General features: G+C 42.3%; 53 protein-coding genes and 5 tRNA genes (2 of these 58 cut by a window edge). 45 read left to right on the top strand and 13 right to left on the bottom strand.

Annotated elements, in window-relative coordinates; all coding sequences use genetic code 11:
- Positions 1-256 carry the 5' end (the start) of an SGNH/GDSL hydrolase family protein gene (locus AC50YO_RS05390; RefSeq protein ID WP_494844096.1) on the bottom strand. 1052 nt of this gene lie to the left of the window's left edge, so the window shows 256 of its 1308 coding nt (coding positions 1-256); the start codon lies at positions 254-256; the stop codon falls past the left edge of the window.
- Positions 257-706: 450 nt separating this feature from the next.
- On the opposite strand from AC50YO_RS05390, the gene gltB reads away from it, so the two are divergent.
- The gene (gene gltB, locus AC50YO_RS05385; protein ID WP_494844094.1) at positions 707-5308 is read left to right on the top strand and encodes a glutamate synthase large subunit; all 4602 of its coding nucleotides are present in this window, start codon (positions 707-709) and stop codon (positions 5306-5308) included.
- 420 nt (positions 5309-5728) lie between these two features.
- On the opposite strand, the gene AC50YO_RS05380 is transcribed toward gltB, so the two are convergent.
- A complete protein-coding gene (locus AC50YO_RS05380) occupies positions 5729-6097 on the bottom strand; it encodes a helix-turn-helix domain-containing protein (protein WP_494844092.1) in 369 nt (122 codons plus the stop codon).
- A 242-nt stretch (positions 6098-6339) separates the two neighbouring features.
- On the opposite strand from AC50YO_RS05380, the gene AC50YO_RS05375 reads away from it, so the two are divergent.
- From AC50YO_RS05375 to AC50YO_RS05350, 6 genes are all read left to right on the top strand, one after another.
- Positions 6340-6777, top strand: coding sequence for a PilZ domain-containing protein (locus AC50YO_RS05375; RefSeq protein ID WP_494844090.1), 438 nt, complete (start codon positions 6340-6342; stop codon positions 6775-6777).
- Positions 6778-6821: 44 nt separating this feature from the next.
- Positions 6822-7514, top strand: a complete 693-nt coding sequence (locus tag AC50YO_RS05370; protein ID WP_494844088.1) for a CpsD/CapB family tyrosine-protein kinase — start codon at positions 6822-6824, stop codon at positions 7512-7514.
- A gap of 18 nt (positions 7515-7532) precedes the next feature.
- Positions 7533-8774, top strand: a complete 1242-nt coding sequence (locus tag AC50YO_RS05365) for a cupin domain-containing protein (RefSeq protein ID WP_494844086.1) — start codon at positions 7533-7535, stop codon at positions 8772-8774.
- 37 nt (positions 8775-8811) lie between these two features.
- Positions 8812-9759 (top strand): LCP family glycopolymer transferase, encoded by a 948-nt coding sequence (locus AC50YO_RS05360; RefSeq protein WP_494844084.1) that lies wholly within the window; start codon positions 8812-8814, stop codon positions 9757-9759.
- 571 nt (positions 9760-10330) lie between these two features.
- Positions 10331-11254 (top strand): ABC transporter ATP-binding protein, encoded by a 924-nt coding sequence (locus tag AC50YO_RS05355; RefSeq protein WP_494844082.1) that lies wholly within the window; start codon positions 10331-10333, stop codon positions 11252-11254.
- Entirely contained in the window at positions 11247-12014 is a 768-nt protein-coding gene (locus tag AC50YO_RS05350; RefSeq protein ID WP_494844080.1) for an ABC transporter permease, read from the top strand. The genes AC50YO_RS05355 and AC50YO_RS05350 overlap by 8 nt, the downstream gene beginning before the upstream one ends.
- Before the next feature lie 75 nt (positions 12015-12089).
- On the opposite strand, the gene AC50YO_RS05345 is transcribed toward AC50YO_RS05350, so the two are convergent.
- The 3 genes from AC50YO_RS05345 to AC50YO_RS05335 form a co-directional block, all read right to left on the bottom strand.
- A complete protein-coding gene (locus tag AC50YO_RS05345; protein WP_494844078.1) occupies positions 12090-12548 on the bottom strand; it encodes a bactofilin family protein in 459 nt (152 codons plus the stop codon).
- A gap of 6 nt (positions 12549-12554) precedes the next feature.
- Positions 12555-13547, bottom strand: coding sequence for a M23 family metallopeptidase (locus tag AC50YO_RS05340; protein ID WP_494844076.1), 993 nt, complete (start codon positions 13545-13547; stop codon positions 12555-12557).
- A gap of 123 nt (positions 13548-13670) precedes the next feature.
- Positions 13671-15905: an O-antigen ligase family protein gene (locus AC50YO_RS05335; protein ID WP_494844074.1), complete on the bottom strand. Its 2235-nt coding sequence runs from the start codon at positions 15903-15905 to the stop codon at positions 13671-13673.
- Between the two features lie 276 nt (positions 15906-16181).
- On the opposite strand from AC50YO_RS05335, the gene rfbA reads away from it, so the two are divergent.
- From rfbA to cls, 15 genes are all read left to right on the top strand, one after another.
- Positions 16182-17054: a glucose-1-phosphate thymidylyltransferase RfbA gene (gene rfbA / locus AC50YO_RS05330; RefSeq protein ID WP_494844071.1), complete on the top strand. Its 873-nt coding sequence runs from the start codon at positions 16182-16184 to the stop codon at positions 17052-17054.
- A gap of 29 nt (positions 17055-17083) precedes the next feature.
- Positions 17084-17632 carry a dTDP-4-dehydrorhamnose 3,5-epimerase gene (rfbC, locus tag AC50YO_RS05325; protein ID WP_494844068.1) on the top strand — a complete coding sequence of 183 codons (549 nt, stop codon included), beginning with the start codon at positions 17084-17086 and terminating at the stop codon, positions 17630-17632.
- Between the two features lie 44 nt (positions 17633-17676).
- Positions 17677-18726 (top strand): dTDP-glucose 4,6-dehydratase, encoded by a 1050-nt coding sequence (gene rfbB, locus AC50YO_RS05320; RefSeq protein ID WP_494844064.1) that lies wholly within the window; start codon positions 17677-17679, stop codon positions 18724-18726.
- A gap of 11 nt (positions 18727-18737) precedes the next feature.
- Positions 18738-19577: a dTDP-4-dehydrorhamnose reductase gene (rfbD, locus tag AC50YO_RS05315; RefSeq protein ID WP_494844060.1), complete on the top strand. Its 840-nt coding sequence runs from the start codon at positions 18738-18740 to the stop codon at positions 19575-19577.
- Positions 19578-19697: 120 nt separating this feature from the next.
- The gene (locus tag AC50YO_RS05310; RefSeq protein ID WP_494844058.1) at positions 19698-20471 is read left to right on the top strand and encodes an ABC transporter permease; all 774 of its coding nucleotides are present in this window, start codon (positions 19698-19700) and stop codon (positions 20469-20471) included.
- 26 nt (positions 20472-20497) lie between these two features.
- Positions 20498-21241: an ABC transporter ATP-binding protein gene (locus AC50YO_RS05305; RefSeq protein ID WP_494844056.1), complete on the top strand. Its 744-nt coding sequence runs from the start codon at positions 20498-20500 to the stop codon at positions 21239-21241.
- Positions 21242-21265: 24 nt separating this feature from the next.
- Entirely contained in the window at positions 21266-22147 is an 882-nt protein-coding gene (locus AC50YO_RS05300) for an NAD-dependent epimerase/dehydratase family protein (RefSeq protein ID WP_494844053.1), read from the top strand.
- 40 nt (positions 22148-22187) lie between these two features.
- Complete coding sequence (locus AC50YO_RS05295; protein ID WP_494844051.1) at positions 22188-24074, top strand: rhamnan synthesis F family protein; 1887 nt, start codon at positions 22188-22190, stop codon at positions 24072-24074.
- A gap of 60 nt (positions 24075-24134) precedes the next feature.
- Complete coding sequence (locus AC50YO_RS05290; RefSeq protein ID WP_494844049.1) at positions 24135-25553, top strand: MBOAT family O-acyltransferase; 1419 nt, start codon at positions 24135-24137, stop codon at positions 25551-25553.
- Between the two features lie 10 nt (positions 25554-25563).
- On the top strand, positions 25564-27099 hold the full coding sequence (locus tag AC50YO_RS05285) for an alginate O-acetyltransferase AlgX-related protein (protein WP_494844047.1): 1536 nt from the start codon (positions 25564-25566) through the stop codon (positions 27097-27099).
- 37 nt (positions 27100-27136) lie between these two features.
- Positions 27137-28684 (top strand): alginate O-acetyltransferase AlgX-related protein, encoded by a 1548-nt coding sequence (locus tag AC50YO_RS05280; RefSeq protein WP_494844045.1) that lies wholly within the window; start codon positions 27137-27139, stop codon positions 28682-28684.
- A 1-nt stretch (position 28685) separates the two neighbouring features.
- Positions 28686-29627: a glycosyltransferase family 2 protein gene (locus tag AC50YO_RS05275; protein ID WP_494844043.1), complete on the top strand. Its 942-nt coding sequence runs from the start codon at positions 28686-28688 to the stop codon at positions 29625-29627.
- Positions 29628-29745: 118 nt separating this feature from the next.
- Entirely contained in the window at positions 29746-31152 is a 1407-nt protein-coding gene (locus tag AC50YO_RS05270; RefSeq protein WP_494844040.1) for an undecaprenyl-phosphate glucose phosphotransferase, read from the top strand.
- Positions 31142-32110, top strand: a complete 969-nt coding sequence (locus AC50YO_RS05265; RefSeq protein ID WP_494844038.1) for a glycosyltransferase family 2 protein — start codon at positions 31142-31144, stop codon at positions 32108-32110. Before AC50YO_RS05270 ends, AC50YO_RS05265 begins: the two co-directional genes overlap by 11 nt.
- Positions 32111-32277: 167 nt before the next feature.
- The gene (gene cls / locus AC50YO_RS05260) at positions 32278-33708 is read left to right on the top strand and encodes a cardiolipin synthase (RefSeq protein WP_494844036.1); all 1431 of its coding nucleotides are present in this window, start codon (positions 32278-32280) and stop codon (positions 33706-33708) included.
- Here the strand turns inward: cls and ligD are convergent.
- The 3 genes from ligD to ku are packed head-to-tail and all read right to left on the bottom strand — an operon-like array spanning position 33694 to position 36486.
- On the bottom strand, positions 33694-34614 hold the full coding sequence (ligD, locus tag AC50YO_RS05255) for a non-homologous end-joining DNA ligase (RefSeq protein ID WP_494844034.1): 921 nt from the start codon (positions 34612-34614) through the stop codon (positions 33694-33696). The two genes, cls and ligD, sit on opposite strands and share 15 nt — an antisense overlap.
- The gene (locus AC50YO_RS05250) at positions 34607-35575 is read right to left on the bottom strand and encodes an ATP-dependent DNA ligase (protein ID WP_494844032.1); all 969 of its coding nucleotides are present in this window, start codon (positions 35573-35575) and stop codon (positions 34607-34609) included. The genes ligD and AC50YO_RS05250 overlap by 8 nt, the downstream gene beginning before the upstream one ends.
- Positions 35576-35577: 2 nt before the next feature.
- Complete coding sequence (gene ku, locus AC50YO_RS05245; RefSeq protein ID WP_494844029.1) at positions 35578-36486, bottom strand: non-homologous end joining protein Ku; 909 nt, start codon at positions 36484-36486, stop codon at positions 35578-35580.
- Between the two features lie 117 nt (positions 36487-36603).
- Here ku and AC50YO_RS05240 point away from each other — a divergent pair, with 117 nt between their 5' ends.
- Together AC50YO_RS05240 and AC50YO_RS05235 are read left to right on the top strand one after the other, a co-directional pair.
- Positions 36604-36789, top strand: coding sequence for a hypothetical protein (locus AC50YO_RS05240; protein WP_494844026.1), 186 nt, complete (start codon positions 36604-36606; stop codon positions 36787-36789).
- Between the two features lie 31 nt (positions 36790-36820).
- Positions 36821-37006, top strand: coding sequence for an H-type small acid-soluble spore protein (locus AC50YO_RS05235; RefSeq protein ID WP_494844022.1), 186 nt, complete (start codon positions 36821-36823; stop codon positions 37004-37006).
- A 97-nt stretch (positions 37007-37103) separates the two neighbouring features.
- Here the strand turns inward: AC50YO_RS05235 and AC50YO_RS05230 are convergent, their stop codons facing one another.
- Positions 37104-37418: a dehydrogenase gene (locus AC50YO_RS05230; RefSeq protein ID WP_494844020.1), complete on the bottom strand. Its 315-nt coding sequence runs from the start codon at positions 37416-37418 to the stop codon at positions 37104-37106.
- 163 nt (positions 37419-37581) lie between these two features.
- Here AC50YO_RS05230 and uptA point away from each other — a divergent pair, with 163 nt between their 5' ends.
- The 6 genes from uptA to AC50YO_RS05200 all read left to right on the top strand — a co-directional run bounded on the left by uptA (position 37582) and on the right by AC50YO_RS05200 (position 43212).
- Positions 37582-38190, top strand: coding sequence for an undecaprenyl phosphate transporter UptA (uptA, locus tag AC50YO_RS05225; protein ID WP_494844156.1), 609 nt, complete (start codon positions 37582-37584; stop codon positions 38188-38190).
- 33 nt (positions 38191-38223) lie between these two features.
- The gene (locus tag AC50YO_RS05220) at positions 38224-38790 is read left to right on the top strand and encodes a thioredoxin family protein (RefSeq protein WP_494844018.1); all 567 of its coding nucleotides are present in this window, start codon (positions 38224-38226) and stop codon (positions 38788-38790) included.
- Between the two features lie 16 nt (positions 38791-38806).
- On the top strand, positions 38807-39445 hold the full coding sequence (locus AC50YO_RS05215; protein WP_494844016.1) for an MBL fold metallo-hydrolase: 639 nt from the start codon (positions 38807-38809) through the stop codon (positions 39443-39445).
- Between the two features lie 192 nt (positions 39446-39637).
- Positions 39638-41881 (top strand): Tex family protein, encoded by a 2244-nt coding sequence (locus tag AC50YO_RS05210; protein ID WP_494844152.1) that lies wholly within the window; start codon positions 39638-39640, stop codon positions 41879-41881.
- 94 nt (positions 41882-41975) lie between these two features.
- Positions 41976-42461 carry an RrF2 family transcriptional regulator gene (locus AC50YO_RS05205; RefSeq protein ID WP_494844014.1) on the top strand — a complete coding sequence of 162 codons (486 nt, stop codon included), beginning with the start codon at positions 41976-41978 and terminating at the stop codon, positions 42459-42461.
- Between the two features lie 106 nt (positions 42462-42567).
- Positions 42568-43212 (top strand): nitroreductase family protein, encoded by a 645-nt coding sequence (locus AC50YO_RS05200; RefSeq protein WP_494844010.1) that lies wholly within the window; start codon positions 42568-42570, stop codon positions 43210-43212.
- A gap of 94 nt (positions 43213-43306) precedes the next feature.
- Here the strand turns inward: AC50YO_RS05200 and cmpA are convergent, their stop codons facing one another.
- Both cmpA and AC50YO_RS05190 read right to left on the bottom strand, forming a co-directional pair.
- A complete protein-coding gene (gene cmpA / locus AC50YO_RS05195; RefSeq protein WP_494844150.1) occupies positions 43307-43438 on the bottom strand; it encodes a cortex morphogenetic protein CmpA in 132 nt (43 codons plus the stop codon).
- 77 nt (positions 43439-43515) lie between these two features.
- The gene (locus AC50YO_RS05190) at positions 43516-43863 is read right to left on the bottom strand and encodes a P-loop NTPase family protein (protein ID WP_494844006.1); all 348 of its coding nucleotides are present in this window, start codon (positions 43861-43863) and stop codon (positions 43516-43518) included.
- 134 nt (positions 43864-43997) lie between these two features.
- Here AC50YO_RS05190 and AC50YO_RS05185 point away from each other — a divergent pair, with 134 nt between their 5' ends.
- The 15 genes from AC50YO_RS05185 to AC50YO_RS05115 all read left to right on the top strand — a co-directional run bounded on the left by AC50YO_RS05185 (position 43998) and on the right by AC50YO_RS05115 (position 56418).
- On the top strand, positions 43998-44474 hold the full coding sequence (locus tag AC50YO_RS05185; protein WP_494844003.1) for a SprT family protein: 477 nt from the start codon (positions 43998-44000) through the stop codon (positions 44472-44474).
- A gap of 68 nt (positions 44475-44542) precedes the next feature.
- Positions 44543-44618, top strand: a tRNA-Asn gene (locus AC50YO_RS05180).
- Positions 44619-44622: 4 nt separating this feature from the next.
- Positions 44623-44713 (top strand) — tRNA-Ser (locus tag AC50YO_RS05175).
- A gap of 173 nt (positions 44714-44886) precedes the next feature.
- Positions 44887-44961, top strand: a tRNA-Glu gene (locus tag AC50YO_RS05170).
- A gap of 50 nt (positions 44962-45011) precedes the next feature.
- Positions 45012-45087: transfer RNA gene (locus AC50YO_RS05165), tRNA-Lys, on the top strand.
- Between the two features lie 28 nt (positions 45088-45115).
- Positions 45116-45201, top strand: a tRNA-Leu gene (locus tag AC50YO_RS05160).
- Positions 45202-45550: 349 nt separating this feature from the next.
- A complete protein-coding gene (locus AC50YO_RS05155) occupies positions 45551-46336 on the top strand; it encodes a copper amine oxidase N-terminal domain-containing protein (RefSeq protein ID WP_494843999.1) in 786 nt (261 codons plus the stop codon).
- Positions 46337-46889: 553 nt separating this feature from the next.
- On the top strand, positions 46890-47084 hold the full coding sequence (locus tag AC50YO_RS05150) for a hypothetical protein (RefSeq protein ID WP_494843995.1): 195 nt from the start codon (positions 46890-46892) through the stop codon (positions 47082-47084).
- A 368-nt stretch (positions 47085-47452) separates the two neighbouring features.
- Complete coding sequence (locus AC50YO_RS05145; protein ID WP_494843993.1) at positions 47453-48580, top strand: hypothetical protein; 1128 nt, start codon at positions 47453-47455, stop codon at positions 48578-48580.
- A gap of 20 nt (positions 48581-48600) precedes the next feature.
- Complete coding sequence (gene wsfD, locus AC50YO_RS05140; RefSeq protein WP_494843991.1) at positions 48601-50097, top strand: glycan biosynthesis hexose transferase WsfD; 1497 nt, start codon at positions 48601-48603, stop codon at positions 50095-50097.
- On the top strand, positions 50094-51644 hold the full coding sequence (locus tag AC50YO_RS05135) for a hypothetical protein (protein WP_494843989.1): 1551 nt from the start codon (positions 50094-50096) through the stop codon (positions 51642-51644). Before wsfD ends, AC50YO_RS05135 begins: the two co-directional genes overlap by 4 nt.
- Positions 51645-51658: 14 nt before the next feature.
- The gene (locus AC50YO_RS05130) at positions 51659-52909 is read left to right on the top strand and encodes a glycosyltransferase family 2 protein (protein WP_494843987.1); all 1251 of its coding nucleotides are present in this window, start codon (positions 51659-51661) and stop codon (positions 52907-52909) included.
- Positions 52910-52924: 15 nt separating this feature from the next.
- Positions 52925-54997 carry a cellulose biosynthesis cyclic di-GMP-binding regulatory protein BcsB gene (locus tag AC50YO_RS05125; protein ID WP_494843985.1) on the top strand — a complete coding sequence of 691 codons (2073 nt, stop codon included), beginning with the start codon at positions 52925-52927 and terminating at the stop codon, positions 54995-54997.
- Positions 54987-55841: a diguanylate cyclase domain-containing protein gene (locus AC50YO_RS05120; RefSeq protein ID WP_494843983.1), complete on the top strand. Its 855-nt coding sequence runs from the start codon at positions 54987-54989 to the stop codon at positions 55839-55841. The genes AC50YO_RS05125 and AC50YO_RS05120 overlap by 11 nt, the downstream gene beginning before the upstream one ends.
- A 118-nt stretch (positions 55842-55959) precedes the next feature.
- Positions 55960-56418 (top strand): hypothetical protein, encoded by a 459-nt coding sequence (locus AC50YO_RS05115; protein WP_494843981.1) that lies wholly within the window; start codon positions 55960-55962, stop codon positions 56416-56418.
- A gap of 59 nt (positions 56419-56477) precedes the next feature.
- Here AC50YO_RS05115 and AC50YO_RS05110 read toward each other — a convergent pair whose 3' ends face one another.
- The gene (locus AC50YO_RS05110) at positions 56478-56924 is read right to left on the bottom strand and encodes a GreA/GreB family elongation factor (protein ID WP_494843979.1); all 447 of its coding nucleotides are present in this window, start codon (positions 56922-56924) and stop codon (positions 56478-56480) included.
- Between the two features lie 148 nt (positions 56925-57072).
- On the bottom strand, positions 57073-57671 hold the 3' portion of the coding sequence (locus tag AC50YO_RS05105) for a WYL domain-containing protein (protein ID WP_494843977.1). 220 nt of this gene lie beyond the right edge of the window; only the last 599 of its 819 coding nucleotides appear in the window; its start codon lies beyond the right edge, outside the window — the gene reads right to left on this strand; its stop codon occupies positions 57073-57075.

Genomic DNA, 57671 nt, shown 5'->3' with positions numbered 1-57671 from the left:
CAGCTCGGAGTCCGCGCATTAGCGCCTGTTCATAGACATGCTCTACGTAACCGTACGGGATCGACTGCTCCGTAAAACCCTGCTCATAGCCAGCAGTTATGGAATCGCCAAGCGCTACGATGCGGTAGCTGTCATCTCTATTCTCTACTTTGTTGGCAAAGCTGGATGGCATTCCAACGCCTTGCAAAAAGATGAGGATGAGGGCCATACTAAGTACTGTAATTCGATAGGTTATATTCCTAAAATTTCTATACAACATTAACTCCTCCTTTTGATAAAATGAATATAACAAAGGATTCACGCTATTTGCACTAATGTACGAAAATAGCCATAACCGAACAATGTTATAAAAAGTAACATTTATCACAACCATAAAAATATTAAATTGATTCCCTTTTATCCTGATGTTAGAATAATGAAATAAACCGCAGTGGCGGTATACGGCTGGACAGATGGTCCATCTTAAACAGAGCTGCATGATCTCTATTAATTCTGCTAAATACGAACGTTTTCCTTTTTGGATGCTTAGAAAGTTTGTATTTTGATGAAATGAAGAGGAAAGCTGACATGTTTAAGCTGAAAGGAATAGCAAGAGCAGGTTGCAGTACCTTGGCTCTGCCGTTCTATATATCGTTAATGAGCCCTTCCAAGGTGGCTTGGTTCCACATTGCTCGCCAAAAATCTTCTGATAGAAAGGTTGCATACAATGAAAGAGAAAATTTTTGGATTACCGCCGAAACAAGGTCTATACGATCCGCGATTTGAGAAAGACGCATGCGGCATGGGATTTGTTGCTAACATCAAGGGAAGAAAATCGCATACTGTCATTCGTCAGGCGTTGACGCTCTTGGAGAATATGGAGCATCGCGGCGGTCAAGGCAGCGAACCTAACACGGGAGATGGCGCAGGCATATTGCTTCAAATTCCGCATCAGTTTTTCACAGGGGAAATGAAGAAGCTTGAGGTCGAACTGCCGCAAGAGGGAGACTATGCGGTCGGTATGATTTTTATGCCGCAGGATGAAGAAGCACGGAGCTCATTTGAGCGTGAGCTTGTGGACATAATTGAAGAAGAAGGTCAGTCTCTTATCGGCTGGCGTACGGTTCCGACAGATGATCGGAAGCTTGGCGAATCGGCTTTGTCTGTTAAGCCGTTTGTGCGTCAAGTGTTTATCGGGAAAAACGCTGAACTTAAGGATGAATTGTCGTTCGAGCGTAAATTGTACGTTATCCGCAAGCGTGCGGAGCTGGCTATTCGTTATTCCGGCAAAAAGGGTGGAGAGATGTTCTACTTCTCCAGCTTATCCAGCAAAAAAATTGTATACAAAGGAATGCTTACGACGGAGCAAGTCCGTTCATTCTATACGGAACTGAATGATGAGTCCGTTGTATCGGCAATGGCACTTGTCCATTCCCGGTTCAGTACGAATACATTCCCAAGCTGGGAGCGTGCTCATCCCTTCCATTATCTAATTCATAACGGTGAAATTAATACATTGCGCGGCAATGTGAACTGGATGCATGCCCGCCAAACCTTGTTCGAGACAGAATTGTTCGGCAGTGATATGGACAAAGTCAAGCCTATCATTAATCCTGACGGCTCTGACACAGCGATGTTCGATAATACGCTGGAATTCCTGCATCTGGCAGGGCGGTCTCTGCCGCATGTTGCTATGATGATGGTTCCAGAGCCTTGGTCCAACGATGAGAATATGGATGATGATAAAAAAGCGTTCTACGAATACCACAGCACGCTAATGGAGCCATGGGATGGCCCTGCTGCTATGGCGATAACGAACGGTACGCAAATTTGCGCTTATCTGGATCGCAACGGTCTTCGTCCAGCTCGTTATTATGTAACGAAGGATGACCACATTATATTGGGCTCTGAGGCGGGGACGGTTGATATTCCGGCTGAGGATATTTTGTATAAGGATCGCCTTCGTCCAGGGCGGATGCTGGTTGTAGACACGAAGGAAGGGCGCATTATCTCCGATGATGAAGTGAAAGCACAGATTGCTTTCGAGCAGCCTTACCGTGAATGGCTCGATGAGCATCTCGTAGATCTTGAGGAGTTGCCAGAGGCGCCGGAGCTTCCTGAGCTGGCCCACGAAACTGTACAACAGCGCCAACAGGCATTCGGCTATACCTTTGAGGACTTACGCAAGGTACTCGAGCCTATGGCTAGCAGCGGACAAGAGCCGATCTCATCAATGGGCTATGATGCTCCGCTTGCTGTATTGTCGGATCGTCCGCAGCGTTTGTACAATTACTTCAAGCAGCTATTTGCACAAGTAACAAATCCACCGATCGACGCTATTCGTGAAGAGATTATTACAGCGGTAGGTACGACGATTGGACCGGAACGGAATTTATTGAAGCCTGAGCCCGAGAGTGCCCGCCATATTAAGCTGGCAACGCCTATTCTGTCTAATGAACAATTTGCGAAGCTGCGGCATATACGCCGTCCGGGCTTCAAGGCGATTACATTGCCGATCTTCTTCGAGGCTAAGGAAGGCGAAGAGGGGCTCCGCGCAGCATTGAAGCTGATGTGTGAAGCGGCTGATCGTGTTATTGACAAAGGGCATAATATTCTTATTCTGTCAGATCGCGGCGTTGATAAAGAAAATGCAGCAATTCCTGCTTTGCTGGCTGTATCGGCACTGCATCATCATCTTATCCGCCAGGGCACAAGAACGAAGGTTGCTCTCATGCTTGAATCCGGAGATCCGCGCGAGGTGCATCATTTTGCACTGCTGCTTGGTTACGGGGTAAGCGCCGTGAATCCATATCTGGCTTTTGAGACTTTGGACGATATGCTCCGCCAAGGCTTGTTAAAAAACATTACACATGAGAAGGCAGTTAAAAATTTCATTAAAGCTGCTACAAAAGGCGTAACAAAGGTATTGTCCAAAATGGGCATATCGACGGTGCAGTCCTATCGCGGTGCACAGATCTTCGAAGCGGTTGGCTTGAAGGAAGAACTAATTGACCAATACTTCACTTGGACACCATCCCGCATTGGCGGCATTGGTCTTGATGTAATAGCAGATGAAACTTTGAAATATCATAATATTGCCTTTGCTGAGCAAGAGGGACGCGAGAAGGAACTGGACTCTGGCGGTGAATATCAGTGGCGTAAAGATGGAGAAGAGCATTTGTTCAATCCACAGACGATTCATACGCTGCAAATGGCATCACGCGCAAATGATTATAAGCTGTACAAAAAGTTCTCGAATCTTGTGCAAGGTGAAGACAAGAAGCACATGATGCTGCGTTCCTTGCTCAAATTTAAGGACGGCCAAAGCAGTATACCATTAGATGAAGTGGAATCGGTTGAATCCATTCTGACACGCTTCAAGACTGGGGCGATGTCCTTCGGTTCCATTAGCAAGGAAGCCCATGAGAGTCTTGCCATTGCGATGAACCGCATCGGCGGCAAGTCCAATACAGGTGAAGGCGGCGAGGATCCGGCTCGCTTCACTCCTGACGCGAATGGAGATTCCCGTCGCAGCAGAATCAAGCAAGTGGCATCGGGACGCTTCGGTGTAACGAGCAACTACTTGGTGAATGCTGATGAGATTCAAATTAAGATGGCACAAGGGGCGAAGCCTGGGGAAGGCGGCCAATTGCCTGGACGCAAGGTGTATCCTTGGGTTGCAGAGGTTCGCGGTTCTACGCCTGGCGTAGGCTTGATCTCTCCACCGCCGCATCATGATATTTATTCGATTGAGGATATAGCTGAGCTTATTCATGATCTGAAAAATGCAAACCCGCGGGCACGAATCAATGTAAAGCTGGTATCTGAGGTTGGCGTAGGCACGATTGCTGCCGGCGTTGCCAAAGCACGCGCGGATGTCATTATGGTCAGCGGCTATGATGGCGGTACTGGCGCATCCCCTATGAATTCGATCCGCCATGCGGGTCTGCCATGGGAGCTTGGCCTTGCGGAGACGCATCAAACGTTAATGCTGAACAACTTGCGTGATCGCGTCGTTATTGAGACGGACGGCAAGATGATGAACGGTCGCGACGTAGCCGTTGCCATCCTGCTTGGTGCCGAAGAATATGGCTTCTCGACTGCACCGCTTGTCGTTCTGGGCTGTGTCATGATGAGGGTATGCCAGCTTGATACTTGTCCGGTTGGCGTTGCTACACAAAATCCGGAGCTGCGTGCTAAATTCATGGGCGATCCTAGCCATGTAGTGAATTATCTGCGCTTCGTAGCACAAGAGCTCCGTGAAATTATGGCAGAGCTCGGATTCCGTACGATTCAAGAAATGGTCGGCCGTGTCGATATTCTGGAGTCGAAGCAGCTTGATGACCACTACAAAGTGAAGGGGCTAGACCTGGCTCCATTGCTTCATCAGCCAGAGGTTCCACAGGATGCTGCACGTCATAACGTGCAAGAGCAGAACCATGGGCTGGAGCTGTCATTAGATATGCAGCAGCTCGTTCCTGCCGCGCAGGCTGCTCTTGAAAGCGGTGAGCGCGTACGTGGAACATACCCAATCTGCAATACGAATCGGGTTGTAGGTACGATTCTCGGCAGTGAGGTAACACGCCGTTATGGTGCGAAGGGCTTGCCTGAAGATACGATTTCCTTCCACTTCGTTGGATCTGCTGGTCAAAGCTTTGGCGCATTCGTGCCGAAAGGGATTACGCTCTCGCTAGAAGGCGACTCTAATGACTATGTGGGTAAAGGGCTGTCGGGCGGTAAAATCATTGTTGCTCCGTCACCAAAAGCGACATTTGCCGCAGAGGATAATGTTATTATTGGGAATACCGCTTTGTACGGCGGAACAGATGGAGAAGCCTATATTAGGGGTACGGCTGGTGAGCGCTTCGCTGTCCGCAACAGCGGTGTGAAGGTTGTTGTTGAAGGTGTGGGCGATCATGGCTGTGAATATATGACGGGCGGCCGTGTTGTTATTCTTGGCAGCACTGGACGCAACTTTGCGGCTGGGATGTCTGGAGGCATAGCCTACGTATATGATGAAGAGGGCGAGTTCTTCCGTCAGTGCAACATTGAGATGGTTCTGCTTGAGCGAGTGGAAGAGCAGGAGGATGTTGCAGAGCTGCATGGCTTGATTGAGCGCCATACGACTTATACAGATAGTGCTGTAGGCTCACGAATTTTGAATGATTGGGAGATCGAGAAGTCGAAATTTGTCAAAGTCATTCCTAAGGATTATAAAAAGATGCTTGAGCACATTCGCAAAGCTGAAGATTCAGGCTTGAAGGATGACGAAGCATTGCTTGCAGCTTTTGAAGCGAGCATGAAGGAGCTTGCCCGTACAGGCGGCTGAAATAAACGATAAATAAAAGAAACCGCGACCTCGGGTCGCGGTTTCTTTGTGCTTTCTATTTAAGTCATCCAATTTAAGATTCTTGCAGCAGCAGCATTCGGAAGCTACATAACAGTTATCTATATCAACGATACATCTGTCAAGCACCGCTGTGGATATTGAGCTAATTAATTCGACAATTATTTACTAAAAAAGAAGAAAAACGCTAGCGTCTTCCGACATATTAAAAATTGCCAGTTAGGTATAATATCATTGTTGCTTGAAATCATGGAGAGTAGGAGTCGGATATAATGTTAGATGGGGAGAACAAGAATAAAGAAAAAGATAATCGTACTGTGCTGGACATAAGAGAGATCTTAGATCAAATGGGGATTAGCTATGATAAGATCCCGGATGATGTGCTCGAAAAAAACGGTAATATTAATTCATCATTCTCTCAGCCCTCACAAAGGCTATGAAACGTTTGGTTTCTTCGGCAGTAAGCTTGCGTCCGTCTATACTTAAATTGTATTTCTCTAATAGTTCATCATCAGATAACTCCAAATGATCGACAAAATTTCGAACGCCCTCGTTCAAAGTCGACTGAGGATTCTGTGTTCTGCCCACTAAATAATCAACAGAAACTTGATACAGGTCGGCAAACTTCCCTAATGTCTCGGTGTCGGGTTCTCTACGATTCTTCTCATAATGAGATAATGCAGCCCGGGAAATGCCGAGCTTAGCTGCGGTTTGCTCCTGTGTCCATCGTTTTTCATCCCTCAGTTGAGCAATTCGGTTGCCGATATTCATCTTAATTCCTCCTAAATTAACCGATTTCCGCTACACCTATATTAATACGTAAAGCTAACAATTGCATTTGTTGCAACAAAACGTCGCAAAACAACAAGTTATTATTGTCTTATTGTTGACATGTTACATAACGTATCGTAATCTTACTACATATAATGATACATTTCGTATCTGAATTTAGAGTTGACGGAATAGAGCATCTTTATACCTATTAATCGGAAGATTAAAGCAGGGAGTGAATAATGGAGCCGAAATTTCATGCTTTCCGAAACCCTATCCGTTTGAAGCTGAATGAAGGCATAAAGGCTGAGATGAGGCTGATGGATGAACGAGGGGTGCTGCTAACTTCTTCAACCGGGACTGTCGTGTTGATGAATATAAGCCAGGAGGGATTGTCTTTTATTTGTCCTCTTCGGTTACCTGTACATAAACAGTATTTGGTGGATCTTCAGCTCGTCATGGCAGGTGTTCCATTGAATTTACGAGGGCATGTCGTATGGAGGGAGAAGCGGGATAACAGCTTTTTATATGGCTTGGCATTTCATCCCGGGAATAGATTGAAGGCGGTAATCATACGTTTATTAAATCAAGAGGTACTGCGGCAAAGCCCGCAGCAGTTCAGGATTCATCAGCTGTACCGCCGATTGAATCGCGTAGCACCTCGATCTCTTGATTCATAAATGATGGTTCACTTTATCAATTATACAGGCGGGTGAAAGATACTATGTCAAGACTAGCTGCCAATGGCAGACTAATTACCTATTTAAATCCGGATTCACCAATTGCAGAGGCCTACCGAGTTTTGCGAACGAATATTCAATTCTCTTCGATAGATTGTCCTCTCCAAACCATGATGGTTACCTCTTCTCAAGCTGGGGACGGCAAGACAACTACGATCGCCAATCTTGCAGTTGCTTTCGCACAGGAAGGAAAACAAGTACTGGTAGTCGATGCAGATTTCAGAAGGCCGACCTTACATACGATTTTCTCCCAGACGAATCAAATTGGCTTGAGCAATGTAATTGCCAATCAAATGGACTGGCGTGAGGCAGTTCGGGACACCGCAGTGGACAATCTGTCTTTTCTAAGCTCCGGTGCTGCTCCTCCTAATCCTTCCGAAATATTGAATTCAACAAGAATGAACAGTTTGCTTGCAGAGCTAAGGCAGCACTACGATATGATCTTATTCGATACCCCGCCGGCATTGCTGGTGACTGACGCATTGGTGCTCGCTGCCAAATGTGACGGAGTCATTCTTGTTATCAACTTGGGTAGAACCAAAAGACAGCAGGCGAAGAAATTGTATGCAAGTCTGGAGCATGTAAAGGCGCGAGTACTGGGCGTTGTTTTGAATAATAAGAAGAAAAGAAATAAAGAGGAAATGTATTACGGCTACAAAATACGAAATTTAAAATAGCGGTTGGGGGAGATTGGCTTGAAATTTATACTATTGCCTTGCGAGAAGGAGAATCGGCTGTGGCCACTCGAGCAGGGCAATCGCAGCAAATCATTCTTACAGGTATTCGACTGCCTTGGAGGAACGAAGGAATCGACACTGCAACGCTTATGGAGGCAGCTCGGAGAGGCTAAGCTTCAATCAGACAGCTATGTCATAGTCTCGCCCTCGCAAGTCGATTTGCTGCGGAATCAGCTCGGAGGAGCTGTCCAGATCATTCGTGAGCCTGTAGATCAAGGCAGCTATTCGGCAATTGCATTAGCCGCATCATACCTAAGTACGGTTGCGGGTGTGCCACCTTATGAAGACATTGTAGTGATACCTTCTGATCTATACGTCGATGATCATTTTATTAATCGGTTGAAGGTTCTAGCTGAACGGCAAGATAAGGAAATGGAGAGCATTATTTCAGTAGACAAAGGCAGCGGAATCATGATGTTTCAGCTTGCAACGGTTCTTTTTCAGATGGGCCAGAATGGCTATTTGCTTCCCTATGAAGAGTTGTACAAGCATTATCATTTGCTTAATAGCCAAAGCATAGAAGAGGGCTGGAAGGGCTTCACATTAGATCTGCCTTTACTTGAAGAAGAAATGCTTGGCTGGCAGCGAATGACTTCATGGGAGGCAGTTAGCCATACCTGGGAGCCACAAATCCCGAATGCTAGCCCTAATGTTATTAACGGTGAGCAGATACATATCATTAATGAATTAAATGTACCGATAGCGGTTGCAGATGTCTCCCATATTATCATCGTAGCTGGTACTAATGGCGTTCTGGTTAGGGGGAGAGATGGGGATTCTCCGATTCCTTCTCTGACGGAATCACTGCCAATTAGTCAATGCCATGAAGAATGGAGCTGGGGCTCTTCCCGGGTGATAGAGCAGAATTGCATGGAGCAGGATCATCAAATGCTCATAAAGAAAGCTTCCATGAAGGCGGGATTTCACTCTCGATACGAGCTCCATTTCCATCGGAAGGAAGTCATCACTATCGTGTCAGGTGAAGCCGAGTTCATTCAGAATGAAGTCCAGCAAAAAGTTAAGCCAGGCTCGGTTATAGAGATAGCAGCAGGGACAAGACATTGCTTGCGAGCGATTACGGCAGTAGAGTTTCTGGAAATACAAACCGGCAGCAAGCTTAGAGACGACGACCATATTGTTCTAGCCGAACAATGGGAGGATATTCTAGAGCAGCTGCATACCCTTAAGAGCGAAGCTTGATCAGCTGCGAGGGCAGCATAATCAGGAGGCTGTTGCCGTGAAGCGTGGATTGAAGAGAATTCTTTTTGGTATAAGTATAGCTATTCTTGTTATAGGTATAAGTATCGTGCTCTATGCCTGGTATCTCTATCATTCGGTGAAGCTTACAGCAGAAAGAACTTATGAGCCTATTGAACCACGTGTGTATGTGAGCCAGGATTTAGATGTACAGGACCAATGGCCAAAGGTAAAGGAGTTGATCGAGGAACGTCGTCCCTTCTCTGTTGTTGTCATGGGAGTTGACGAGAGGGAGAATGATCGTGGACGCTCTGACACCCTGATTGTGCTAGCTGTTAACCCCGCAAAGAATAGTATACTTCTGTTTAATATTCCACGAGATACAAGAACCGCAATTGTCGGACATGGCACGATTGACAAAATTAATCACGCTTATGCTTTTGGCGGCACAACGATGTCCAAAGAGACAGTAGAAAACTTTCTGGATTATCCCATTGATTATTATATTCGCATTAATATGGAGGGCTTTGCAAAGCTGATCGATTTAATGGGTGGCGTTGAGGTAGATAATCCATTCGCGTTCACTTTCGGAGGTTACCCGTTCGAGGAAGGACATTTGAAGCTGAGCGGGGAGCAGGCTCTCCTCTACTCGCGAATGCGCTATGAGGACCCCCATGGAGACATGGGGAGAAATACGAGACAAAGAGAAATTGTTCAGCAATTGCTAAAGACTGCACTCACCTTCTCCAACGCGACGCAAATTCATAAGCTCCTTAATCAACTGGGCAGCAGTGTCAAAACCAATATAACCTTTGATGAGATGAGATTCCTGCTAGCCGATTATCGTATGGATGGGAAGGCAATCAAGAGCGTGGAAATTCAAGGAAAAGGCCAACGAATTAATAATATTTGGTACTATATTGTTAGTGCGGAGGAGAGAGCACAGATTCATGATTTGCTTAAAGAACAGCTGCAAACACCGTCCTAGGTAGGACGGTTTATTTTCACCAAAATTGAAAACGCTTGCAAATATAAGCCGACATTTTTTGATGTGTTTGTTGACAACTTTCGCTATTTATCATAAAGTATAAGCATAAAGATACATTACGTAACATATTATATATAGTGATACAAAGGGTATACAGAGAAAGGGATGATGATGTGATTCATTTAGAAGAACAATTTTATTGTGTAGGTTGTGGCAGGATGGTCCGGCTTGAGGAGGTAGAGATATTATTCAGGACAGGCTTCTTTCGGACAGTCCATCCAATGGGATGCTGCACAGCATGCTCTGCTAAGCAGCAGAAGATAGAAAAGTCCACAAATTCTCCTCACCACAACAAGCTTGCTTCGATCATACCGTTAAGCGCATCTAATGAAGAAATGTTCAGACCATCTATCTACAGTGAAAGTGAAAACCTCTACTCTACACAGATTGTGTAGATAGAGGTTTTTTTGTCCAAAGATAAGGTGGATTACCGTTTGGACTCATTTTCCGCTATACTATTACAGAGTTATAGCCATCCTGCAAAATTATAGCGTGAGGAGGAGAGCTGCTTATGGAAAAACCGATTGTTCAGCTGAAGAATGTAACGAAGCGTATTGGCAAGAGGACGATCATTGATTCGTTGACACTTGATCTGCCTCAAGGAGAAGTATTTGGTTTTATTGGACCTAACGGCTCAGGTAAGACGACGACGATTCGGATGATGGTAGGGTTGATGTCGTTAACCGACGGTGAAATATGGATTAATGGATGTAGCATTAGCAAGCAGTATCAGCAGGCGATTCGTCATGTCGGCGCTATTGTCGAGAATCCAGAAATGTACAAATATTTAACAGGCTATCAGAATCTGGTTCATTATGCGCGTATGATAACAGGCATTACCGAAGAGAGAATTAGCGAAGTGATCGAATTAGTTGGTCTAACTGGTCGAATTCACGATAAAGTGCGTACGTATTCTCTTGGGATGAGGCAGCGGCTTGGGGTGGCGCAAGCTATACTGCATAGACCGAAGCTGCTTATACTTGATGAGCCAACCAATGGATTAGATCCTGCAGGCATCCGTGAGCTTCGTGATTATTTGCGAGTGCTGGCCAAGGAAGAAGGCGTAGCTGTCTTTGTCTCCAGCCATTTGTTAACGGAGATGGAGCTGATGTGTGATCGTGTAGCGATTATTCAAAACGGAAAGCTCATTGACGTAAGGGCCGTTCAACGCGGTGATGGAGCTGAGGGAAGCTTACAGCATGTACGGTTTGAAGTGGACAAGCCAGAAGAAGCAAGAGCGATTGTCGAAGCGCTAGGTTCGCAAGCTGGATTACAAGAGAGTGGAGCCGTTGTAGTCGAGGCTGGACGGGAACTGATAGCAGAGCTTAATGCAAGCTTCGTGACAGCGGGTATTAAAGTGTATGGAATCCGTGTACATAACAAATCGCTTGAGGATCAATTCCTGGAAGTGACGGGAGGCGAGAAAATTGGATAGTTTCTTGAAGCTTGTTCTAAATGAGAATATGAAAATATACCGGCGTGCAAGGGCATGGATTATGTTTGGACTAGCGCTAGGCTTGAATTTGTTTATCTCTATTCTCGTTTATTTTATGGTTAATGACCTACCTACGATGTGGGATATGATGACGACCGAAGCTTCCATATCGTATTTGCTTATTACGGTCTTTACCGTTGTTATCGCTGCTGGCAGTGTGGCAGAAGAATTCTCAACAGGTACAATCAAGCTGCTATTGATTCGTCCGTGGACCAGATCGAAAATTCTGCTATCGAAATATGTATCTATTTTGTTGTATGCGCTGTTCATGGTGCTCTCGGTGTTCATCGTCAGCTTTGTCGCGAATATGCTGTTATTCGGCTTGCAGAATCAAGCAGCATCTGGAGCGGATGCTTCTTACCTCTTGAAGTATTATGGGCTGAAATTCATTTCCCTGATCGTGGTCGCTACGCTCGCGTTCATGCTATCGACGGTATTTCGCAGTGGCGGTCTAGCTATAGGATTGTCCTTGTTCCTTGTGTTAGGTGTCAATCCATTCGTTTCCTTGCTTGCGATACTGGACGTCGCTTGGACAGACTATTTATTGTTCGTGCACTTGAATCTCGTGCAGTATCTGGATAGTATGCTAGTGCGTGATGGCATGACAATGGGCTTCTCGCTTACGATATTGGCGGCTTATTATATTGTCTTTGTGGCCGTGACCTGGTATGTATTCAACAAGCGTGATATAGCTGCATAAAGAATATTACAGCAAACAGCAACAAGCCACCCTTCTTGGAGAGAGTGGCTTGTTGTTATTTCAACAGTGAATCCATTATCCGGCTTGACGGGCTTTCTCGCGGATTTCTTGTTCCTTCAAGGCATCCTTCACTCTGAGGTCTGAATCCGCGGAGCCGTCCAGCTCTGACAAGGGACGTGTCTTGGCATCAGGAAGCCGTTCCATCCGGCAATTGCCATTGATTGTGCCGCCATCCTGAATAATAAGCTTATGGGCGGTTACATTGCCGGTTATTTGTCCAGTTGCCGTGATGGTGAGTCTGCCTCTTGTAGTGATCTCACCGAATACTTTGCCGGCTATTGTAATGTCCTTGGCCGCAATATTGGAGCGGGCTATCCCGCATTCGCCGATTATGACATCTCCTTCGCATTCAATATCGCCTCGAAACTCACCTTCGATTCGTAAGTTAGCCTCGCAGAGCAGCTTTCCTTCAGCTTGCGTTCCTTGTCCGATCAGCGTATCGGTTGCAGATACTCGGGTTTTGTCTTTGAACATAAGCAATTAATCCTCCTTTATAAGCCGTAAGTGGTCAAGCGGATTAACAGGTTCATTGGTCTGCATGACTTGAAAATGTAAATGGGGTCCCGTGCTTCGGCCAGTGGAACCTAGCAGGCCAATCTTCTCCCCGCGAACAACAAGGTCGCCTTCCTGCGCTTCGACTTGCTTCAAGTGCATGTAGACGGTTTTCAGGCCATTGGAATGGTCAACGATAATATAATTGCCTTCTGAGCTGCTGTAGCCCGTCTCTGCTATGCTGCCATCTCCAGCGCTGAAGACAGGATCGCCGCTGCTGCCGGAAATGTCTATACCTGCGTGGAAGGTAGCTCGGCTTGTAAAAGGATCCTTGCGATAGCCGAAGCCAGAGGTCATCCGATGAGATTTCGTTGGCCACCCTGAGGGGAGAGCATCAATTGCGGCACGTCTTGTTTGGGCTTGATTGAGTGTCTGCGCCATCGTCTGCTCCATAGAGTCGACCATTAGGCTCAGTGCCTGCAGGTCCAGTGTGGAACTGCGCGCCATTGCTCTAATAAGCTTTGTATTATGGGTAATTGAAGGCTCTGCTGTCGTTTGGGATAAGGGGAGTAGAGATGAGGCCGATGATCGACTGGAGCTTGTAGGAGCAGCAGTGCTGCCGTATTTCTCTATGAATCGTTTCAGTTTATTTTCCAGCTCTTGTAGGTCCTCTACCTTAGTTTTAATTTCCTGCGCTTGGCGTGACAGCTGATAGACCTCTTGCTCCAAGGAGGTGATCGCTTTATCCTTCTCGGATACAGCTTGCGAGTAATGCCCTGTCTGCTGAGACAATTGCCCCTCAAGTTCATCCAGTTCATAGGCGGCTTTGATATGTAGTCCTGCCATACAGCCAGAGACGGCAAGTACGGCGGCAGCGGGTACGGCTACGACTAATCGCTTCGAGAGATGAAACTGTTTGACGGTTTTATCAGCACCACGTATGACCATAAAGGACCACTTAGGCTTCCGTGCTCGTTTCACTAGTCGCTCTCCTTCCGGTCAGTATAGGAATTTAGAACCGCTCTACTGCTATTTATTCGTGAAGCTGTGGAAACATGCCATTAGAAAAATGAAAAGCGCCCTAGATAGGGCGCTTAAAGGCTATTATTGCGTTGTAATTTCCGCGAGTACTTGATTCATTGCTGGGGTGAAGGCAAATACGCGTCCTTGCGATTGCTCAGGCGGCAGCTGCGCTAGCTTATCTATTCGCGCTTGAACTTCGTCTTTTATGGTCAATATGCGAGCCTGATACTTTTCTTTTTCTGCTCCAGTCTGGCTAGCAGCGTTATATTCAGCCATAGCATTCTCATAAAAAATGATATCCCATTGGAACTTGCGCATTCCCTCTTCAAGTACGGAAAGCATTTCATCCGTTTTGCCATCCTGCTTCAGTGCTCTGTACTGGGCAAGCAGGATATCCCGATTATAAGGATTATGTTTCTTGGCAAGCGCTAGAGTCGTTAGAGCTTCATCCCAGAGAGTGGAATCCTTAGTCTGGGTAAAGGCTTGCTCCAGCCATTGGAATTTCGTTAAGGTGAACATATAGTGATCAGGTGATGTTTTAATAGCCTTATTTACTCCCGGCAACAGAGTGTCAAGCGATGCCTGACCTTGGGAAGTGTTGTCTATCGTTTGCTTAAAGCTGCGAACGGCCCCGAAGTCGCGACCAGATACAATTAGCAGAACAAGGACAAGGGCTCCAACCACAGAAGGATATATGATTCGTCCTAATGAGCGGTTGTTTTCCGGCACTAGCTTCACCATAAGCAGCTTGCTGTATGGAGCTAGCATGACACCTAAGCTTAAAAAGACAAGGGCGCTTAGATAAACATAGCTCATATCAAAATCAAGCGCACTGTGAATTAGAATGGATAAAGAAAAGATAAAGAAAATAAAATGGCTGCCCCTGCGTTCAGGATATTTAATATAAGCTTTCATATAAAGCAGATAGACATAGGCAAGGAACGCGATAAGCAGGATGAGTCCGACCCAGCCGACCTCAACGAGTGTTTGTACGAAGAAGCTATGCGCCTGTCTGCTCCAATAAGGGTTATTCTGATATTGTTCATAGACGGCTTGCCACGCGCCACCGCCGGCTCCTAGAACTGGATAATCGGCAGCAATTTTTAGACCATCCTTATAGAAGGTCCAACGCTCAAGCACGCTGTGCTGCTGGAGATTAATATTCTCGAAGCGTGTAGCGATTTTGTCCGGAAGCAAGCCTCGAATGCTGCTGCTAGAGAACAGGATAGTAACGGCAAGAATACCTAAAACGATAATTGCAGCTGGCATAATAGCGAAAGACCATTTACGATCAACAAGCTTCTGAGTCTTAGCTTTCAGCCAAGGATATAGCTTGGCATGAATTAGTAGAATAATCGCTGCATTAAGAATAGAGGCTCCTGCGAGCAGCAGCCAGCTTTGGAGCGGCAGCTTGTCAAATAGCGACATTGTTGCTAAGGCCTTCTCAGCAGTTGGCTGTACAATCGTCGCAATCGCATCGACGTTGACAGTTAATTTACCCAGAATAACAAATGAAAGTAAAACGGATATTCCCATATAAGCGATATAGCCTATCTGCTTCGTGAAACGAAGGAATGGAATAAGGATCAGAACCATGACAGGAATGATAACGATAGCACCGCGAGAATAAGTCATTAGGAACGAAATGAAAATCGGTACCAGCATAAGAGCATTACCGAGACGCATATACCAGCGGGTACAGGTTACGGTGTAATAAAGAGATATAAGGAATATGGCAGTTAGAAAGGCAGCATATGTATTGGAATACTGGAAGACAGAAGTAAGGCGATAGCCGTCATGAGCGAGCCACATGCCATTTGGATAATATTCTTGCCCGAAAAGATTAAGCAGACCGAACAGAACAATAATATAGGCTGCCAGCATAAACGCATACTCTATGATTTTGCGAGCGGCGATTCTCTCTGCTGCGAACAATCCAGCTATAAAGAGAGCAGCCATTAAAAACATGATATACGTCATGAACGTTGCGTAATAGCTGGAGACGGCTTGGAAGGAAGATAACCAATAAACAATCGGCAACAATAGGACAGCAATCGACAAAATGCTGCGATGTGTATTTAGCTGCCAGTTGGTTCGGTAGGCATACAAAGCCGCGAGAGCCAGTAGAACATAGCCATAGATGGCTGCAGTATAAATAGAAGATTCAAAGCCATATTCGTAACCGTTAAATAATGCTTTGTCATAAGCGAAAATAAGCAGAAATAAAGCTACCCCAATCGTCAAAATCCAGTTTAATAACGGAGACCCGGCAGAACTTTCTCTTATACTATTCGTCGTTTTTTTGCGTGCGCTCATTTATAAACTCCTCACCCGTAATGTTTCACTCTCTGTGTATTTTAGCAAATGCAGTCATAGAATTCTATAAGAAGGGAGGGGACGGACATTTTTTTGTTTTTGATTATAATAGTTATCTTGAATCTTTCTAGTATTTGTAGGTTAAGTTTGTTAGAATTGTTTTGTTACAAAATTCGTCAAACTTAGTTGTATCCATATCTCTAAACTAATCGCGACATTTGATAGAATGTTTTTTATTAATATTTATTGACTCAATGAAAGGGATGAATGTTTCTTATGAAAGGAATTATTTTGGCAGGTGGTTCAGGAACACGACTCTATCCAATAACAAAAGCTATTTCTAAGCAGATCGTACCTGTATATGATAAACCAATGATTTATTATCCGCTCTCTGTTCTAATGCTAGCGGGAATTCGCGAAATTCTAATAATATCAACACCGAGGGATGTTGGAATATTCCAAGAGTTATTAGGAGATGGTTCAAGTTTAGGATTAAGTCTCTCTTTTGCTGTTCAGGAATTTCCAAAAGGCTTAGCGGAGGCTTTCATTATTGGAGAAGAATTTATTGGAAATGATCAAGTTTCTTTAATATTAGGCGATAATATTTTTTACGGGCAAAGTTTTGGCAGAATATTAGAGGAAGCAACGCAATTAAAAGAAGGAGCTACGATATTTGGTTTTTTTGTAAATAATCCCCAGGCGTATGGAGTTATAGAATACGATGAAGATGGAAAAGTTTTATCTATTGAAGAAAAGCCAGCTAAGCCCAAGTCACATTATGCAGTTCCGGGCTTATATTTTTATGATAACGATGTAGTTGAAATTGCAAAACAAATAAAGCCTTCTGCAAGAGGGGAATTAGAAATAACCGAGATAAATAATGCATATTTAAGTAGAAATAAACTAAATGTTAAATTGTTGGGTAGAGGCATGGCCTGGATGGACACTGGTACTCATGATACAATGCTAGAAGCGAGCAATTTCGTGGAGGCTGTGCAAAAGCGTCAAGGTCTATATATTGCTTGTATTGAAGAGATTGCTTTTAATCAGCACTTCATATCAAAAAGCCAATTGATAAAATTGGCTGAACCGCTTATGAAGACGGAGTATGGAAATTACCTGATGCGTGTGGCAGAAGGATTTAAATAAATTGGAAGATAGGCGATTGGAGGAAAACGATGGGGAATTTTAATTTTATTGAAACTAAAATTGCAGATTTAGTAGTTATTGAGCCAAAGATTTTTGGTGATGATAGAGGATATTTTATGGAAAGCTATAATTATAATGATTTTAAAAAGGCAGGGATTGATAAGCAATTTGTTCAAGATAATCAGTCTAAGTCACGTAGAGGAGTACTAAGAGGGCTGCATTTTCAAACTCAGCATCCTCAAGGGAAGTTGGTAAGAGTGTTATCTGGAGAGGTATTCGATGTTGCTGTTGATCTAAGAACAGATTCAGCTACATATAAACAATGGCATGGGGTTATTTTGTCTGGCGATAATCAAAAACAGTTCTATGTTCCTGAAGGATTTGCTCATGGTTTCGTTGTTTTATCTGATGAAGCAGTTTTTGCCTATAAATGTACAGATTTTTATTATCCAGAATATGATGGTGGCGTTATTTGGAATGATCCTGACATTGGAATTGAATGGCCTATAAACTCTGATGAAATCATACTGTCCGATAAGGATAAGAAGCTAAAAAGACTCCAAGATCAAAAGGGATAACATTAAAGTCAAATGATGCATATGATAAGCAGGAGGGAAAACAAGTGTCTCATCAAGAACGATTAGCAAAGCAAACAACAACCTTGTTGATAACAGGGGGAGCGGGCTTCATTGGAAGTAATTTTTTGCAGTTTATGATAAAGAAATATCCAAATTATAAATTCATTAATCTTGATTCATTAACTTATGCAGGGAATATTGAGAATCTGAAGGGGATAGAAAATAACGAGAACTATGTATTCGTTAAAGGTGATATTTGTAATAAACAACTAGTGGAAGCTATTGTGGAAGAACACAGACCGACCTACGTATTAAATTTTGCTGCAGAGTCTCATGTAGATCGGAGTATTTCTAATCCTCAGATATTTTTAAAAACGAATATTGAAGGTACACAGGTATTATTAGATGTATTTAAAGAGCATATCGCTGACGAGCCGAATGCTAAATATGTTCAGATCTCTACAGATGAAGTTTATGGTAGTCTAGGAGAAACAGGCTATTTTACAGAGGAGACGCCATTAGCACCTAATAGTCCATATTCAGCAAGCAAAGCATCCGCCGATATGTTTGTCAGAGCATATCATGAAACCTACGGACTTAATGTTAATATTACAAGATGCTCTAATAATTATGGTCCATATCAATTTCCGGAGAAATTGATCCCGTTATTGTTTTCCAATGCGATGGAAGAGAAACAATTACCTATTTATGGAGATGGAATGAACATCAGAGACTGGCTTTATGTAGAGGATCATTGTAGAGCAATAGATATGGTCTTACATTCTGGTAAATCTGGTGAGGTATACAACATTGGTGGGTATAACGAAAAGACAAATATAGAAATAGTTAAATTGTTACTTGAAAAATTGGGCAAGCCGGAAACACTTATAACCTATGTGAAAGACAGACTAGGACATGATAGAAGGTATGCAATAGATGCAACAAAGATAAAAAAGGATTTAGGTTGGGAACCATCGGTTATGTTCCAAGAAGGTATTCAGTTGACAATCGATTGGTACTTAGAAAACAGAGAATGGTTAGATCATGTTAAGAGTGGGGAATATGTTGAGTATTATACCAGAATGTATCCTTAGGAGACATGTCTATGAAAGTTTTGGTTACAGGAGCTAAAGGCTTGCTTGGTTATGATATTGTAAAGCTTTTAGATGCACAGGGAATAGAATATTATGCTTTAGATAGAAAAACACTCGATATAACTAACTTGAAAGAAACAACAGACTTTATTCAAAGTTACATTCCAACTGTTGTAATTCATTGTGCTGCATTTACAGATGTAGATGCAGCCGAGAATGAAGAAACGGAGTGCAGAAAATTAAATGTGGATGCTACATCTAATATAGCTAGCATTTGTAAAAAAATAGATGCAAAAATGGTTTATATTAGTACTGATTATGTGTTTTCTGGTGAGCAAAAAAAACCATATGAAGTTGACGACCAAACCAAACCATTGTCAGTTTATGGTCAGTCAAAACTAGATGGAGAAAAAGCAGTATTACAAAAAGTAGATAAATCCTTTGTTATTAGAACATCGTGGTCTTTTGGCGTCAACGGTGATAATTTTGTTAAAACAATGTTGAAAATTGGTGAGCATAAACAGTCAGTTAATGTTGTCTCAGATCAGGTAGGGTCTCCTACTTACACAGAAGATCTAGCAACTCTTATTGTAGAAATGATAAGTACAGAAAAGTATGGTATATATCATGCTACGAATGAAGGGTTTTGTAGTTGGGCAGAGTTTGCGGAGGAAATATTTAAACAGGCTGGTTATATGACAAAGGTCAATTATATCAAATCAAATGAGTTCTTCTCAGCCGCAAAAAGACCTCAGTTCTCCAATTTATCGAAAATAAGTATAAATAATGCAGGATTCTCTCTATTGCCACGTTGGCAGGATGCATTGCAGAGATATTTGAACAAAATATGAAACTGAGTATCTCTTTTCGAATCATGTTATATTATTGATTTGAAAAGAGATGGTTTTTTTAGGACGGTTTTATTTTAAAATGCTAATTATTTCAAATAATATTAAGGATAGATGAAAGTAATGAAATATTTCAAAAATTTTTGGAAATATAAGGAATTGTTGTCTCAATTTATAATTAGAGATTTAAAAGTGAAGTACCGACGATCTGTTCTTGGGTATTTATGGAGTCTCTTGAATCCGTTGTTAATGATGTGTGTTTTAACAGCTGTTTTTTCCAATATGTTCAAATTTGATATACCTAATTTTCCCGTATATCTTTTGTCAGGCCAAATTATTTTCAATTTTTTTGCAGAGGCAACAACAATGTCGATGAATTCAATAATAAACGGGGGGGCTCTAATTAGAAAGGTATACGTGCCAAAATATATTTTTCCTGTATCAAGGGTGCTTTCTTCGTTTGTGACTCTATTATTTTCTTTGGTAGCACTACTGATAGTAATCGTAGTTACAAATGTAAAGATTACCTTGATGATTTTATTATTTCCTCTACCTCTTATATATATATTGATGTTTTCGATTGGAATTGGACTTATTATGTCTGTGTTAGCGGTCTATTTCCGCGATGTTTTACATTTATATACTGTGATACTTTCGGCATGGATGTATCTTACTCCACTTTTTTATCCTGTAAATGTAGTACCTGATTTCGTGAAAACGATTATATATGCTAATCCTATGTATTATTTTGTACAAGCATTCCGTGATGTTGTTCTATTTAATCATGCCCCAAATCTTCAAACACATCTAATATGCATTGGTTATGGTGTTGCCTCGATATTAGTGGGACTATTTATTTTTTATAAAAACCAAAACAAGTTTGTATTGCATATTTAAATATTGTGTTAGGAAGGATTAATGTTATGTCAAAGTACGCAGTTGAAGTAAACGATGTTGTTATGCGATTTAACTTGGGGCGCGAAAAAATAGATAGTCTAAAGGAATACCTTATAAAACTGTTAAAGAAGGACGTTACACATGATGAGTTTTATGCGCTAAATGGGTTATCTTTCAAAGTGGAAAAAGGAGACTCTTTTGCTATTTTGGGCGGAAATGGCTCAGGGAAGAGTACGTTATTAAAGATTATATCAGGGATATATAGACCAACCTCAGGATCTGTTACAGTCAATGGAAGTATTGCTCCACTAATTGAACTTGGAGCAGGCTTTGATATGGAACTATCCGCAAAAGAAAATATATTTTTGAATGGAGCAGTTCTTGGTTATTCCAAAAAATTCATACGTGAAAAGTATGATGAAATTATCGATTTTTCTGAACTAATTGATTTTGTAGATGTGCCTTTGAAAAACTACTCTTCGGGGATGGTAGCTAGGCTAGGGTTTTCAATAGCTACTATAGTACAACCGGAAATTTTAATTGTCGATGAAATACTTTCTGTTGGTGATCAGGCATTTCAAGAAAAATGCGAAAAGAAAATGGATGAAATGACAAGCAGCGGAGTTACGCTTATTCTTGTTTCACATTCGATGGAACAGGTAAAGAAGGTCTGTAAAAATGCTGTCTGGATAAAAAAGGGCGAGTTGAAGGCGATTGGATCGGTAGAACATGTTAGTAAAGCCTATGCTGAAGATTGGACATGTATATAAATCTAATATGTGGGAGTGATATTGATGTCAAATTTGAAAACAATTTTAGTTACTGGAGCAGGAGGCTATATTGGTGAGTTTGTAATTAATGCTTTGCTTGATTTGGGTGTTAATGTGAGCACAGTTAATTATAATAATAAACAATTTGATAACCGAGTGAAAGTTTATAATTGTGAGCTTTTTGGAGATTACGAAAATATTTATGATGAGTTAGGCCGTCCAGATGTATGTTTACATATGGCTTGGAAAGATGGGTTTGTACATAATGCAGATTCGCATCTTAAAAACCTTTTTTCACATTTCAAATTTTTAAAGAATATGGTTAATGGAGGTCTAAAGCATCTTGCAGTAATGGGAACCATGCATGAAATTGGTTATCATGAGGGTGAAATTAATGAAGATACTCCAACTAATCCTTATTCCTATTATGGTATAGCAAAAAATAGCTTATATCAATCCTTAGACGTTTTTCTTAAGGGATCTGAAGTTACTTTCCAATGGCTGAGAGCCTATTATATATATGGTAACGATGTGAATAATAACTCAATTTTTTCGAAAATTATCAAAGCAGAACAAGAAGGAAAGGAGACATTTCCTTTTACTTCAGGAAAAAATATGTATGATTTTATTCATGTTGCTGAGCTTGCACAGCAGATTGCATTAAGTGTATTACAGACAGAGATTAATGGGAAAATTAATTGCTGTTCAGGATCTCCTATAGCATTAAGGGATATGGTTGAACAATTTATATTAAATAATGAATTTAATATTAGGCTTGAGTATGGCGCTTATCCCGATCGTCCTTATGATTCCCCAGCAGTGTGGGGGAATAATGATAAGATTAAAAAAATAATAGATGCTTTTGAAGCCGCGGAACATAGAGTGAATAAATTTTCAACCGTGTAATATAGCTTTGTACATATAAATAGTAAAGGGGAAGTAGATTTTGATTCTTGAAAACTATAAAGAGAAAAACAGACTAGGCATTTTCTTCTTCTATGATAATGATGGAATTGTAGATGATTATGTATCCGTACTTCTTGATGACATGAATAAAAATATTAAAGATCTTCTTATTGTTTGTAATGGAAAGCTTACTGTAGAAGGCAGAGAGAAGCTTCAGAGATACACTTCAAATATATTTGTACGTGAAAATAAAGGGTTCGATGTATGGGCATACAAAGAAGGTTTGGAGTGTTTCGGATGGGATAAAGTTATAAATTATGATGAAGTTGTTCTATTTAACTCGACGATCTTTGGTCCTATATATTCTTTTTCCGAAATGTTTGAAGACATGTCGCAAAAAGATTTGGATTTCTGGGGAATAACTAAACATCATAAAATACCATTTGATCCATTTGGGACAGTTAAGTATGGGTATGTACCTGAACATATTCAATCTCATTTTATTGTAGTCAGAAAAAATATGTTGAATAGCTATGAATTTAAATATTATTGGGATAATATGCAGATGATCAAATCCTATGGGGAAGCTATAGGGTGTCATGAGGCAATTTTTACAAAGGACTTCAGTGATAAAGGATTTAAATGGGATGTGTTTGTAGACACAGATGATCTAGAAAAGCATGTATATCATCCATTATTAATGATGCCTTTAGAACTTGTTAAAAACAGAAAATGTCCGATTATCAAAAGGAGAAGTTTTTTTCATCACACAGCAGACTTCATTAACAATACTACAGGTGAGCAATCCATAGAGATCTACGAATACATTAAAGAAAATATGGAGTATGACACGAATTTAATATGGGGTAATATTTTGCGCACTTGTAATCAGGCAGATATAAAAAGAGCATTGAATCTTAATTATATTTTATCAACAAAAAGCTCTTTGCCAAGACCTTCAAATAATCAAAAAAAGATTGCACTAGTTATGCATATTTATTTCGAAGATTTAATACCATATTGCTTGAATTATGCTTCAGCAATGCCTCCAGAAACGGATGTTTATATTACTACTAATAGTGAGAAAAAAGGCAAGCTGATTGAAGCAGAGTTTAAAAAATTAGACTGTGCTAAATTGGAAGTTATATTAATTGAAAACAGAGGTAGAGACATAAGTGCTCTATTAGTAGCATGTAAACACTTTCTGTTAGATTATGATTATGTCTGTTTTGCGCATGATAAGAAGACAAAGCAATTAGAGCCATATATTAAAGGAGAATCATTCGCTTATAAATGTTTTGAGAATGTTCTGAGAAATCGACATTTTGTAAATAATGTAATTCATACATTTGACGAAAATCCTCGTCTAGGAATCTTATCGCCTCCACCACCAAATCACGCTGATTTTTATCCGACAATTGGTTTAGAGTGGAGCAATAATTTTGAGAATACAAAAAAACTAGCAGATGAATTAAAGTTGAAAGTGGACATGAATAGTGAAAAAGAGCCTATTGCGCCACTGGGGACCATGTTCTGGTTCAGAGCAGAAGCATTAAGGACTCTTATTGAATATGATTGGAAATATGAGGATTTACCTAAGGAGCCTAATAATACAGATGGTACTTTGCTTCATGCTATAGAAAGAATATATCCATTTGTTGCTCAGCATGAAGGGTACTACCCGGCTTGGGTTCTTGCAGATAGTTTTGCGAGGATTGAGATAACTAATTTAAACTATATGCTTAGAGAAATTAATACACAATTTTTCAGAAATTGTGGTCCTACTAATCATTTTTCCATGGTTTCAATTATGAAAAATAATTTAGCTTATAAGGTTCCTATAAAAATGCGCTTGAAAATGATATTAAAAAAATCTCTGCCTTATCCGGTATTTAACATGCTAAAAAGGGTTATTAAAAGGAGATAAAGATTACCTCTAAACAGGTTAACCCCATCAGTTCAGATACTAAAAGAGAGAGGTATGTAAATGGTCTTTAGCTCATTAATATTCATATTTTGTTTCTTGCCATTAGTTTTATTAGGGTATTATTTACTCAAAGTAGAATATAGGAATGCGTTTTTGTTAATTGCAAGTTTATTTTTTTACGCTTGGGGAGAACCGAAGTTTGTATTTGTAATTATACTTTCTATACTGATAAATTATATATTTGGTATTCTGATACATATATCTCAACGAAGCGAAAAAATTATGGCGAACAGAATTGTATTACTAGCAGGTATCGCTATGAACTGTGGCCTTTTATTTTATTTTAAGTATTTTGACTTTTTTCTATCAAGTATTAATAATATATTAAACTCGAACTTACCGTTATATAATATTATATTACCAATTGGAATTTCCTTTTTTACTTTCCAAGGACTTTCCTATGTTATTGACATTTATTCAAAAAAAGTTACAGTACAGAAGAATTTTTTGAAATTTGCATTATTTAAAGCGTTTTTCCCTCAGCTTATTGCTGGACCAATCGTTAGATATGTTGATGTTCATGATCAAATAGATAACCGTACCACTACTGTGGATGATTTTGCTTATGGCATTAGACGTTTCATAATAGGTCTTGGTAAAAAGGTGATTATTGCAAATACATTAGGGGCAGTAGCAGATAGTATCTTTGGTTTGCCTGCAGAGCAAAACACTATGGCAATTGCATGGGTAGGAGCACTTTGTTATTCTTTCCAGATTTATTTTGATTTTTCGGGATATTCTGATATGGCAATTGGGCTTGCAAGAATGTTTGGTTTTAAGTTTTTAGAAAACTTTAATTATCCATATATTTCAAAGACAATAACAGAGTTTTGGCGCAGGTGGCATATTTCATTATCATCATGGTTCAGAGACTACCTCTATATTCCATTAGGCGGAAATAGAAGGGGAAATGTTTATATAAATCTTTTAATAGTATTTATAGTGACAGGGCTATGGCATGGAGCAGCATGGAATTTTATTATTTGGGGATTATGGCATGGCCTATTTTTGATTATTGAAAGATTAATAAAGAAATCGAGAATAAACATTCACATTCCAAAAATAATTACATGGTTATATACAATGATAATTGTTGTAATAGGGTGGGTTCTCTTTAGAGCACAGGATTTCAATTATGCTGTGAGTTATTTGAAAATTATGTTTGGGTTTGCTCAGCCTGATTCGGTAGGCTTCACAGTTTGGTATTATCTAGATCCTATGGTGATGACGATGCTCATTATTGCATGCATTGCTTCAATTCCAATCGCTAAATATATAGAAAAAAATGTTGGCACATATGAAGAACATAATACACTCAGTTTATTTATTCAAAATATTTACATTATTATTCTTTTCGTAATTAGTGTTATGTTTTTGGCTACATCAACATATAATCCTTTTATTTATTTTAGATTTTAAGGAGTTTAAAATGAAAACTAGTAAGATATTTAATGTGATAATGGTTTTTGTTTTTATTTCTGCTATATTTGTACCTCTTATCACTGTTAATAAGACTAGAGGGAAAATATCAGTATCAGAGAATAGAGTTTTGGCTGCTTTTCCCTCTTTAATCACGAGTGATCGTAGTTTAAATGTTCGGTTTATAAAAGAATTTGAATTATGGTTGAATGATAATCTTGGGTTCAGAGATAAGCTTGTGATGAATAATACTATGCTGCAGTATAAGCTTTTCGGAACTTTAGCAAAGAAGGATACAATGATTGGAAAAGATAATTGGCTGTATTATGTGACCCCTGAAATTATTAAGGATTATCAAAATTTAAACTTGCCTTCTAAAAATCAGTTGACGCAATGGGGAGATTCACTTGAAAAAGTAAATGAATATCTCTCTAATAAAGAAATACCCTTTATTACAATGTTGAATCTGGATAAGAAAACTATTTACCCTGAAAACTATCCAGATACTATTTTAAAAGTTGGAGAGGTATCTAGATCAGATATTTTGTCTGAATATCTCATTAATAGAAATCTTGATTTTTTCACACCACAAGAAGCACTTGAAAAGGCCAAATTAACAGAAACAGTATACTCACCAAGAGTTGATAATGCCCATTGGAACAAGTATGGTGCATTTGTAGGATACTTAGAACTCATGAAAAGAGTACAGAAATATTATCCTGAGGTGAATGTATTATCTTTTGATGATTATGACATTACTAAAGATAAAAAAGATATTAAAATATATAATTCAGTGTCTTTTTCTGAAGTTGATTATGTTTTTAATAAGAAAACACCGAATATAGCATTTCAAAGATTTAATGTTTTTGATGACATGGACTTAGTGAATAATAATGTGTCATATGTGTATGAAAATAGAAACAAAAAATTACCAAAGGCGCTCATATTCGGTGATAGTTACTTCTATGGTTTGCTAATTCCAGAGCTCGCTGAGTCATTTTCTGAGCTAGTATATGTGCATTCTGACAACATTGGAAGACTTGAAAATTTAGTTGATTTATTTGATCCGGATATTGTTGTGTTAGAAAGTGTTGAGCGGATGCTTGATAAGACTATGGAAAATCTAATTAATTCAAAAGAAAAATTTATCGATTATAGCATGTATAAAGAATTACCTTTAGAAAGTAGCTCATTAATGTATTTGGACTTTTATAATAATCAATTAGTACAAGAACCTAGAAAAATAGTAGTGGACAAATCAAAAAAAGTAGCGAATTTAAAGGGATGGGCGCTTGATGCTAAAGCTGATAGTTCGGCTGATAGTGTATTTGTTAAAGTAGGAGACAAGTATTACTCTGGAATATATGGTATTCCGAATCATGCTGTTTCTGAGCACTTCAATAATACCTCTCTGATTAATTCCGGATTTGAATTTAATATTAATACTGCTGAACTAATTAGTGAAGAAAAGCTCAGTATAATTATTATATCTAAGGATAAAACTTACCAGTATTCACCTATAGAGTTTGAAATTGAAGTAAGGTGAATCAAGTCATTAGATATTGAGGAGTATTGAAACAATTATGAAATCATTTAAGAAATTCAATGTTTTTATGATTATATTTTTTATATGTACTATGATCATTCCTTTGATATTTATGAATAAATTTCCAGGCGAGATATCTAGTTCAGAAAACAGAGTTCTATCTAATTTCCCTGAATTGATTAATAGCAATAATAAAATAAACCCTCAGTTTACTAAAGATTTTGAGAATTGGCTTAGTGACAATATAGGATTTAGGGATGAATTTGTAGGAGTCAATACTCTGCTTCAGTATCAAATATTTAATAAAACGACAAGAAATGATTTGATTATTGGGAAGGATAATTGGTTGTTTCTCATGTATCCTTATATGTTAAGAGACTACCAAAATCACGATTTGCCAACAGAGGAGAGACTTGAGCAGATCACAGAGAAATTTAAATTGCTGAAAGATTATTTCACAACTAAAGATATTCCATTTGTTACAATGATAAACCCAGACAAAGAAACAATATATGAAGAATACATGCCAAACTCCATTCTGAAGAAGGGGGATATATCAAAAACAGATATAGTAATTGAACATTTAACTCAAAATAATATTGATATTTTTTCCCCAAAAGAGAATCTTCTAACCGCTAAAGAAAACGCAACTGTTTATTCAAAAAACTATGACCTATCCCATTGGAATGATTACGGTGCATTTGTAGGATATTTGGATTTAATGAACAGAGTTAAAAGGTATGTACCTAACATTAAGATTCTTTCATGGAATGATTTTCAAATTGATGCTTATACCAGGAAATCTAAACTCAATGGTACAATTCCATTTGAGGAAACGGATTATAAATTTTCTTACAAAAAAGACTATAATGCAATAAAAGAGAATAGTTCTTTTGAACAATTAAATTTAACTAGTGAAAACCTGGCATTTAGGTACGTAAATAAAGAGAATCCAGATTTGCCAAAAGCACTAATAATGGGTGACAGTTTTATATATATGTTCATGTTGCCAAACCTGGCTGAAAGCTTCTCAGAAATCACTTTTTTTCATTGGAATGACATGGATAAAGTTAAAGATATTGTGGAATTAATTAATCCAGATCTCTTTATTTTTGAGCTGATGGAGCCTGCAGTGGATCAGTTTACAGATACTGTTTCTTACCCGAATGGTTATTTTGAAGGAGATGTTGATATTAAAGTGCTACCCATATTGCAGGATGCAAAAGATGGGTATATGTGGGTAGATTATGTCAATAACAAATCAATTGATACTGCAAATGAAATTATTGTGGATAAATCAATGAAGACAGTAAACATTACTGGCTGGGCAATTGACTCTAACAAAGGTGATGTAGCTAGTGATGTGTTAATTAAAGTAGGAGATAAATATTATTCAGGTACTTATGGAACGAAACATGAAGGTGTTTCTAATTATTTCAATAATATTAATTTAATTAACTCCGGTTTCTCTATTAGTTTAGAAACCACGGAATTAATAGAAGCAGGGAAAATTAGTATTCATGTAATCTCCAAAGATAAATCATATCAATATTCACCAGTAGAATATAAAGTTGAGGTTAAGTGAAATGGCTACAGTAAACGTCTGCATTGTTACTTATAACAGTGCTTCAGATATTGAGACATGTTTAAGTGCTGTACTTCTTCAAACGTTTAATGTCCAAGATATTGTTGTCATTGATAATCATTCATCAGACGGTACGATTGATCTTGTACGCCAATTCCCATCGGATAAGATCAGGTTGAGTATGAATGAAGTTAATAATGGTTTCGCTGGCGGTCAGAATCAAGCTATTAAAGTATCTAATTCTGATTACGTTCTTGTATTAAATCCTGATGTAACGCTGTCCCCTAATTTTCTATCAGAAATCATTTTTTATATGGAAAAAAATAGTTTTGTTGGGAGTTGTTCTGGTAAACTATTACTAGCTTCTGATCCATCTCTGATGGATAGTGCGGGGCTAGGTATGCGAAGAACAAGGCAAGCTTATGATCTGGCCGCCGGAGAACCAGCAGTTAACTGGAATGCGGTGACTGAAGTTTTTGGAGTATCCGGAGCAGCTGCTGTATATCGTACTGCAATGATTCGGGATCTGCAAATAGACGGACAATTTTTCGATGAGCATTATTTCGCCTATAAGGAAGATGTGGACGTAGCCTGGCGTGCAAATAAGCTAGGATGGAAATCGTACTTTATTCCATCGGCCGAAGCACTTCATCATAGAGGATGGAAGCAAGGAGGACGTAAAGACATTCCGTTATTCATTCGAAGGCATTCTTATCAAAACTATTTTTTTAATTTGTTGAAAAACGAATCTATAGGATGGCATTGGATTGTCTTTATTCCAAATCTTATCGTTGTAGAACTAGCGAAGCTTGGCTATATTCTACTGAGAGAGCCAGGATTGCTTGGATGCTGGCCTTTTATTGTGCAGTCTTTACCTGATATGCTTCGCAAACGAAAAGCAATTAAAGCGAAGTCTCAAGCAGTACATACAAAAGTCAAATAAGCTGATCAAATGATGAACGCTTCTTAGACTGGTAACAATTTGGGTTTAATAAGCCCCTAAATTTTGTTACAATGTTAATAGAGTTGAAATTTGAGAGAATGCGGGTGAATTTGACAATATGATTCGACAGAATCAAAAAATATTGACACAGCTATATGTACTCGCAGATCTGGTAACTACTTTAATTGTTTTTCTAGCTGCTTATTGGCTTAAATTTCAAAGTGGTCTGCTTCATCATATAGACTCTGTTCCTTTTTCAACCTATTTGCTTTGGGGAACGATCTATTCTTTCTCAGCTGTTGTCGTAGGTTTATATTTACAGTTTTATTCTCCTAAGCGTCGCAAGAACTATTCTTTTGAAGTACTTAAGATTATACAGATCCAATCTATCAGCTTCCTTGGTCTGTTAAGCTTGCTTTACATAACAGGTGAGACGAATATTTCCCGGGAATTTCTCGCTATTTTTTTCGTTTTGAATATTATGGTTGTCACGATTTATCGTTATATGGTGAAATCCATTCTGTCCTCGTTCCGTCGGAAGGGCTATAATAAGCGATTTGTTCTTATACTAGGCGCGGGTTCAGTAGGCAGAAGCTTTTACAAAAACTTGAAGCGTCATCCCGAGCTGGGATACGAGATTGCAGGTTTTCTTGACGATTATCAAACAGAGCATCTGCCGGACTATCGTCATATGAAGCCGATTATTGGCAGGCTAGATGAATTGTCATCCGTGCTTCAGGAGCAGCCCATTGATGAAGTCATTATTGCGCTTCCTCTTGATGCTCATAAGAAATATGCGGATATTATCGAGATCTGTGAGCAGACAGGAGTGAAGACTCTGATCATTCCGGATTTCTTCGACCTGCTGCCAGCGCGTCCATTCTTCGACAATTTTGCCGGTATTCCACTTATCAATGTACGTGACGTTCCACTGGATGAGCTTAGTAATCGAATGCTGAAGCGGACATTTGATATTGTGTTCTCGCTTGCTGCAATTATTGTAACTTCGCCTATTATGCTAATCGCTTATATCGGCATTAAGGTTACGTCTCCTGGGCCGGTGCTGTTCAAGCAGGAAAGAATGGGGCTTGATCGCAGAACATTCGATATGTATAAATTCCGCTCGATGCGGATTTCATCAGGCAAGGTGTCAGACACGCAATGGACGGTGCAGAACGATCCACGAAGAACCAGATTCGGCAGCCTCTTGCGTCAGACCAGCATTGATGAGCTTCCTCAATTTTTCAATGTGTTGTTTGGTCATATGAGCGTAGTCGGCCCAAGGCCGGAAAGACCCTTTTTCGTGAATCAGTTCAAGGAAGAAATACCGAAATATATGATCAAGCATCAGATCCGTCCAGGCATTACAGGCTGGGCTCAGACTAATGGATTGCGCGGCGACACGTCCATTCATGACCGTATTATTCATGATTTATTTTATATCGAAAATTGGACTTTTCTATTTGATCTCAAAATTATAGTGAAGACGATTGTGAAAGGGTTTGTCAACAAGAATGCCTATTGAGCAAAGAGTGAGCAGCAAGGTTTCCGTTATTATTCCGACGCTGAATGCAGGCGCTCCATTCGCTGAGCTATTGCAGCGGCTGCAAACGCAAAGCTTGAAGCCCCACGAAATCCTTGTTGTCGATTCTACTTCCGAGGATGGTACAGCTGAGGTAGCACATCGGGCAGGCGCACATGTTCTTACGGTACTGCGGAGTGAATTTGATCATGGCGGTACGCGTAATTTTGCAGCATCTCAGGCAACAGGTGACATTCTTGTTTTTATGACACAGGATGCCATGCCCTATGACGATAAATTGCTGGAGGCACTTGTCGAACCATTAATCTTGGATGAGCAAGTCGCCTATGCTTATGCCAGACAGCTCGCTTATCCAGGAGCAGATGCGATTGAAAGAATGGCTCGCGAATATAATTATCCGGCTAATTCAGCTGTTAAGTCGCAGGCGGACATTAAAAGATTAGGAATCAAGACATTTTTCTGCTCTAACGTATGTGCAGCTATTCGTCTTGACTTATTTGAAGAGATGGGCCGTTTTCAGGCTCCTGTTATTTTTAATGAAGATTTGTTTATGTCTGCGACCTGTATATTACGAGGGTATAAAGTAGCTTATGCGGCTCAGGCAGCCGTCTATCATTCCCATTCCTATACGGTTAAGCAACAATTCAAGCGCTACTTTGATAACGGGGTGTCGATGCGAAGGAATGATTGGATCGTGCAATATAGCGCCGTTGGCAAAGCAGGATCTGGCTTGGTGCGAATGCAGCTCAGAGGATTAATAGCGCAGCGCAAGGTTCATCTTATTCCGCGGCTGGTAATTGAATCGGCAGCAAAGCTGGCAGGCTACAAGCTAGGTCTGAATTATTTGCGTCTTCCTGCCGCATGGAGACGACGGTTCAGTATGCATCGCCTCATATGGGCAAACATGGATAAAGAAAGCGGCACTACATTGAAGCAATAATATATTGAGCAACGTCTCTTATACCTTATATGGATAACGGCCTACCTTTTTCACAGATGAAAAGAAGGGGCCGTTTTTTTATTCGGGCGTATAGCTTGAGCTCTTGCTGGGCGACACTAGAAAGATTTCTATTGGGAAGTGGTCCCACTAATTAATGGGGTGCAGGAATGTTTATTTGGCTGGTCATCATTGCTTCATTATTTATTATATACACGCTTCAATTTGCTATCGTGCTGCTAATCGAACATCGACGGCCTGTTAATGTAGCTGCCTGGGTTTTTATAACACTGGTGTTCCCGGTCGTCGGTGTGTTGGCCTGTATACTAATCGGACGCTCAGAGGTGTCGAGGCGGAGAATCCGTTCCTTTGAGCGTGAGCATTTGCAAGCAGCCAAGCGCAATAGCCATTATGTGAAGCAAGCTTCTGATATTGGATTGAATAGGCTTCCTAACCAAGAGCGTTTGTATCACTTGCTGGAGGCTATTCCTGCGAACGTGATTACGCTTCGTAACAAAACAACGGTTCTAACGAATGGTAAAGCTACGTATGAAGCCATTATTCGAGCATGTGAAGCTGCGGAGCATCATATTCATATGGATTATTACACCATTCGCCATGATGGGATTGGCCAGAAGGTACAGGAGCTGTTAATTCGCAAAGCGCTTGCTGGAGTTGAGGTCAGAGTATTGTATGATGGCATTGGCAGTCTTAATCTGGCAAAAGAATACGTGAAGGAGCTGCAGGAGGCAGGAGTGAGAATAAGTTGTTTTCTACCTGCTCGTGTAGCGGTGTATGACAAGCTGCTGAATAATCGTAATCATAGCAAAATCACAGTAGTGGATGGGAAAATAGGATTCGTGGGCGGCATAAATATCGGCGATGAATATTTGGGGAAGGATGAGAAGCTTGGGTTCTGGCGGGACACGCATTTGCAGCTAGAAGGAGATGCGGTTTATTTTTTGCAGGAGCTGTTCATGAAGGACTGGGCTTTTGCAGCAAAAGAGCAATTATCTGCTCCTATCTACATGCCTCCACATTTGCATAGGCAAAGTGAGCCGGTACTCATTGTCTCCAGTGGCCCTGATCGAAGAGGAGAGCCGATTCTGGAAACAGTGTTCGCTGCCATTGCAGTAGCCAACGATAGAATTTGCATCTCCACCCCTTACTTTGTACCTGATGAGAGCTTGCTGATGGCGCTTTGCACGGCTGCGAAAAGCGGTATTGATGTCAGGCTTATCATACCAGGCATCGCGGATACGAAGCTGGTATTATGGGCTACCCTGTCCTATGTAGATCAGCTGCTGGAAGCAGGGGTAAAGGTATATCGCTATCAGAAGGGTTTTATTCATGCAAAGGTGCTCTTGATTGACGAGCTGCTTGCTATCGTTGGAACAGCAAATATGGATATGCGCAGCTTTTACAGCAATTTTGAGCAAAATGCAGTGATGTTCGATCCCTTAATTATCCAACGTCTAGAACAAGATTTCATACAGGATCTGGCGGATAGCATGGAGCTGGATCTTATAAGCTTCAGGAATAGATCCAAGAAGCAGAAGGCCGCGGAGGCTGCCGCCTTCTTGCTGTCACCGCTGCTGTGAAACGATAAATTGAAGGACATGGGATAGATTCTGTGTTTCCACCTTTTCAATTAAATCTCCGGTATGCGAAAGGCGCTCCATAATATTCAAGAGATGAAAGTCAGAAGGGCGATATTGCCGACTATTCACTTCCTCCCACGTAAGCGGTGTAGATACAGGAGCGCCTATTCGGGCGCGAGGAGAATAGGGAGCGGCAATGGTCTTGCCTTGATAATGCTGCAAGTAATCGAAATAGATGAGGTCGCCGCGATTTTTTGTTAATCGTTCGATCGTAAATAAGCGGGGATAAGTCCGGGCCAAGTATTCGCCCACGAACTGACCAAGAATTCTCAGCTCATCGAAGGAATGTATGCGTTGCAGCGGCACAATAATTTGAATCCCAGTTGCACCAGAGGTTTTGGCTATAGATTCGATACGAAGCGATTGCAAAAGCTCTCCTACTAATGAAGCTGCTTCCATGATGCGAGGCTCCTCCTGAAGCGTTGGATCAAGGTCTATGATCCATTCGGAGGGATAATGGGAATGCTCTATTCGTTCGAATGAAGCATGAAATTCCAGACAAGCCAAATTACCAAGCCACAGCAAGGTCGGTACCGAGTCCAGATGCACATAGGCAATGGCATCGACAGCGGCAGTATGAACATAGGCTGGGGTTGGTTCTGGGCAATTTTTCTGGTAAAAGGATTTGCCTTCGAAGCCATTAGGAAATCGAATCGTCGTCAAATAACGATCACGGCTATATTTGAGCAAATAAGGGGCCAGCATAGCAAGCTTCTGAATATAGATTAGCTTCGTGATGCCTTGATCTGGCCATAGAAGCTTATTTGGGTTAGTGATAGCGATTTCTTGCCCATCTACAGATAGCAGGATACGTTTCTTGGATGTCAGCTGTAATTCTTTAATCATTGTCATGGGCACCATCTTTCTTCTGAGATTTTGCCCACCCGAAGGCAACAAGCTTTGGATGGCGAAGCAATCCGGCAGATGTCAGCTCAAGTCCCGTAACCCGACAAGGCAGCGGGGAAGGGAGCCACACGATATCCTCTCGCTTCAGCTCAGAAGGAAGACTTGGGAATGGCATAGGCCAGGAAGGAGGCGAACTGCTGCGAAGCTGTAGAGCATTCTCAAGCGTCTCCCGCATCGCTTCATTGAGCCCAAGCGAGACGCTGCCAATGAAATTCCCTTGATCGGACATAACAAGGCTTGCTGCACGGCCTTCCCTCCGCTTAACCCCAACGATCGTAATATCAAGGACAAGAGCAGTTTTTTTCTTCAGCCAATCCTGATGCTTCTTCCCTTCACGATAAGGACTTGATATCCGTTTGCTCACGATTCCTTCCCATTGATGCTCTTGAACCCAATTCCACAGAGCTTCTCCGTCCGTATAAAGCTCGGTTGTAATTACATCATTTCGTGGGATGGCCAGCAGCTTCTGCTGCAAAATGTGATTCCGTTCTCCAAAAGAAAGCTCACGCAAATCCTGATCTCCATCCTGTAAAATGTCAAATACGACATAGATGAGCCGCTCATTGTTTTTATAGGCATTCGGCTGCTTGCTGCGCTCTCTTTGGAGCACCTTCTGAAAGTTCGGCTTTAGGCCATCCCAATAAATAATTTCTCCATCCAATACGCAAGGACCGAACTGTAAAGCATTATCTGCCAATACTTTTTCGATCTCGGGATAAATGGCATTTTTAAGCAGCATTTTTCGGGAAAATAACTTCACAATGCCGTTTTGCCCAATCATAGCCAAGATGCGTACGCCGTCCCATTTTAATTGATATACCCAATCTGGTCCTTGGGGCAGCTTGGCATTCGAGATAGGAGCCATCGGTTCAGTAGATAACGGAAGAAAAGCTGTCTTCACGATTATGATCCTGTATCTTTCGATGCTGTTTTCTTCGCTCTTGGTTTGCGAAGCTTAGGAACAGAACTGTCACTGGCTTCTTTCGTTTTTCTTTCTTTTACAGGCTTGGTGCCGGCTCCTGTATCAAGAACCACCTTGCCGCTGGGCTTAGCAACCTCAAGGCTGGCTTGCAGAGCTGCCATCAGGTCTATGACGCTTGCTTGCTCCTGCTGAGGGGCAATTCGAATTTCTTCGCCAGCTACCTTTTGGTTAATAAGGGTCAGCATATTGCTTCGGTAATCGTCGGTATATTTGGTCGGCTCGAAGGGGGTAGATAATTGTTCAATGAGCAGCTTCGCCATCATCAGCTCCTTCTCATTGACATTGATTGCATCAGGCAAGCCGGGCACTTGAGTAAGCGATCTTATTTCATCGGGGTAATAGATGGTTTCCATCGCCAAGCAATTATCAAGAACACGAATGGCTGCCAAGCTGCTTTTCGAGCGAATGGATATTTTTGCAATGCCGATTCGGCCCGAATCTGACATCGCTTGGAGCAGCAGATTATAGGCATTGCCGCCTGCTTGATCAGGAGATAAATAATACGTTTTCTGAAAATAAATCGGATCAATTTCCTCTAGAGCAACAAAATCAAGAATTTGAATGGTTCTTGATTTTTCCCCTGCGAGCTGCTCCAGCTCCTCTTTCTCGAACAGGACAAAGTGCCCCTTGTCATATTCATAGCCTTTGACAATATCATCCCATTCCGCTTCTACATCACAATTAGGGCAGCGCCTTACATAGGAGATTGGACTGCCGCAAGGCTTGTGGAGCATGCGAAGCGAGATATCCTTGTCCTCAGTTGCGGAGAACATCTTGACTGGCACATGCACAAGACCGAAGCTGATTGCGCCTTTCCATACGGTATGCATAATATAATCCCTCCTGCTTTAGTCGATGTTATTATTCCCGAATGCATGAGAATCACTCCGAAAGGGTATATTTTGCTAGAGAACACGAACTTTTAGGACATACAGGAGGTAATGGCAATGACAACAGATAACAGCAACCAACCTGAGGGAGCTGCAGATGCATGGAATGAAGGTCGCGATGATTATTTCATGGATATAGACCGTATGGTCAATGAGGGCCTTGGAGGCGGCTATGTATCCCCGCAAAACGGCTTAATTGATGAGACGACAACCGATACTATTGTTCCTGAGCAAAAGGGTTAAGCGTATATCAATCACGTAAAGGCGGGCGAGAATGATGGAAGCAGCACGTGCGAAGCAAATTTATGATTCTGATAAAAAAATCGGAGTGCAGTTGGACGGCGAGGATTCTGTATGGATCGAGCATGTGGACGTGGTCAACAAAATGGCGACGGTTCAAGTAGGCTCGAATCCATTGAATACGCAGACGGTTTCTGTAGAACGGCTGCAGGAAAATTAGTTGATATTGCCGATAAATTGCGAGAGCCGAACGTCATGCCTTATTAATTGGGCATAAGCGTTCGGCTCTTTTTTGCATTCATACATTCATACATGCGCTACATGGCTCCGAATGCATCGCGGAATGCCCGCTGGAGCTGGGCAAGGTCTGTCTCCCATAGCTCTGCTATTTCAATACTGACGTTCTCGTCCCACCAGTCGGACAGAACCTTGCGGTTGTTCTCATTCTCGGAGATCCAAACCAGATTAAGAACAACCTTCTTGAAGTAAATTTTTTCGGCTTGCTCCATTTTTTCTTTGGAGACCCATAGCTTCAAGCGTTTGGCAGTGCGATACAGCTCATTGCTGCATGCCCGGCGAATTTTACGTGCGGTCGGTAGGCTTGCGGCATGCTTCTGGGCGGATGGCCTCATTGGTAACCGACTCCTCTCTATGCCATTAGTATGCGGCAGCAGAGAAGACGGTTCCCTGACGCATATTGATATAGGGCAAGCATATAATCGGATAGAAGCTTGGACAAACAATGAGGTTTCTTTTATGCGTCTTAATGTTTTAATGGGGAGGATGTGCGTAGAGATGGAGTGGATGAGCGATGTTATTCATGCATTATTGGTGTGGATGGAGAGCCTTGGATATATCGGGATTGTAATCGGGCTGTTAATAGAAGTCATCCCAAGTGAAATTGTATTGGGCTACGGCGGCTATTTGGTTTCTAAGGGTGAAATTTCATATATAGGTGCAGTTCTCTTCGGTACTTTAGGGGCAGTGGGCCAAAATTGGATATTGTATGCGATTGGGAGATTCGGCGGTCGTCCGCTCGTAGTGAAATATGGCAAGTATATCAAAATCAAAACCAAGCATGTCGATATTGCAGAGGGCTGGTTCAACCAATATGGAGCGGGAATCGTGTTCACTGCTCGATTCGTTCCAGTCATGCGACAAGTGATTTCCATTCCTGCCGGCATGGCGAAGATGCCGTTTATGCTGTTTACTGTGCTGACTGCGCTGGCTTCACTTCCTTGGTCCATGCTATTTGTTTATTTGGGGATGAAGCTTGGCGATAATTGGGGAAGGATTGAGGAGAGAGCGAGTGACTATGTCCAGCCAGCGATTCTGATCGCGATCGCTTTGCTGATCGTCTATGTACTAGTAAAGTTTGTACGTTCACAAGGGAAATCGGTATAATGGAGTTAATGAATAAAGGAAAGAGGGATAATTATGAGTTCAAGTGTTGCTGATAAGCTGAATAAGGGAATTACACCAGAGCAATTTATTGCAGGCATGCAAAAGAATAAAGAAGCTTTTACGCAGTGGTATGATCATTTCGAATGGCCGAATCAGGAGGACCGCGAATATTTTGAATCCTTGAATAATCGAGATGATTTGCGTGTGCTGATTCTTATGGCGGAGTGGTGCGGCGATGTCGTACGGAATATTCCAGTCGTGTTCCGTGCACTCCAAGTTAGCGGAATCCCCACAGAAGTACTTATTATGGAAGAGCATTTGGATACGATGGATCAATTCCTCACGATGGGTGGACGTTCTGTCCCTATTGTTATTATTACAGATACAGGCGGACATGTTCTCGGTCAATGGGGACCGCGTCCTAAGCATGTACAGGAAGCCATGATTGCCTTCAAACAAGCCAATCCTGATCGTGAAGCGGCAGATTACCAAGAGAACCTCGCTGTTACACGCAAGGACATGATGGAGCGTTATGGTGAAGGAACAGGCTACCAAGCTGTTATTATTAGTGAACTTCGCGACTTATTCGAGTCGTTCTAATCAGATAGGAGTATGAATGATGCGTATTGAAATTTTTCCATTAGGTCCTATTCAGACGAATGCGTACCTGTTGACCGTACAGAATGAAGAGAGCGGGGAAGAGCGTGGCATCGTTATCGATCCGGGCATGAATCCCAAGCGGCTGCTTGATCGGATTGCCAATGTAAAGATTGAAGCCATCCTGTTGACGCATGCACATTTTGATCATATGGGCGGGGTAGAGGAAGTGCGTACAGCGACAGGTGCTCCCGTATATATCCATGATTTGGAGGCCGACTGGCTGACTGATCCCAAGAAGAACGGTTCTCTGCGCTGGGCTGACGTAACGCCTCCTTTGACGACAGGGCCTGCTGAATATGCCCTTGATCAAGGGCAGACGCTGCAGCTTATTGGTCAGACGTTCAAAGTGATGCACACGCCAGGACATTCGCCCGGCAGTGTGAGCTTCTTATGCGGCAATCATTTGTTCTCGGGGGATGTACTGTTCAAGATGTCGGTCGGAAGAACGGATCTTCCAGGCGGCAGAGAACGTGATCTAATGGATTCCATTCAGACGAAGCTCTTTAAGCTAGCGCCTGAAGTGACGGTATATCCAGGTCATGGACCTAAGACGACAATTGGCTTCGAAATGGCAAATAATCCACATACCAGATAACCCAAACCGTTGGCATGGCAGAACACCGTCATGCCAACGGTTTTTTGCATATTCTCGAATTTTAGGTTCCAATAAACATCATAAAAAGGCAATTCTTCCATAGGCATTGTGGAAATCCCTTCAGAAATCTGCGACAATAATAGAAGGTTACAGGGAAAGAATTAAAAGGACGGTGCATAGCGAGTGGCAGGAATAACAGCGAAGCAGACCGATAATGGGTTAGAAGAAGGATCAGTGAAGGTAATAAGAACAGCTGAACAAATAGCTGCAGAGACGGATCGTATTATGAAAGGATTGGCATCTCAGCTGTCGATTCCTTTCACGAAAGTGAAAGCGGCGGTTGCGCTGCTGGATGAGGGGAATACGATTCCATTCATAGCGAGGTACCGGAAGGAAATGACCGGGGAGCTCGATGAGAACGATTTGCGGGCAATTGAGGAACGGCTGCAATATATGAGAAATTTGGAAGACCGCAAGCGCGAGGTCATTAGGCTGATTGATGAGCAAGGCAAGCTGACTGAGGGATTGCGGAGCACAATTAATGAATCTGTGAAGCTGCAAGAAATAGAAGATTTGTATCGTCCTTACCGCCAGAAGCGTAAGACAAGGGCGAGCGTGGCGAAGGAGCGGGGATTAGAATCACTTGCTGAGTGGCTCTGGTCCCAGCCTAAGCATGGAGATCCAATTGCTGAAGCTGCCGCCTATGTCGATGCTGATAAGGGGGTAGCAACGGCTGAGGATGCTCTGCAAGGTGCCAAGGATATTCTTGCGGAGAATATAGCCGATGAAGCTGCTATTCGAGCATGGGTGAGGAAGCATACCTTCGATCAGGCGCTGCTGCGCACAGAAGCGAAGAACGCAGCTGCGGAATCCGTATACGAAATGTATTACAGCTACCAAGAGCCGATTCGCAAGCTGCCTCCGCATCGGGTATTGGCGATTAATCGTGGAGAACGCGAGGATATTCTGCGAGTGGCATTCGACATCCAATCCGAGAGGATACATGATCATATCCAGCGTAAAATATTGCGTAATTATACAGCTGCTGCCGTGCGCGAAGTACTTATTGCCGTCATTGAGGATTCGTACAAAAGACTGATTGCTCCTTCTATTGAACGAGAGGTGCGCGGAGAACTGACGGAAAAGGCAGAAGAGCATGCTATTTCTATCTTCTCGGAGAATCTCCGCAACTTGCTGCTGCAGCCTCCGGTAAGAGGCAATATTGTACTCGGTGTAGACCCTGCTTTCCGGACAGGCTGCAAGCTGGCTGTTATTGATGATACAGGCAAGCTGCTGGAAGTAGCGGTGTCGTATCCGACTCCTCCGAATAATAAAGTAGCAGAGGCGGAAAGGCTGATCAACCGGCTTATTGATCAATATAAAGTCGAATTGATTGTCATTGGCAATGGCACGGCTTCTCGCGAAACCGAGCAATTTATTGCTGATCTTATCGGCAAGCGCAAGGCAGAGGACGGAGCCGAGCTCAAATATATTATTGTCAGCGAAGCGGGTGCAAGCGTATATTCGGCATCGAAGCTTGCGGCCGAGGAATTCCCTGATCTGGATGTAGCGGAGCGAAGCGCGGTATCTATCGCACGGAGGCTGCAGGACCCGTTAGCGGAGCTTGTAAAGATTGAGCCAAAGGCAATTGGAGTCGGCCAATATCAGCATGATGTCAGTCAGAAGCGATTGGACGAGAGCCTTGGCGGGGTCGTAGAATCTGCCGTTAACCATGTCGGTGTAGACGTGAACACAGCCTCAGCTTCGTTGCTGTCGTATGTGGCCGGCATCAATGCCACGATTGCACGCAATATTGTGAAGTATCGCGAGGAGAATGGACGGTTCGCAAAGCGTGGACAGCTGCAAAAGGTGCCTCGTCTGGGTGCAAAATCCTATGAGCAATGCATTGGCTTCCTGCGTATTCCCGAAGCGGTCAATCCACTTGATCGAACGCCGATCCATCCCGAATCTTACGAGGTGGTCGATAAGCTATTCGGAGAGCTGGGACTGAAGCTGAATCAGGTTGGCTCGGAGGAGCTTAAGACGAAGCTGGTAGAGATTCGTGCGGAAGAGCTTGCTCCTGTACTTGGTGTAGGGGTGCCGACGCTTAAAGATATTATGGACAGTCTTCTCCGTCCAGGGCGTGATCCTCGTGAGGAGCTGCCTGCCCCTATTTTTCATACGGATGTGCTTAATTTGGAAGATTTGACTCCGGGCATGGAGCTTCAAGGAACGGTCAGGAATGTTATTGATTTCGGAGCGTTCATTGATATCGGCATTAAAAATGATGGTTTGGTGCATATTTCACAAATGAGCGACAAATTCATCAAGCATCCGATGGATGTTGTATCCGTTGGAGATACCGTTACCGTATGGGTATTGAACGTGGATCTCAAAAAAGGCCGCGTTGGCCTTACGATGCGCAAACAGAACTAGCTGATATGAATTCGAGGGGCTTGCTTTTCACTTGCAAGCCCCTTATCATATATCAGAGCCTCTAGTGTCCTATGAAGGAAGGAGAGGATTAGCGGTGACTTCAAGCAATGACAGATGCAGCAGCACACCAAATCATCATAAAGCATTCGGCGTAGCCTTACAGGCGCTTGTTGTTCTTAATAACAAGCCTGGTACTTGTTCTAGCGCAGAGATTGCTCTTATACTGGGGTCTGAGGCTACTATGCTAAGACGGGTATTGGCCAAGCTCGCGAAAGAACAGCTGCTTGAGACGCAGGAGGGACGAGACGGCGGCTACCGTTTGAAGCGAGCCCCAGATGTAATTACTCTTGCGGATGTATATATAGCTTTGAGGGTTGGAGAACCATTCTCCTGCGGCATGATTGATACGACAGGAGCCCATCACTTCGGTCAAGAGATGAGGCAGGCTTTTGAAGCAATAACGGATGAGATCGAGCAGAATACGATCGAGATCCTCAGGAAAACGACGATTAAGCAGCTATCAGAGCAGATTTGCGGGATGAAGTACAGCCAACATCTGGGAAGCGGAATAAAGGATTGACATGACTCGCAGCCAGCCACTATACTGTTATTAAATTCATTACAGTTTCACACACCGTTTACTGTGCAATAATTAACACAGTAAAACTTATGGGAGGAATTACCTAATGACTACACAAACAAATAATGACCTTGGAGCTTTTTTAGAAGTGCTTGAGGGCCGTCATTCTGTCCGTCACTATGATCCATCAGCAACGATCTCGGAAGAGGAAATCAAAGAAATTCTGGAGCTAGCTACGAAGGCCCCATCCTCTTCCAATACGCAATCATGGCGCTTCCTTGTTATTACAGATGCAGAGCTTAAGCAGCAGCTGCTGCCAATTGCCAATAACCAGCAGCAGGTTGTTGATGCATCAGCCGTTATTGTTATTCTAGGTGACCTTGAGATGTACAAAGAATCCGAGAAAATCAATAAACTGGCTGTTGAGGCAGGCTATATGACACCAGAGATTGCTGAGCAGTTCACAGCTAATACAGTGAAGCTCTATACCTCGATTCCGAAGGATCGTTTGCATGAGGTAGCTGTGTTCGATGCAGGTCTGGTAGCTATGCAGATTATGCTCGTTGCCAAATCCAAGGGGTATGATACCGTACCAATGGGTGGTTATAACCGTGAGCAGCTGAAGGAAGCTTTCCAAATTCCTGAGCGTTATGCACCAACGATTCTTCTTCCAATCGGCAAGGCAGCGACGCCTGGCCGCCTGACTTCAAGGCTTCCTGTAGAGGACGTAACCTTTTTCAATAAAATCTAATTAGTAAGACGACAAACCCCGCATGCCTTCAAGCATGCGGGGTTTGTCGTCTAACAATGCTGGTGAGATAAGTATGATGAATACACGCATATCGCTATATAGGGTTCTCTTCTTGAGGACCTTGCTTATTGCGGTAAAAATACCAGCATTCATTCAGCAGCTTGATTTGCCTGCGGTCTTTTTTCTGAAATGCACGCATCATCTGGTTACAGAGCCATTGTGGGATAGCGTCCGCCCTCCTCTTCGTGGTGTATTATTACCATATGGGGAGGGCAAAGTGTCCGTGCAGGTCCTAATGAAACGTTACATTTCTTCTTCGTACCATTGCTCTAGCTGAGCCTGCAAGGCACGGATCTCTGTAAGCAGAGCAATAAGCGGATATGCGGATTCTTTAATCGCTGCAAAGCCGCGCTCTAGCTCGTTAATGTAATCCAGACCAGATACAATAGCGATGGAGCTGTCATGCAGCTCGACATTGTCGCATTCTGCTATCGCGTAGGGCAGCTGAGGCACGTGATCTGCTGTGAGCTTGTCTATCTCTTTATGCAGACGCAAATTGAGCGCACTTAGCTGATAAGCATGAGATTCGGGCATTTCGACGAATAGAATAGTGGTATCATCTTTCATAAGGACGTAGCGCATAGTAGGCATAAGTTAAGCAAATCTCCCCTCGTTCGATTACATGATGCGATTGGTGCTTCTGTAATCGCCGTACAATTGTAGATTACTACTTGACAGTGTAGCGTATACAAGCTTTAAAATTCAAGTAGTGGAGGAGAATAACGATGATGACAATAGACGATGCAGCACTGCAGCATTGGGTAGAACGAGTATCAATAGAGAGCTTTGGCCGGCCGTTTATTCATCAAGCAAGCTTTAATCGTAGGTTAAAGGCCACGGGAGGACGCTACTTTACCAAATCCCATAATATAGAGATAAGCCCACATCAGCTTGAAGCATTCGGCTACGAGGAGACAGAGAAGATAATTAAGCATGAGCTCTGTCATTACCATCTGCATATAATGAAGCGGGGATATCGGCATCGGGACGAGGACTTCAAGAAACTGCTCGCTCATGTAGGAGGTTCGAGGTTCTGCCACACGCTGCCGGACAGGCTGGGTCGGCAGCCAACACCGTATCGTTATCAGCTTATTTGCAGTAAATGCGGTATGGAATATTTGCGAAAAAGAAGAGTGGACCCCGCCCGTTATGCCTGCGGAAAATGCCGTGGAAAATTATTTTTAAAAACGCTTGACCTATAGAAAGAACCATGATATATTATTACTTGTCGCCGCTGATTTACGAAACAAACGGCAACGAACACCGATATTCCCTGATAGCTCAGTTGGTAGAGCACTCGACTGTTAATCGAGTTGTCACAGGTTCGAGTCCTGTTCGGGGAGCCAATTCGGGGAGATACCCAAGTGGCTCAAGGGGACCCTCTGCTAAGGGGTTAGACTGCGCAAGTGGTGCGAGGGTTCGAATCCCTCTCTCTCCGCCATTCATATGGCATAACGATTGTAACGGAAGGCCGTTCACTATCAGGTCTTTTTTTTACGCCTCATAACGGCAAAGATTATGACTTCCATCAATTGGATCGAAGTAATCGGTAGAAAAAGCTTGTACTTGAGTTCGGAAGTTGTTACAATAACAAATGTTGTTCAGTAAATACCAGGCCCGTTGGTCAAGGGGTTAAGACACCTCCCTTTCACGGAGGTAACAGGGGTTCGAATCCCCTACGGGTCACCATTCCTCAATGTAAGTGAAGCAGCTCTACTGAGTTCGTTTTACAATCATGAGAGCCATTAGCTCAGTTGGTAGAGCACCTGACTTTTAATCAGGGTGTCGAAGGTTCGAGTCCTTCATGGCTCACCAGTTTTTATTAAAGTTTTCCCCTATATGTGCGGTAGTGGTGGAATGGCAGACACGCTATCTTGAGGGGGTAGTGGGCTTATGCCCGTGGAGGTTCGAGTCCTCTCTACCGCACCATAACTAAATCCTTAATGATCTATAATATAGAAATTTTATAACACTTTTGAAATCAGAACGAAAAATCTGATTTCAAAAGTGTTTTTTTATATGATTAGGGTTAATTTGTTTCAAACGATGGTTTGGAGTGTTGTAACTATCTCCCAAAACAATTATTTCTTATTAACCGAGTTGTCCCAAACGTTCCGTACATAATAATGTTTATGAAGTGAGGAAAAATAATCTTTTACTATCTTTAGGATCTATAGACTATTTACCTAATATTTTTTAAATACGACATAGTTCGACATACCTATTTATTTTTTTGTGATATTATCAAATGAAAAGTCGAATGGTGGGAGATGTCCGAATGAAGAAAGTAGTAGTATTGATTATTATGGTTATGTTGTTTACTTCAGGAAGTAATGTTTATGCAACTGAAACACCGATCAAAGTTTATGTTGATGGTAGTCTAATGAATTTCAGTACAGATCCAATTCAGACACAGGGAACTACTTTGGTTCAATTTACTCCTGTGTTTAAAGCTCTAGGTTTGTCATTTACTTGGGATCAAAAAACCAAGACTGTTACTGGATCAAAAAAAGGATTGAATATAAAACTCACAATAGATAGTAAAACTGCTCTGGTAAATGGAAAAGAAAAAAAATTAAGTATTGCTCCAAGAGTTGTGAATGGTGTAACATTTGTCCCATTACGTTTTATTAGTGAATCGACAGGGAAAGCCACGGATTGGAATTCAGATGATAAAATAGTGACTATCGGAGAAACTACAACACAAAAAGTAAGTACACCAACTGTTTTTGCATATAATGTAAACTCGGCAGATGGAGTTAAGCTGTCATGGTTTGTAACTAATTTAACTGGTAAAACTATTAATTACTATACAGTTCATATTAGTACATTTAATGCAGTCGGTGATCCATCATATGACCAAATTACAGGGGAAAGCACATTTGCCGTTAAATATGTAGGCCCTGTTAAACCAAATGACAAATTGGGGATCTTTACTATATTTACTTATCAATCAGCTTTAGAGACGATTAAGATTACGGGAATTGATTTTGAATATAGCGATGGAACGAAGGAATCTGTTTTATATAATCGGACGACATCTGATTCAAAGGGGTTAAAATAATTATAAACTATAAGTGTAAGTTTTAAGAACTCTCTGAACTAGAGGGTTCTTTTTTATGTGCCAGCATGGTGTAATTTCTAGGCTTTTATATTTATACCTGTGAAGGTTTGAGTTTTCCTGGGCAAAGTAAGAAACATCGATCATGACAGGGAGTCTACCTGTACGTCGATGTTTTTTCTGATTGCGGGTACTTAAAGGCGAGCCTTTGATTTTGTAATTTATTTGAGAAGCTTCTTGATCTGTTTCAGCAGCTTGCGCTTAATGCTGGAGATAATATATTTCTTCAAGCTTGTATTCCTCATTCCGAATCGCAAGGTAATACCTCCTTCTAAAAAAATCCAGTTATATGGATTGTACCATGCTGTTAGCATGCTGAATAGCTCACTTGTCTACTTATTAGCTGCAGCTCTCTAAGTAATTTCGTATAGATATGTTCCATCCCCTGGAAGATAGATTCACCGCAAACTACACACATAAATTCACTATTCGCCCAATCAAATTTTTCTGCCTAGAATAGGCTAATATCAATTGAGATAAGGGGCAGTGGTCGAGGATGGGGAATAAATCTGAAGGGTTGACCTCTGATGATATAGCGTTAATTGCGGCAGTTGTAGTCATAGTAGGAGATGGACTGGCGCTTTTGTCCTTGCTTATGGCAAGAAACGAAAAGTCAGAGGCAGAGGCAGTGCTGCCTGTTGCGACGATAGCTGGGAAGCGGAATGGTAAATCCAATAGAAGCGGAAGCTAAGGAGGTTTCCCACGGCTAGCTCAGATGGAAAGCGGAGAAGGCCGTGGGAGCAAATGGCCATTTCCCATCCACAAATAGGAATAACGACAAAAATTAAAATATAAGACAGGATACGACAGGACCGATAATTTCGATCATGCTAGTATAGGATGTAGGTACTGGAAAATGTTTAGAGATTGTATAGAGCGGTAAATTATTATTGAATAGAATAAGATTCCTGTCAGGTAATCTTCATTGGAATAAGTCTGAGAACTCTTTTTATTTGAATGGAAATGTAAGAATAGTATAATATATCTAGAATAAGTCTCCGTAGAAGGGTAATATAGACTATTGTTGCCAATATCCATATATACAGGAGGGGAAGCTACATGAAGAGGATAGTTGGGGCAGGTCTAATCAGTATCATTATTCTCGCACTGCTCGCTTGCAGTCATTCAGAGGGAGCTCCGCAAAGCTCGAATAAGCCATTGTTGTCGCCTGAGCCGAATAAGGAGTCAGCGCAGCAGAATAGCTCAAGAGAAATGCTGTATTCTTACATACAAAATAAACTTACCGGTCCCCATGGTGTATACACGAATGCGATTGAAACTGATCAAAGTGCTGAGGTTGCAACAGGGCATGAGGTTCTAAGCGAGTCTGCGGGATTATTGATGAGATACTATGTTCGAACTGAGGAAAAGCAAGCTTTTGATAAAGAATGGGCGTTAGCCAAAAAGAACTTTGATCTCACAGGAGCCTTTAGTTATCGGTACAGTCCGAAGCTGGATAAGCAATCTGGCGTGAATGCGGCTGTCGATGATCTCCGAATCATTCGGGCGCTGTATGAGGCAGAAGAAGCATTCCAAGACAAGAGTTATCGAACAGAGGCCGATCATTATGGGCGCCGCTTCTACGAGCACAATGTAAAGAATGGGCGGATGTATGATTTCTATGATGGAACTTATGATCAGACGAATGATTTCATTACCCTCTGCTATATTGATCTGGCAACGCTGCGATTGTTGCCCGTCTCCGAGAAGGAACAGAAAGAGCTGGAGACGCAAATGCTCAGTATTAGCAAAAAGGGCTATTTGTCCGACGCCTTTCCTTTCTATGAAACGCGATATCGTTATCCTGCCAGCGAGTACAGCTCAGAGCAGATTAATTCGATCGAGTCTCTTTTGACGATATTAGCTTTAGCAGAGGTAGGAGAGCATAATCCTGCCAGCATTCGTTATTTGAAGGACAAGATTAATAATGATGCACTGTATGGCCGATATACACGAGAAGGCATCCCGGATACGGATATTCAATCTACAGCTATTTACGCAATTGTGGCTATGATTGGTTCCGAGATTGGGGATGAAGCTCTATATGCGAAAAGCATCGAGAGAATGAATGCATTTCAAGTGAAGGATACGGATAGCCCCTTATTTGGGGGATTCGGTGATCCAGCGACGGAGCAGGCCTATTCCTTTGATAATCTGATGGCCCTGCTTGCTTACACCTATGAATAAAGATGGAATGAGGTAGTACCATGAGCGATCCGACACAGCAGAGGCCTGTTAATAGAGGGGGCTCAGCATTCATACGCAGAATAACCCCGGCCTCTGCCGCTGCGATCACGGTTCTGATTATTACGACAATCGTGTTATTCATTCCTCCCTATATTGGAATGGCGGATAACGGTGATTTCTTCCGTATTTTATATGGGAACGGCCTTTATTTCACAGAGCCTGACTATGATAATAAGTTTTTTGGTTACTTTATAAAAGAATTCGGCATTTTACAGTATTTCAATGAAAACAGTGATCCGCTGTTCTCATCACAGTCCTTATTTATTCAGTTTTCTCTATGGTTGAACAAGCTAATGTATCATTCCGAGGTTTTTGATGTGCGGATTCAGGCAGCCATTTATACATTGCTGCTAGCCGCTGCACTCTATTTGCTGGTTGAGAGCATAACGTGGAAGATGCCGCGGAAATACGGTTATCCTATTGCTGCGTTAGCTGTATTTATGTTTGGAGATACGGGCTATACCGCTTATTTCAATTCTTTTTATGGCGAGAGTGTCGTTATGCTTATGTCGATGCTCTTGCTTGCTTCCGGGCTGCTGTTATACCGGCGGCGGTACAATGATTATGTAATGCTTGGTTTATTCCTTGTTAGCGCCTTACTGCTAACTACCTCTAAGCAGCAGAATGCTCCAGTCGGCATAATTATTGCAGTCATGGGCGTGCTGCTTATCTATGTTCGCAAAGAAAAGGCTTTTCGTATTGCTGCCGTGTCTTCCTTAGTGATACTGCTTTTTGCAGGTATCGCTACTTATGCGTTGATTCCCAAAGAGTTCGTGAACATCAACCAATATCATGCGATGACCCGTGGGGTTCTTATGCAGTCCGATAATCCAGAGGAGACGTTGGAAGCCTTTGGAATAGATAAGCAATATGCGATCCTTGCTGGAAGCATTTATTATGAGCATTACACAACAATTGACGTAGACTCTCCAATATTAGAGCAGGAATTTTACAATAAATCTGGCTTTGTCGCTATCCTGGGCTACTATATCTCTCATCCAGACAAAGCATTGAAAATGCTGAACTTGGCAGCCAAACACGCATTTACGATCCGCCCGGATGCTATGGGTAATTATGAGCAATCTCAAGGAAAAGCATTTGGCGAGAAGACCTCCTTTTTTTCTTTATATAGTACGCTCAAAAAAGCATTGTCTCCCAAAACGTTCGGTTTTATTTTTATTTGGGCGGTTCTGGTTATCGGCTTGTACATGCCTTCTTTCCTGGCAGCGATTAGAGCGAGGGATATGAGGCATGCGCTGCGAATGCCGTTAGTCGCTATGATGATTGCAATCGGCTTATCCAGTATTCTAGTCGCTATTATTGGGGCGGGGGACGCGGATTTGGCTAAGCATGAATTTCTGTTTACGATTATGTTTGATTTAGTTACTTTTCTAACGATCTCTGATGCATTCAGACGTCGGCTATGGCAGTATAGCGCTCCGGAGGAGAAATCATGAAGAGCTATGAACAACGATTGATCTTGCTCCTGACGATGTTTTTAATGCTTCATCTAATGCCTTCATCGCTTCATGCTGCGGCACCAGATAAGGACAAGCCCCGTGTACTGCTGCTCTACGATAGCTTAGGGAAGCACACCGCCAAGGAGGGGAATGTAGAAGCGCTCCAGAAGCTGCTTGCCGCCTTCCGAGCAGATGTGACCTTGCAATCTATAGACAGCTACCAAGCAGGGCTGCTGCCCGGTTATAAGCAAGTCATTAGCGTGCATAATGCAATTGATTTGGAGCCGAGCAACAAAGCCTATCACGAGGATCTGGCTAATTATAAAGGGAATTATTTGCATATAGGAGCGGGCCTGCCTGCTGAGGCTCAGCATCATTTGCAGGTCCAATCACAAATGATGAACAACAAGAGCCTCAGTCTAGCAATAGGGGAATTATCGCAGGAGCTGTCCGCTGTTCCTAATTTCACTCGAATTGTGAAGGCTTCAGGCCAATCCTTTGGAACGATGATAGTGGATGATGAATCTTCTCCCGTTGCTGTAAGGGATGGGCGATACGCTTACATGCCTTATTTCCAAGGCGGCAATCTTAGCGAGATCATTATGTCTTATTTGCTGAAGGATTGGCTTGCTGCTGCGGAGGAAGGACAGGCCTATCTGGTTTTCAAAGAAATTTATCCATTCTCGGATTTGCAGCTTTTGGAGTCCATGGCGGATCGACTGTATGAAGCAGGGATTCCATTCATCGCCAGTGTTAGGCCCGTTTTTTATAATACTGATTATCCTGCGATGGAGCGTTATTTGGAAACGTTGAAATACATCCAGTCACGGAATGGCAGTATTGTTATTCACGCACCGGTCTTTACGAGCGTCTATGGTGACAATGATGAATCTTTATCGCAAAAGATGTCGGCTTTTATAGATACTCTAGCCAATTATGGCATTGCTCCTCTTGGCATTGGAGCAGAGCTTGATCTCTATTGGAGCAATGGCCAATATTTTGTGAAGAATGGGATGGTGTTTTTTGACTCAGCCATTTTATTCCCTAATAAAGCTCTTATGAACATGGCACAGGCCGCAATTGCTGACCCGTTCTCCTCCTCTTTATATAGCCTTTCCTTGGAGAAGCTTGAGCAATATGCTGCAGCGGGCAAGGCTATAGAGAAATTTCCGGTGGATACGGCTGTTACCTTTGATTTTTATAGCAATGAAGAGGAGCTGGATGCCGGAATTCAGACCTTGAAGGAGAGCTGGATCGCGTTTGCCGACTATAAACAACAGGCTCATGGCGTTCATACGGATAATAATGCTATTGCTTCGGTGAACGGAGGATTGTTCATTAATGGCATACCCGTAGATCTGAATGACGCGGTGAAAAAGATAAGCGGGGATTATCAATATAAGGAGGAAGAGAAGCAGAGCTTAACGACTTTGTTCACGATTCAGAATAATTTCTACGTCGTTGTCATTCTTATCTCGTTGCTCCTGTTCAGCTTTCTCCTATTGATAGGTTATCGGCTGTATAAACGTAAATATATGAAGTGAGGGGGGCGATATTCATGACAATTGCAGACATATTAATGCTAATCGCCGTCATCTGTATTTGGTCTCTCCTGCTAGTGAATGTCGTACTTATTATCGCGGGCTATTTGTACTATATTCAATGCGAGGGCGAGCCTGAGCCCGAAATAGTGGGAGAAGTACCGTTCGTAACGATCATGGTCCCTGCCCATAATGAAGGGAAGGTCATTGTTCAGACGGTGGAATCATTGCTCGATCTGGATTATCCGCATGATCGCTATGAGATTATCGTCATTAATGACAATTCCTCCGATAATAGTGCCGCGCTGTTAAGTCACTTGCAGACGAGATACTTGGGAAGAAACCTGATCATTATTAATACAGATTCGGTTACGGGAGGCAAAGGCAAATCCAATGCCCTTAATATTGGCTTCACACAGAGTAAAGGAGAGTTAATCGCGATCTATGATGCGGATAATACCCCTGAGCGTAAAGCTTTGCGATATCTGGTAGCTGAGATTACTCGCGACCATACGCTTGGAGCGGTTATCGGCAAATTTCGGACACGCAATCGGAATGCCAGCTTACTTACACGATTCATTAACATTGAGACGTTGTCCTTTCAATGGATGGCGCAGGCTGGCCGGTGGAAGCTGTTCAAGCTATGTACGATCCCTGGCACGAACTTTATTATGAGACGGCATATTGTAGAGACAATTGGCGGCTGGGACGTCAAAGCTATTGCAGAGGATACGGAAATTAGCTTCCGTATTTATACGATGGGCTATCGAATCAAATTCCAGCCCAAATCAGTGACGTGGGAGCAAGAGCCGCAAACGCTAAAGGTATGGTTCAAGCAGAGGACCCGCTGGGCGAAGGGCAATATTTATGTCATAGTCAAAAATGCCAAGCTTCTGTTCGATCGCAATGCAAAGATGATTAGGTTCGATATTCTCTACTTCCTATCTATATACTTCTTGCTGCTGACGGCACTTATTATGTCAGATATTTTATTGGTGCTTCATGCATTTGGACTTGTGCATACTACTATTGCAGGACTGAGCTCCTTCTTATGGCTGCTCGCAATTATTTTATTTATCGTAAGCACCTATATTACATTAACAACAGAAAAAGGCGAGATGAGGCTGTCCAATGTCTGGATCATCATGCTTATGTATGTGACGTATTGCCAGCTGTGGATGGCAGTGGCTGCTTATGGCTTGTACACGTATTTGAAGGATCTGGTGTTCAAGAGAGAGGCCAAATGGTACAAAACAGAACGATATTAAGGAAGGACGTTTATTGTGAAGATAAAAGCAATCATTAACGGTCTATTGATGATGTCTCTCTTGCTGCTTCCAGTCGGAAGCGTTATGGCCAGTCCGCAAACCTATCGAATGGCGGTTACGAGTGAGGAGGCTGCCTTGGCAGGGGTTATGCCTTCCAAGCAAAGCTATTTTCAAATTCAGGAGTACTGGGATGTAAGTGAAGTGAAGCTTAAGCTCGACTATAAAGCTACACAATTGGCGTTGACAGATCAGTCAAGCATTACACTGCAGGTGAATGGGACACCCTTCCATTCCTTCAGGCCAGTTGTTGATGCCGGTAATAAGCAGAGCCTGTCTGTTCTTATACCGACAGAGCTGCTTGTGACAGGAACGAATACCCTGCTGATCCAGGGGAATGTTCAAACAAACGATAACGATAGCATTTGTGAGCCGACAGAGCTGCGGGATAATTGGCTGCATCTCTATGAAACCTCAGATATTGATATTAAGTATTCGAATAAGCCGTTGGAAGGAAGCATCAGCGATTTCAATCAGCGCTTCACTGGGATGGATACAGTCAGCTCGAATCTCCATGCCATTGCTGTGCCTGAACAAAGTACAGCGGCAGAATTAGAAGCAGCTGTCCATGCCTTATCTGGCTTCGCCAAGTCGAATGGCTTCAAGGAGAAGGCAATACCGCTGCTTCCTTTCGGGACGGACAGCTTGAGCAGTAAAGCGCTAGTAGTCATGATTGCTTTAGCTGACCACTTGCCCACGGAAATCAAAAGTCTGCTAAGTGAACGAGATCTGGACAAGGAGGCTGTTATCGAGCTTGTGAATCAAGACAAGCAGCCAACTTTGGTCGTAACTTCGAATAACCCGCAGCTTCTGGTCAAGGCGGGCAGACTGATTGCTAACCAATCTCTAATAGGGCAGTTGGACAAAGGGATTAAAGTCGTAACGGAATCTACGGATGAAGCTACACCGACAGTTGGAATTAGCCGCAACATTACGCTTACCGAGACCGGAGATAAGCTGGTTGGCTCAATGCATCAGGAGAAATCCTACTTTATTTCATTGCCTGCCAATCGCTCGATTGCCGATTCCAGCAAAATAAAACTGGATTTCCGCTATGCGAAAAATTTGGATTTTGAGCGCTCTATGGTAACGATACTTATTAATGATCAGCCTATCGGCAGCAAAAAGCTAAGTCAGCAGCTTGCTGACGGGGATACGTTAACCTTGCCAATTCCTAATAATTTAGATATTACGGGTAATTTCTCTGTTACAGCGGCCTTCGATCTGGAGCTGGTGAATGCGTATTGTACGCCCAATAGTGAAGCGATGCCATGGGCATTCGTGACGAAGGATTCCTTGCTTCAATTGAATACGAAGGACCGGACGGAGCTTCTCTTTACGAACTATCCGTATCCTTTCTTGCGAGATGGAGCTTATAACCGTGTAGCTGTCGTATTGCCTAAGGAGCGGGACGCGAATACGTATAAGACGGTCTCGAATTTGTTCAGTTTGCTGGGGCAGTATGCTGAAGGAAATAACGGCGAGGTTAGCTTCTATGACGATTCTGTTGAAATAAGCCAGTTGAAGGATCGCAATATTATTGCAATCGGCAGCTTCGACAATAATCAACTAATCCGCAGCAATAATGATAAGCTCTATTTCAAATATGATGAGCAAAGCAAGGGCTTTCTTTCGAATGAGAAAATGAGTATTGATTCGGAATACGGACAGCGCATGGGCACGCTTCAATTACTCGATTCTCCCTACGAATCCGGGCATGGTTTGTTAGCCGTAACGGGTGCAAGCTCGGAATATTATTATTTGGCTTCCAAGCTGGTAGCTAGTGAGAGCACTATGTGGAAAATATTCGGTGATGGCGTTGCAACAGATAAGGATGGGACGATTAATGCTTTTCGATTCAAGGTGCAAGCGGAAAAAGAACAGGCTTCTTTCGTAGACAAAGTAACGGAACGCAGCGATGTGGCAGGCTTTATGGCTGCGGCTGTACTAGTCTTGGTTCTTATTCTGCTGTCTCTTCTGCTGATGGTTCGCAAATACCGGAAGAAACGGGGTGGGCGTGGTGAAGCGTAATCAGAGCAGTCTGTTATCAGATAGCGGCTTTTTGCTGCTTATCCTAACGTGCTTTATAAGCATCGTTTTTACGGCGGGCGATCCTAACCATTACATTCAGAATATCGTGTTCTTGAATGTAGCCTTCTTGATTGCGATTATTACCTATTTCACAACCGTTACTACGGGCCTCATACTGAATATTTTATTTATATTCGGATATGGTACCTTCACCTTATATCAGACTGTCATGCAAGGCGAGGCGGTGGGCGTTCACAGCTACTTCTGGCTGATCATGACACCGATCTTCACAATGGTCATATGGCTGTTATCGGTAGGCAATAAGCGGCTGCAAGTGGAGGTTGATGAGCTGCGCCAGACGAATGCAAGGCTCGCAACGATGGATGATAATACGAATTTGAAGAACAGCTTATCCTTTCAGAAGGATGCAACCATCTTCATGGCACTGTCTACCCGCTATCAGATTCCATTGACGCTGCTCGTTATGCAGGTGAAATATTGGGATGAGGTACGGAACATGATCAGCGATGGTCAAATGTCGGAAGTGCTCTATGATGTGTCTCAGCTCGGCTTGACGAGTATTCGAACGAATGATTCCTTGTATATGCTGGACAAAGCGAATGCCACCTGGGGAGTGCTGCTCTTCACGGATCGGGATGGCGCCAAGATTGTAGTAGAACGCCTCAAGGATAATCTTGCTTCCTTTAATTCGGGGGATACAGCCTCCAAATATCAAGTCGACTTCCGCATGCGAATCGGCGCTTATGAATATAGCCGGGAAGAAATTGAGACTCCGCTTGAATTCATTGCAGAAGCCAAAAAACAGCTGGAGTATGACGTCTAATTATTATAGAATCAAATATAAAAAAGGGTTGCTGGACAACCCTTTTTTTGTTTTGAGGCAAGAGGCTAATTCATATGGTCGTTAAGAATAGCAATGCTAAGGGTAAGGGGACATGGGAATGAAAGTAAAGGCGGTAGTATTATCATGCATCATTCTGCTTATTCTTACAGGATGCTTTGCCAATAAGGCTGATGAGGATAAGCTGACTCTGGACGCTATGCAAGCAGCGCTTGAAGCAGAGGGAATTGAAATGCTCCCGGAGGAACTGAGCAGAGATTGGAAATTAAATAAAGTGAATCCTGTTCGCTATGCTTCAGTCTTGCCAGCTGAACAAGTCAAATATAATAAAGAGTATATTTCCCTGTATGTGTATGAGTCAGAAGAAGACCGTAAAGAAGGCCTTAACGATTTCAATGTTCAAAAAGAAAATTATGACATGAAAATTCCGAATATTTATGAGCATAAAAATGTGCTTATCCTTTATTGGCATAATGAAAATAGGGATCGTGCAGCACAAGCAAGCTTGAATAGGCCGATTAAAGCCGCTCTTAAAAAGCTTCAAGAATCAGAGCAGTAATAAAAAAATGACGTATGAGCTGCTGACAGCCAATACGTCATTTTTTATGTCAATCTATACTAAGAAGCCATACGAATGGAAGCGAAACGGATTTCTAAAATTCGCATTCTTGCAACGCCAGTAGGAGTTTCGACTGTAACGACATCCCCTGGAGAGCTTAATAGAAGCTGGCTGCCAATAGGCGACAGGAAAGAGATGCGATCTCCGCTTAGGTTGGACAGGCGGGGATGGTCAATAATAAAGGTATCAATAGTTGGTTTATTAAGATAAGCGACACGTACACGACTGCCTATGAGAACGGTATCAAGCAGTTGATCATCAGAGAGCTCCAGCAGCTTTTTGACCTCGAGGGTGTAGGTGGTAAGAAGCTTATTAATTTCATTTCTTTTCTGGCCGTACACAGGAAAATAAGCGTCGAGGAATTGTTTCTTCTCTTCGCCGAGTGTAGTGAGCTGATGAATAAGCTGATCCCGGAATTGATCAGAGGACACTTTTCTACGGTTCATAGTAGATTTCCCCCCTTGCATTCGTATTATAAATGTTGTTACGAGCCACAATGATCATGACAAGTACCTCCTCTATAATAATATAGGCCTCTTGCATAAAGAGGCCTCGTAGCTACTGTAACATAGATATGCGGTTAGAGCCAGTAGTTCAGCCATTGGTCTGCTCGTAACGGGCTAATGATTTCTGGGCGGCTTCAAGCAATCGTTTTCGCAAATATGCTCCTTCTGTTACTATGACCCGTTTGCCCAAAAAACGGATTTTGGATAGCACGAACTCAGCCTCATCACCTGAGAATACAAGCTTGATGTAATAAGTGTCGGATTCCTCCTTGTAATCAACCTGCTTCTCAAAGCAGGAGAAGGCATATAAGATACGGGACAGCTCTTTATTATAAGCGCTGATTACCTCTATCGTTGCATATTGTTTGCGAGCAGTAAGATATCGGTTGAGCGCTGAGGAGGCCGAGCTAAGCGTCTTCTCAGAGAGGGAAGCTTCCTCAATATGAAGGATGGATCGCAGCTTGGTTAACATGATGCAGCGCTTATTCACGTTATACCATAGCAGATACCACTCTCTCTTGACCATCGAATATTCAAGCTTATAGGGAAAGCCTAGCTGCTTCCCCCGAAGTGAGCCGTCTTTAATCGAGTAAGCGATTTGAATGCCAGCTCTTCGCATGATTAAGCGGCGAAGGGTACGGAGCATAGGATGATAGATATGTACAACGGTGCTTTGTGCTTTTTCAA

Source organism: Paenibacillus sp. J22P59 (assembly GCF_059383895.1).
The sequence above is the reverse complement of the archived record's forward strand: the minus strand, read 5'-3'. Positions and strand labels throughout refer to the sequence as shown.

Bases quoted from the DNA above. Each gene is read 5' to 3' on its own strand.
- AC50YO_RS05200 (WP_494844010.1), top strand. From the start codon at position 42,568: ATGACTACACAAACAAATAATGACCTTGGAGCTTTTTTAGAAGTGCTT.
- rfbA (WP_494844071.1), top strand. From the start codon at position 16,182: ATGAAAGGAATTATTTTGGCAGGTGGTTCAGGAACACGACTCTATCCA.
- AC50YO_RS05145 (WP_494843993.1), top strand. From the start codon at position 47,453: ATGAAGAGGATAGTTGGGGCAGGTCTAATCAGTATCATTATTCTCGCA.
- gltB (WP_494844094.1), top strand. From the start codon at position 707: ATGAAAGAGAAAATTTTTGGATTACCGCCGAAACAAGGTCTATACGAT.
- AC50YO_RS05235 (WP_494844022.1), top strand. From the start codon at position 36,821: ATGATGGAAGCAGCACGTGCGAAGCAAATTTATGATTCTGATAAAAAA.
- rfbD (WP_494844060.1), top strand. From the start codon at position 18,738: ATGAAAGTTTTGGTTACAGGAGCTAAAGGCTTGCTTGGTTATGATATT.
- AC50YO_RS05265 (WP_494844038.1), top strand. From the start codon at position 31,142: ATGCCTATTGAGCAAAGAGTGAGCAGCAAGGTTTCCGTTATTATTCCG.
- AC50YO_RS05355 (WP_494844082.1), top strand. From the start codon at position 10,331: ATGGAAAAACCGATTGTTCAGCTGAAGAATGTAACGAAGCGTATTGGC.
- AC50YO_RS05230 (WP_494844020.1), bottom strand. From the start codon at position 37,418: ATGAGGCCATCCGCCCAGAAGCATGCCGCAAGCCTACCGACCGCACGT.
- AC50YO_RS05280 (WP_494844045.1), top strand. From the start codon at position 27,137: ATGAAATCATTTAAGAAATTCAATGTTTTTATGATTATATTTTTTATA.
- AC50YO_RS05190 (WP_494844006.1), bottom strand. From the start codon at position 43,863: ATGCCTACTATGCGCTACGTCCTTATGAAAGATGATACCACTATTCTA.
- AC50YO_RS05380 (WP_494844092.1), bottom strand. From the start codon at position 6,097: ATGAATATCGGCAACCGAATTGCTCAACTGAGGGATGAAAAACGATGG.
- ligD (WP_494844034.1), bottom strand. From the start codon at position 34,614: ATGATTAAAGAATTACAGCTGACATCCAAGAAACGTATCCTGCTATCT.
- uptA (WP_494844156.1), top strand. From the start codon at position 37,582: ATGGAGTGGATGAGCGATGTTATTCATGCATTATTGGTGTGGATGGAG.
- AC50YO_RS05135 (WP_494843989.1), top strand. From the start codon at position 50,094: ATGAAGAGCTATGAACAACGATTGATCTTGCTCCTGACGATGTTTTTA.
- AC50YO_RS05305 (WP_494844056.1), top strand. From the start codon at position 20,498: ATGTCAAAGTACGCAGTTGAAGTAAACGATGTTGTTATGCGATTTAAC.
- rfbC (WP_494844068.1), top strand. From the start codon at position 17,084: ATGGGGAATTTTAATTTTATTGAAACTAAAATTGCAGATTTAGTAGTT.
- AC50YO_RS05215 (WP_494844016.1), top strand. From the start codon at position 38,807: ATGATGCGTATTGAAATTTTTCCATTAGGTCCTATTCAGACGAATGCG.
- ku (WP_494844029.1), bottom strand. From the start codon at position 36,486: ATGCATACCGTATGGAAAGGCGCAATCAGCTTCGGTCTTGTGCATGTG.
- AC50YO_RS05285 (WP_494844047.1), top strand. From the start codon at position 25,564: ATGAAAACTAGTAAGATATTTAATGTGATAATGGTTTTTGTTTTTATT.
- AC50YO_RS05370 (WP_494844088.1), top strand. From the start codon at position 6,822: ATGTCAAGACTAGCTGCCAATGGCAGACTAATTACCTATTTAAATCCG.
- AC50YO_RS05240 (WP_494844026.1), top strand. From the start codon at position 36,604: ATGACAACAGATAACAGCAACCAACCTGAGGGAGCTGCAGATGCATGG.
- AC50YO_RS05220 (WP_494844018.1), top strand. From the start codon at position 38,224: ATGAGTTCAAGTGTTGCTGATAAGCTGAATAAGGGAATTACACCAGAG.
- AC50YO_RS05310 (WP_494844058.1), top strand. From the start codon at position 19,698: ATGAAATATTTCAAAAATTTTTGGAAATATAAGGAATTGTTGTCTCAA.
- AC50YO_RS05275 (WP_494844043.1), top strand. From the start codon at position 28,686: ATGGCTACAGTAAACGTCTGCATTGTTACTTATAACAGTGCTTCAGAT.
- AC50YO_RS05115 (WP_494843981.1), top strand. From the start codon at position 55,960: ATGAAAGTAAAGGCGGTAGTATTATCATGCATCATTCTGCTTATTCTT.
- AC50YO_RS05290 (WP_494844049.1), top strand. From the start codon at position 24,135: ATGGTCTTTAGCTCATTAATATTCATATTTTGTTTCTTGCCATTAGTT.
- AC50YO_RS05375 (WP_494844090.1), top strand. From the start codon at position 6,340: ATGGAGCCGAAATTTCATGCTTTCCGAAACCCTATCCGTTTGAAGCTG.
- AC50YO_RS05155 (WP_494843999.1), top strand. From the start codon at position 45,551: ATGAAGAAAGTAGTAGTATTGATTATTATGGTTATGTTGTTTACTTCA.
- AC50YO_RS05185 (WP_494844003.1), top strand. From the start codon at position 43,998: ATGATGACAATAGACGATGCAGCACTGCAGCATTGGGTAGAACGAGTA.
- cls (WP_494844036.1), top strand. From the start codon at position 32,278: ATGTTTATTTGGCTGGTCATCATTGCTTCATTATTTATTATATACACG.
- AC50YO_RS05110 (WP_494843979.1), bottom strand. From the start codon at position 56,924: ATGAACCGTAGAAAAGTGTCCTCTGATCAATTCCGGGATCAGCTTATT.
- AC50YO_RS05335 (WP_494844074.1), bottom strand. From the start codon at position 15,905: ATGAGCGCACGCAAAAAAACGACGAATAGTATAAGAGAAAGTTCTGCC.
- AC50YO_RS05300 (WP_494844053.1), top strand. From the start codon at position 21,266: ATGTCAAATTTGAAAACAATTTTAGTTACTGGAGCAGGAGGCTATATT.
- AC50YO_RS05150 (WP_494843995.1), top strand. From the start codon at position 46,890: ATGGGGAATAAATCTGAAGGGTTGACCTCTGATGATATAGCGTTAATT.
- wsfD (WP_494843991.1), top strand. From the start codon at position 48,601: ATGAGCGATCCGACACAGCAGAGGCCTGTTAATAGAGGGGGCTCAGCA.
- AC50YO_RS05345 (WP_494844078.1), bottom strand. From the start codon at position 12,548: ATGTTCAAAGACAAAACCCGAGTATCTGCAACCGATACGCTGATCGGA.
- AC50YO_RS05270 (WP_494844040.1), top strand. From the start codon at position 29,746: ATGATTCGACAGAATCAAAAAATATTGACACAGCTATATGTACTCGCA.
- AC50YO_RS05130 (WP_494843987.1), top strand. From the start codon at position 51,659: ATGACAATTGCAGACATATTAATGCTAATCGCCGTCATCTGTATTTGG.